This window comes from Roseovarius sp. MBR-78 (genome assembly GCF_040547535.1).
Lineage (GTDB): Bacteria > Pseudomonadota > Alphaproteobacteria > Rhodobacterales > Rhodobacteraceae > Roseovarius.
In genome coordinates, this window is sequence record NZ_JBEPPX010000001.1 from 1 (window position 1) to 53512 (window position 53512).

57 protein-coding genes, 1 tRNA gene and 1 other annotated feature (1 of these 59 cut by a window edge) are annotated in these 53512 nt (G+C 67.0%); of the genes, 24 read left to right on the top strand and 34 right to left on the bottom strand.

Annotation, left to right across the window (positions count from 1 at the left end; translation table 11 throughout):
- Nucleotides 1-271 precede the first annotated feature (271 nt).
- The 3 genes from ABIE58_RS00005 to ABIE58_RS00015 are packed head-to-tail and all read right to left on the bottom strand — an operon-like array spanning nucleotide 272 to nucleotide 3885.
- Nucleotides 272-1501, bottom strand: coding sequence for a sigma-54-dependent transcriptional regulator (locus ABIE58_RS00005; RefSeq protein ID WP_354542616.1), 1230 nt, complete (start codon nucleotides 1499-1501; stop codon nucleotides 272-274).
- A complete protein-coding gene (locus tag ABIE58_RS00010; protein WP_354542617.1) occupies nucleotides 1498-3246 on the bottom strand; it encodes a sensor histidine kinase in 1749 nt (582 codons plus the stop codon). The genes ABIE58_RS00005 and ABIE58_RS00010 overlap by 4 nt, the downstream gene beginning before the upstream one ends.
- 54 nt (nucleotides 3247-3300) lie before the next feature.
- On the bottom strand, nucleotides 3301-3885 hold the full coding sequence (locus ABIE58_RS00015; protein WP_354542618.1) for a YqgE/AlgH family protein: 585 nt from the start codon (nucleotides 3883-3885) through the stop codon (nucleotides 3301-3303).
- A 126-nt stretch (nucleotides 3886-4011) separates the two neighbouring features.
- On the opposite strand from ABIE58_RS00015, the gene ABIE58_RS00020 reads away from it, so the two are divergent.
- Nucleotides 4012-4809 (top strand): protein-disulfide reductase DsbD domain-containing protein, encoded by a 798-nt coding sequence (locus ABIE58_RS00020; protein WP_354542619.1) that lies wholly within the window; start codon nucleotides 4012-4014, stop codon nucleotides 4807-4809.
- 24 nt (nucleotides 4810-4833) lie between these two features.
- Here ABIE58_RS00020 and ABIE58_RS00025 read toward each other — a convergent pair whose 3' ends face one another.
- The 3 genes from ABIE58_RS00025 to ABIE58_RS00035 all read right to left on the bottom strand — a co-directional run bounded on the left by ABIE58_RS00025 (nucleotide 4834) and on the right by ABIE58_RS00035 (nucleotide 6695).
- Nucleotides 4834-5661 (bottom strand): arginyltransferase, encoded by an 828-nt coding sequence (locus ABIE58_RS00025; RefSeq protein ID WP_354542620.1) that lies wholly within the window; start codon nucleotides 5659-5661, stop codon nucleotides 4834-4836.
- Nucleotides 5662-5735: 74 nt separating this feature from the next.
- Nucleotides 5736-6188, bottom strand: coding sequence for an RDD family protein (locus ABIE58_RS00030; RefSeq protein ID WP_502950047.1), 453 nt, complete (start codon nucleotides 6186-6188; stop codon nucleotides 5736-5738).
- A 39-nt stretch (nucleotides 6189-6227) separates the two neighbouring features.
- Entirely contained in the window at nucleotides 6228-6695 is a 468-nt protein-coding gene (locus ABIE58_RS00035; protein ID WP_354542621.1) for a YbaK/EbsC family protein, read from the bottom strand.
- Nucleotides 6696-6775: 80 nt separating this feature from the next.
- On the opposite strand from ABIE58_RS00035, the gene ABIE58_RS00040 reads away from it, so the two are divergent.
- The 7 genes from ABIE58_RS00040 (at nucleotide 6776) to ABIE58_RS00070 (ending at nucleotide 14977) form a co-directional block, all read left to right on the top strand.
- On the top strand, nucleotides 6776-9586 hold the full coding sequence (locus ABIE58_RS00040; RefSeq protein ID WP_354542622.1) for a [protein-PII] uridylyltransferase family protein: 2811 nt from the start codon (nucleotides 6776-6778) through the stop codon (nucleotides 9584-9586).
- On the top strand, nucleotides 9573-9851 hold the full coding sequence (locus ABIE58_RS00045) for a hypothetical protein (RefSeq protein ID WP_354542623.1): 279 nt from the start codon (nucleotides 9573-9575) through the stop codon (nucleotides 9849-9851). Before ABIE58_RS00040 ends, ABIE58_RS00045 begins: the two co-directional genes overlap by 14 nt.
- Before the next feature lie 110 nt (nucleotides 9852-9961).
- Nucleotides 9962-10597, top strand: a complete 636-nt coding sequence (locus ABIE58_RS00050; protein WP_354542624.1) for a DUF6778 family protein — start codon at nucleotides 9962-9964, stop codon at nucleotides 10595-10597.
- 37 nt (nucleotides 10598-10634) lie between these two features.
- Complete coding sequence (locus ABIE58_RS00055; RefSeq protein ID WP_354542625.1) at nucleotides 10635-11831, top strand: RSP_2647 family RNA methyltransferase; 1197 nt, start codon at nucleotides 10635-10637, stop codon at nucleotides 11829-11831.
- Complete coding sequence (locus tag ABIE58_RS00060; protein ID WP_354542626.1) at nucleotides 11828-12373, top strand: RSP_2648 family PIN domain-containing protein; 546 nt, start codon at nucleotides 11828-11830, stop codon at nucleotides 12371-12373. The genes ABIE58_RS00055 and ABIE58_RS00060 overlap by 4 nt, the downstream gene beginning before the upstream one ends.
- A 119-nt stretch (nucleotides 12374-12492) precedes the next feature.
- Nucleotides 12493-12549, top strand: a sequence feature (sul1 is cis-regulatory element that is thought to sense ions involved in sulfur or methionine metabolism; They are found in Alphaproteobacteria).
- Nucleotides 12550-12617: 68 nt separating this feature from the next.
- Nucleotides 12618-14108: a SulP family inorganic anion transporter gene (locus ABIE58_RS00065; protein ID WP_354542627.1), complete on the top strand. Its 1491-nt coding sequence runs from the start codon at nucleotides 12618-12620 to the stop codon at nucleotides 14106-14108.
- A gap of 14 nt (nucleotides 14109-14122) precedes the next feature.
- Complete coding sequence (locus tag ABIE58_RS00070; RefSeq protein ID WP_354542628.1) at nucleotides 14123-14977, top strand: universal stress protein; 855 nt, start codon at nucleotides 14123-14125, stop codon at nucleotides 14975-14977.
- A 113-nt stretch (nucleotides 14978-15090) separates the two neighbouring features.
- On the opposite strand, the gene ABIE58_RS00075 is transcribed toward ABIE58_RS00070, so the two are convergent.
- From ABIE58_RS00075 to ABIE58_RS00085, 3 genes are all read right to left on the bottom strand, one after another.
- Entirely contained in the window at nucleotides 15091-16251 is a 1161-nt protein-coding gene (locus ABIE58_RS00075; protein ID WP_354542629.1) for an alpha-D-ribose 1-methylphosphonate 5-triphosphate diphosphatase, read from the bottom strand.
- Nucleotides 16248-16979 carry an alpha/beta hydrolase gene (locus ABIE58_RS00080; protein ID WP_354542921.1) on the bottom strand — a complete coding sequence of 244 codons (732 nt, stop codon included), beginning with the start codon at nucleotides 16977-16979 and terminating at the stop codon, nucleotides 16248-16250. The genes ABIE58_RS00075 and ABIE58_RS00080 overlap by 4 nt, the downstream gene beginning before the upstream one ends.
- A 386-nt stretch (nucleotides 16980-17365) precedes the next feature.
- Nucleotides 17366-18619 (bottom strand): UbiH/UbiF/VisC/COQ6 family ubiquinone biosynthesis hydroxylase, encoded by a 1254-nt coding sequence (locus ABIE58_RS00085; RefSeq protein WP_354542630.1) that lies wholly within the window; start codon nucleotides 18617-18619, stop codon nucleotides 17366-17368.
- Between the two features lie 47 nt (nucleotides 18620-18666).
- On the opposite strand from ABIE58_RS00085, the gene ABIE58_RS00090 reads away from it, so the two are divergent.
- Nucleotides 18667-20001 (top strand): amidase, encoded by a 1335-nt coding sequence (locus tag ABIE58_RS00090; protein WP_354542631.1) that lies wholly within the window; start codon nucleotides 18667-18669, stop codon nucleotides 19999-20001.
- Nucleotides 20002-20184: 183 nt separating this feature from the next.
- Here the strand turns inward: ABIE58_RS00090 and ABIE58_RS00095 are convergent, their stop codons facing one another.
- The 3 genes from ABIE58_RS00095 to hisF are packed head-to-tail and all read right to left on the bottom strand — an operon-like array spanning nucleotide 20185 to nucleotide 21579.
- Nucleotides 20185-20475 (bottom strand): Dabb family protein, encoded by a 291-nt coding sequence (locus ABIE58_RS00095; protein ID WP_354542632.1) that lies wholly within the window; start codon nucleotides 20473-20475, stop codon nucleotides 20185-20187.
- 4 nt (nucleotides 20476-20479) lie between these two features.
- Nucleotides 20480-20794, bottom strand: a complete 315-nt coding sequence (locus tag ABIE58_RS00100; protein ID WP_354542633.1) for a phosphoribosyl-ATP diphosphatase — start codon at nucleotides 20792-20794, stop codon at nucleotides 20480-20482.
- Nucleotides 20791-21579 carry an imidazole glycerol phosphate synthase subunit HisF gene (gene hisF / locus ABIE58_RS00105; protein ID WP_354542634.1) on the bottom strand — a complete coding sequence of 263 codons (789 nt, stop codon included), beginning with the start codon at nucleotides 21577-21579 and terminating at the stop codon, nucleotides 20791-20793. Before hisF ends, ABIE58_RS00100 begins: the two co-directional genes overlap by 4 nt.
- A gap of 103 nt (nucleotides 21580-21682) precedes the next feature.
- On the opposite strand from hisF, the gene ABIE58_RS00110 reads away from it, so the two are divergent.
- Nucleotides 21683-22135: a DUF302 domain-containing protein gene (locus ABIE58_RS00110; RefSeq protein ID WP_354542635.1), complete on the top strand. Its 453-nt coding sequence runs from the start codon at nucleotides 21683-21685 to the stop codon at nucleotides 22133-22135.
- Nucleotides 22136-22138: 3 nt separating this feature from the next.
- Here the strand turns inward: ABIE58_RS00110 and hisA are convergent, their stop codons facing one another.
- On the bottom strand, nucleotides 22139-22861 hold the full coding sequence (gene hisA / locus ABIE58_RS00115) for a 1-(5-phosphoribosyl)-5-[(5-phosphoribosylamino)methylideneamino]imidazole-4-carboxamide isomerase (protein ID WP_354542636.1): 723 nt from the start codon (nucleotides 22859-22861) through the stop codon (nucleotides 22139-22141).
- Nucleotides 22862-22997: 136 nt separating this feature from the next.
- Here hisA and ABIE58_RS00120 point away from each other — a divergent pair, with 136 nt between their 5' ends.
- Nucleotides 22998-23387 (top strand): DUF2147 domain-containing protein, encoded by a 390-nt coding sequence (locus ABIE58_RS00120; protein WP_354542637.1) that lies wholly within the window; start codon nucleotides 22998-23000, stop codon nucleotides 23385-23387.
- Between the two features lie 96 nt (nucleotides 23388-23483).
- Here the strand turns inward: ABIE58_RS00120 and ABIE58_RS00125 are convergent, their stop codons facing one another.
- Nucleotides 23484-25331 (bottom strand): ABC-F family ATP-binding cassette domain-containing protein, encoded by a 1848-nt coding sequence (locus tag ABIE58_RS00125; protein WP_354542638.1) that lies wholly within the window; start codon nucleotides 25329-25331, stop codon nucleotides 23484-23486.
- Between the two features lie 146 nt (nucleotides 25332-25477).
- Here ABIE58_RS00125 and ndk point away from each other — a divergent pair, with 146 nt between their 5' ends.
- A complete protein-coding gene (ndk, locus tag ABIE58_RS00130) occupies nucleotides 25478-25900 on the top strand; it encodes a nucleoside-diphosphate kinase (RefSeq protein WP_354542639.1) in 423 nt (140 codons plus the stop codon).
- A gap of 70 nt (nucleotides 25901-25970) precedes the next feature.
- Here ndk and ABIE58_RS00135 read toward each other — a convergent pair whose 3' ends face one another.
- Together ABIE58_RS00135 and ABIE58_RS00140 are read right to left on the bottom strand one after the other, a co-directional pair.
- Nucleotides 25971-26432 (bottom strand): disulfide bond formation protein B, encoded by a 462-nt coding sequence (locus ABIE58_RS00135; protein WP_354542640.1) that lies wholly within the window; start codon nucleotides 26430-26432, stop codon nucleotides 25971-25973.
- Nucleotides 26433-26436: 4 nt separating this feature from the next.
- Nucleotides 26437-27015 carry a YqaA family protein gene (locus ABIE58_RS00140; protein ID WP_354542641.1) on the bottom strand — a complete coding sequence of 193 codons (579 nt, stop codon included), beginning with the start codon at nucleotides 27013-27015 and terminating at the stop codon, nucleotides 26437-26439.
- Between the two features lie 120 nt (nucleotides 27016-27135).
- On the opposite strand from ABIE58_RS00140, the gene ABIE58_RS00145 reads away from it, so the two are divergent.
- Nucleotides 27136-27219: transfer RNA gene (locus tag ABIE58_RS00145), tRNA-Leu, on the top strand.
- Nucleotides 27220-27410: 191 nt separating this feature from the next.
- On the opposite strand, the gene ABIE58_RS00150 is transcribed toward ABIE58_RS00145, so the two are convergent.
- The 9 genes from ABIE58_RS00150 to mepK form a co-directional block, all read right to left on the bottom strand.
- A complete protein-coding gene (locus ABIE58_RS00150; RefSeq protein WP_354542642.1) occupies nucleotides 27411-27866 on the bottom strand; it encodes a helix-turn-helix domain-containing protein in 456 nt (151 codons plus the stop codon).
- Nucleotides 27863-28240, bottom strand: a complete 378-nt coding sequence (locus ABIE58_RS00155; RefSeq protein WP_354542643.1) for a hypothetical protein — start codon at nucleotides 28238-28240, stop codon at nucleotides 27863-27865. The genes ABIE58_RS00150 and ABIE58_RS00155 overlap by 4 nt, the downstream gene beginning before the upstream one ends.
- Nucleotides 28237-29712 (bottom strand): YfjI family protein, encoded by a 1476-nt coding sequence (locus tag ABIE58_RS00160; RefSeq protein ID WP_354542644.1) that lies wholly within the window; start codon nucleotides 29710-29712, stop codon nucleotides 28237-28239. The genes ABIE58_RS00155 and ABIE58_RS00160 overlap by 4 nt, the downstream gene beginning before the upstream one ends.
- Nucleotides 29709-30596 (bottom strand): DUF7146 domain-containing protein, encoded by an 888-nt coding sequence (locus ABIE58_RS00165; RefSeq protein ID WP_354542645.1) that lies wholly within the window; start codon nucleotides 30594-30596, stop codon nucleotides 29709-29711. The genes ABIE58_RS00160 and ABIE58_RS00165 overlap by 4 nt, the downstream gene beginning before the upstream one ends.
- Entirely contained in the window at nucleotides 30593-30811 is a 219-nt protein-coding gene (locus tag ABIE58_RS00170; RefSeq protein ID WP_354542646.1) for a hypothetical protein, read from the bottom strand. Before ABIE58_RS00170 ends, ABIE58_RS00165 begins: the two co-directional genes overlap by 4 nt.
- 208 nt (nucleotides 30812-31019) lie before the next feature.
- Nucleotides 31020-31229: a helix-turn-helix transcriptional regulator gene (locus ABIE58_RS00175; RefSeq protein WP_354542647.1), complete on the bottom strand. Its 210-nt coding sequence runs from the start codon at nucleotides 31227-31229 to the stop codon at nucleotides 31020-31022.
- 108 nt (nucleotides 31230-31337) lie between these two features.
- Nucleotides 31338-31922 carry a hypothetical protein gene (locus ABIE58_RS00180; protein ID WP_354542648.1) on the bottom strand — a complete coding sequence of 195 codons (585 nt, stop codon included), beginning with the start codon at nucleotides 31920-31922 and terminating at the stop codon, nucleotides 31338-31340.
- Nucleotides 31922-33115 (bottom strand): tyrosine-type recombinase/integrase, encoded by a 1194-nt coding sequence (locus ABIE58_RS00185; protein ID WP_354542649.1) that lies wholly within the window; start codon nucleotides 33113-33115, stop codon nucleotides 31922-31924. The genes ABIE58_RS00180 and ABIE58_RS00185 overlap by 1 nt, the downstream gene beginning before the upstream one ends.
- A 276-nt stretch (nucleotides 33116-33391) precedes the next feature.
- A complete protein-coding gene (mepK, locus tag ABIE58_RS00190) occupies nucleotides 33392-33961 on the bottom strand; it encodes a peptidoglycan L,D-endopeptidase MepK (RefSeq protein ID WP_354542650.1) in 570 nt (189 codons plus the stop codon).
- 409 nt (nucleotides 33962-34370) lie between these two features.
- Here mepK and ABIE58_RS00195 point away from each other — a divergent pair, with 409 nt between their 5' ends.
- The 4 genes from ABIE58_RS00195 to ABIE58_RS00210 are packed head-to-tail and all read left to right on the top strand — an operon-like array spanning nucleotide 34371 to nucleotide 38602.
- Nucleotides 34371-35966 (top strand): L,D-transpeptidase family protein, encoded by a 1596-nt coding sequence (locus tag ABIE58_RS00195; RefSeq protein WP_354542651.1) that lies wholly within the window; start codon nucleotides 34371-34373, stop codon nucleotides 35964-35966.
- Between the two features lie 26 nt (nucleotides 35967-35992).
- On the top strand, nucleotides 35993-37084 hold the full coding sequence (gene lpxD / locus ABIE58_RS00200; RefSeq protein ID WP_354542652.1) for a UDP-3-O-(3-hydroxymyristoyl)glucosamine N-acyltransferase: 1092 nt from the start codon (nucleotides 35993-35995) through the stop codon (nucleotides 37082-37084).
- Nucleotides 37085-37121: 37 nt separating this feature from the next.
- The gene (locus ABIE58_RS00205; RefSeq protein ID WP_354542653.1) at nucleotides 37122-37394 is read left to right on the top strand and encodes an acyl carrier protein; all 273 of its coding nucleotides are present in this window, start codon (nucleotides 37122-37124) and stop codon (nucleotides 37392-37394) included.
- Nucleotides 37391-38602, top strand: coding sequence for a beta-ketoacyl-[acyl-carrier-protein] synthase family protein (locus tag ABIE58_RS00210; RefSeq protein ID WP_354542654.1), 1212 nt, complete (start codon nucleotides 37391-37393; stop codon nucleotides 38600-38602). Before ABIE58_RS00205 ends, ABIE58_RS00210 begins: the two co-directional genes overlap by 4 nt.
- A 22-nt stretch (nucleotides 38603-38624) precedes the next feature.
- Here ABIE58_RS00210 and ABIE58_RS00215 read toward each other — a convergent pair whose 3' ends face one another.
- Complete coding sequence (locus tag ABIE58_RS00215; RefSeq protein WP_354542655.1) at nucleotides 38625-39248, bottom strand: invasion associated locus B family protein; 624 nt, start codon at nucleotides 39246-39248, stop codon at nucleotides 38625-38627.
- A 383-nt stretch (nucleotides 39249-39631) separates the two neighbouring features.
- On the opposite strand from ABIE58_RS00215, the gene ABIE58_RS00220 reads away from it, so the two are divergent.
- Nucleotides 39632-41170: a helicase HerA-like domain-containing protein gene (locus ABIE58_RS00220; protein WP_354542656.1), complete on the top strand. Its 1539-nt coding sequence runs from the start codon at nucleotides 39632-39634 to the stop codon at nucleotides 41168-41170.
- Nucleotides 41171-41204: 34 nt separating this feature from the next.
- Here ABIE58_RS00220 and trpA read toward each other — a convergent pair whose 3' ends face one another.
- Nucleotides 41205-41996, bottom strand: coding sequence for a tryptophan synthase subunit alpha (gene trpA, locus ABIE58_RS00225; protein WP_354542657.1), 792 nt, complete (start codon nucleotides 41994-41996; stop codon nucleotides 41205-41207).
- A gap of 130 nt (nucleotides 41997-42126) precedes the next feature.
- Between trpA and ychF the strand changes: the two genes are divergently transcribed.
- Nucleotides 42127-43224 carry a redox-regulated ATPase YchF gene (gene ychF / locus ABIE58_RS00230; RefSeq protein WP_354542658.1) on the top strand — a complete coding sequence of 366 codons (1098 nt, stop codon included), beginning with the start codon at nucleotides 42127-42129 and terminating at the stop codon, nucleotides 43222-43224.
- Between the two features lie 21 nt (nucleotides 43225-43245).
- Here ychF and mazG read toward each other — a convergent pair whose 3' ends face one another.
- On the bottom strand, nucleotides 43246-44061 hold the full coding sequence (gene mazG / locus ABIE58_RS00235; RefSeq protein ID WP_354542659.1) for a nucleoside triphosphate pyrophosphohydrolase: 816 nt from the start codon (nucleotides 44059-44061) through the stop codon (nucleotides 43246-43248).
- 63 nt (nucleotides 44062-44124) lie between these two features.
- Between mazG and ABIE58_RS00240 the strand changes: the two genes are divergently transcribed.
- The 4 genes from ABIE58_RS00240 (at nucleotide 44125) to ABIE58_RS00255 (ending at nucleotide 47660) form a co-directional block, all read left to right on the top strand.
- Nucleotides 44125-45297, top strand: coding sequence for a M20 aminoacylase family protein (locus ABIE58_RS00240; protein WP_354542660.1), 1173 nt, complete (start codon nucleotides 44125-44127; stop codon nucleotides 45295-45297).
- Between the two features lie 110 nt (nucleotides 45298-45407).
- The gene (locus ABIE58_RS00245; RefSeq protein ID WP_354542661.1) at nucleotides 45408-46346 is read left to right on the top strand and encodes a sulfurtransferase; all 939 of its coding nucleotides are present in this window, start codon (nucleotides 45408-45410) and stop codon (nucleotides 46344-46346) included.
- Nucleotides 46347-46353: 7 nt separating this feature from the next.
- A complete protein-coding gene (locus ABIE58_RS00250) occupies nucleotides 46354-47478 on the top strand; it encodes a YeeE/YedE thiosulfate transporter family protein (RefSeq protein ID WP_354542662.1) in 1125 nt (374 codons plus the stop codon).
- Entirely contained in the window at nucleotides 47475-47660 is a 186-nt protein-coding gene (locus ABIE58_RS00255) for a hypothetical protein (protein ID WP_354542663.1), read from the top strand. The genes ABIE58_RS00250 and ABIE58_RS00255 overlap by 4 nt, the downstream gene beginning before the upstream one ends.
- Nucleotides 47661-47690: 30 nt before the next feature.
- On the opposite strand, the gene ocd is transcribed toward ABIE58_RS00255, so the two are convergent.
- Nucleotides 47691-48740, bottom strand: a complete 1050-nt coding sequence (gene ocd / locus ABIE58_RS00260; RefSeq protein WP_354542664.1) for an ornithine cyclodeaminase — start codon at nucleotides 48738-48740, stop codon at nucleotides 47691-47693.
- Between the two features lie 10 nt (nucleotides 48741-48750).
- Nucleotides 48751-49692: an arginase gene (rocF, locus tag ABIE58_RS00265; RefSeq protein WP_354542665.1), complete on the bottom strand. Its 942-nt coding sequence runs from the start codon at nucleotides 49690-49692 to the stop codon at nucleotides 48751-48753.
- A 113-nt stretch (nucleotides 49693-49805) separates the two neighbouring features.
- Here rocF and ABIE58_RS00270 point away from each other — a divergent pair, with 113 nt between their 5' ends.
- Nucleotides 49806-50234, top strand: coding sequence for an Lrp/AsnC family transcriptional regulator (locus ABIE58_RS00270; RefSeq protein ID WP_354542666.1), 429 nt, complete (start codon nucleotides 49806-49808; stop codon nucleotides 50232-50234).
- Nucleotides 50235-50477: 243 nt separating this feature from the next.
- Here ABIE58_RS00270 and ABIE58_RS00275 read toward each other — a convergent pair whose 3' ends face one another.
- The 4 genes from ABIE58_RS00275 to ABIE58_RS00290 form a co-directional block, all read right to left on the bottom strand.
- Nucleotides 50478-51527: a zinc-dependent alcohol dehydrogenase family protein gene (locus ABIE58_RS00275; protein ID WP_354542667.1), complete on the bottom strand. Its 1050-nt coding sequence runs from the start codon at nucleotides 51525-51527 to the stop codon at nucleotides 50478-50480.
- 24 nt (nucleotides 51528-51551) lie between these two features.
- Nucleotides 51552-52580 carry a choline ABC transporter ATP-binding protein gene (choV, locus tag ABIE58_RS00280; protein ID WP_354542668.1) on the bottom strand — a complete coding sequence of 343 codons (1029 nt, stop codon included), beginning with the start codon at nucleotides 52578-52580 and terminating at the stop codon, nucleotides 51552-51554.
- Nucleotides 52577-53413 (bottom strand): choline ABC transporter permease subunit, encoded by an 837-nt coding sequence (gene choW / locus ABIE58_RS00285; protein WP_354542669.1) that lies wholly within the window; start codon nucleotides 53411-53413, stop codon nucleotides 52577-52579. Before choW ends, choV begins: the two co-directional genes overlap by 4 nt.
- Nucleotides 53414-53494: 81 nt before the next feature.
- On the bottom strand, nucleotides 53495-53512 hold the final stretch of the coding sequence (locus ABIE58_RS00290) for a choline ABC transporter substrate-binding protein (RefSeq protein ID WP_354542670.1). 909 nt of this gene lie beyond the right edge of the window; 18 of the gene's 927 nt are visible here — the last part of the coding sequence; the start codon falls outside the window, past its right edge; it ends in the stop codon at nucleotides 53495-53497.

Here is a 53512-nt window from a genome sequence, read left to right on the forward strand (position 1 = left end):
CAATCTCCAGACACAAGGGCGAAGCCCGCCGCGCGAGCGCCCGACCGCCCCCCGGGCGGGCGCTTCTGCGACGTTGCACTTCCGCGCAATCGTTGAAGTATTTGGCAGGCATAAAGTGCCACGCACAACCGTTGCAGCGCCCACCCGCGGTCGGGCACTCGCGCGGCTCATCGCATCATATCGAATGAAGGTAAAAGGCCATTCACGCCGTCTTCAGCACCGCATGGCAGGCCGCATCCTCATCGGCCAACACCCGCCAGATACCCCGACCCTATCGCCGGTAATCCTCGGGGCGGATCCCGTAGCGGGCGAGCTTGTCGTAGAAGGTCTTGCGCGGCAGGTGCAGGGCGCGGGCGGCCTCTGACGCGCGCCCGTTCTGCCGCCCCAGCGCGGCGATCAGCAGCGCGCGCTCGACGCGGGCCATCTGCTCGGCAAGGCCAAGCCCGCCCGCCTCGGTCACGCTGTCGGGCATGCCGAGCACAAAGCGCATCGCCGCTGACATCAGCGAGCGGGCATTGCCGGGCCAGTCCTGTGCCATCAGCGCGGCGAGGTGATCGGGGGTGATTTCCGGCGCGGCCAGCCCGGCCTGTTCGGCGGCCTGCGCGACATAGTGGCGAAACAGCACCGGGATATCCTCGGGCCGCTCCGCGAGCGCCGGGATGCGCACCGGCATCACCTCGAGCCGGTAATAGAGATCGGCGGTGAAACGCCCATCGGCTACGGCGGCCCCCAGATCGGCGGTGGTGCCGGCAAAGACCCGCGCCTCGGCCCCCGCCTCGAGCCGGTCCATGAGCGCAAAGCGCGCGGCCTCGGGCAGGGTGGCGATCTCGTCGAGAAAGAGCGTGCCGCCCTGCGCGCGCTGCATGGCCTCGGCCAGCGCGCCCGCCTCCAGCCCCGCCGCCGCGCGTTTGACAAAGGGCTGTGCGGCGCGCGGTGACATCAGGTGGATGACCTCGGCCACCTTGGACACGCCGGCACCGGGCGGGCCGCTGACCAGCACTTCGGTGCCCGAGCGCGCCGCCTGCCGCACCGCGTGGCGCAGCGCCTCAGCGAGCGCCGAGGTGCCGAAGATCATCCGCGCCGCCGGGTCGCCGGTCTCCAACTGGGCCTTGAGGCGGCGGTTTTCCAGCACGAGGCGGCGAGTGTTGAGCGCGCGCTCGATCACCGTCACGAGTTGCTCCGGCGCGCAGGGCTTTTCGAGAAAGTCGAACGCGCCCGCGCCCATCGCCTTCACCGCCATCGGGATATCGCCCTCGCCGGTCAGGAGGATCACCGGCAGGTCGGCATCGACGCCGTGGGCGTGGTCGAGCAGGTGAAACCCGTCGCGCCCCGGCATCCGGATATCCGACAACACGACGCCGGGAAAATCGGCGGCAATATGGTCCTTGGCCTCGATGAACGATCCCGCAAGGCGGACGGTGCACTCGGCAAGCTCCAGCGTCTGCGCCAGTGCCTCGCGCACCGGGCGATCATCATCGACCACAAGAACATCCCGGCTCATGCCGCGCCCTCGCGCAGCTCGGGGCAGGGGTCAAGCTCGATCGAGAACTCGGCCCCGCTGCCGGTATTGGCACCGGTGATGCGCCCGCCAAAGCTCTGCACAAGGCCGTAGGAGATCGACAGGCCCAGCCCCATGCCCTCGCCGCTCATATCCTTGGTGGTGTAGAACGGATCGAATATCTTGTCGGGCTCCTCGATGCCGGGGCCGGTGTCGCGCAGGCGCAGGCGCACCGGCGCGCCATCCTCCAGCGTGATCGCGATGCGGCGCTCAGTGCTGTCATACATGGCGTCGGCGGCGTTGGTGATGAGGTTGACCATGACCTGCCCCAGCCGCACCTCGCCGCCCATGACGAAAACCGGGTGCGGCGGGCGCTGCCAATCGACGGTGATGCCATCGTCGCGCAGGCGCTCGGCGGTCATCTCGAGCGCGGCGTCGACCACGGCGGCGATGTCGACGCGGCCCATCGGCTCGTTCTCGTTGCGCACGAAGGCGCGCAGGTTGCGGATGATGCGGCTCATGCGGTGGGCCATCTCGTCGATGCGCGCGAGGTTTTCGGCGGCACGCTCGGGGGCCTCGCGTTGCAGGAAGGCGCCCGCGTTGCTGGCGAATTGGCGGATCGCCATCAGCGGCTGGTTGAGCTCGTGGCTGATGCCCGCGCTCATCTTGCCCAGCGCACTCAGCTTGCCCGCCTGCACAAGCTCGGCCTGCGCGCGGCGCAGCGCGGCCTCGGCCTCCTGCCGCTCGGCGACCTCGCGCGCGAGCGTGCGGTTGGTGCGGCTGAGCGTCTCGGTGCGCTCGGCCACGCGCCGCTCCAGATCGGCATTGGCCTCGGCCAGCGCGCGGCGGCGCGCCTGCGCCAGCAAAAGCAGCATCCCGAACACCGCGAACAGCCCCGCCATCGCCCCCGCCTGAAGCGCGGCCAGCCTGCGCGCCGGGCCGATATCGACCAGCGCCGCCCCGGTCATGCCGATCTGCGGCACGTCGCGCGCCACCCGCAATGCCTGCCGGGGCAGGTAATTGCCAAGGTCGATGCGCCAGATTTCATGCGGCCCGACGGTGGATTGCGTCATCGCGACGGGCGGCCCTTCGGGGGGCACAAGCTCGGCGTGGTCGGGGGCCTTGCGCCAGCCCAAAAGCTCGGAGCGGTTGGACAGGAACACCTCGCCCGCCGCATCGACGAGAAACACCGCCGTGCTCATCCCGCGCCAGCCGAATTCCATCCGCTCGGCCTCGGCCACGCCGATCACCGCGCCGCTGACCCGGCCATCGGGGCCGAAACTGGGCGCGGCGACCTCGAATATCCGCCCGCCCTGCGCCGGGGCGGTGGCGCGCGCGGTGCCCAGCGCGCCATCCATCGCCCGCGCGAACACCGCCCCGCTGCGAAAGGCGGCCCCCTGCGCATCGGTGCCCGCCAGAAGGGTGCCGCTGCGGTCGACATAATAGAGCGCCGCCGCCCCGGTGCGGTCGGCGGCGGCGACAAGCAGGCGCTCGGCGCGGGCGCGCGGCCCGGTGGCCCTGGTGAGGGCAATCAGCGTCGGGTGACCGGCCAGCGCCACGACCTGGTCGCGATAGCGTTGAAGATCGGCCACAAGCCCGCCCAGGATCAGCGACAGGTCGGCCTCGCCGCGCTGCGCGAGATCATCCAGCGCCTGCCGGTAGCCATAGTGCCACACGCCGCCGGTGACGAGCGCCGACACCAGCAGGAAGGGAATCACCAGAAGCAGGCGAGGGGCGGAGCGCAACATGGTTGAACTTTAGCCTGCCTGCCGCAGGCTTGGCCAGAGCGCGCGCGCCTTCGGTCAGGCGTGGCCTGCCTCTGCCGAGAGCGTGAGCGACGAGATCCCCAGCCGCGAGAGCGCCGCCTCCCATTTGCCGCCGTCGTCGGTATCGAAGACCAGCCCGGCATCGGCCTCGCAGGTGAGCCAGCCATTCTGCGCGATCTCGGATTCGAGTTGATCCGGCCCCCATCCAGCATAGCCCAGCGCGAGGATCGCGCGATCCGGCCCCCGGCCCTGAGCCAGATCTTCGAGAATGTCGAGCGTCGCGGTCATGCCGAACCCGGCCGCCACGCCAAGCGTCGCGATATCCGAGCGATAGCCGTCATCATGCAGCACGAAGCCACGGCCATGCTCGACCGGGCCGCCGAAATGCACCGGCAGGTCGCGCATGGCAGGCCCCGGCGTGATCGACAGGTGGTCGAGCAGGTCGCGCATCCGCATGTCCTGTGCGGGCTTGTTGATGATGAGGCCCATCGCGCCCTCGGGGCTGTGCGCGCAGAGAAAGATCACCGCATGGGCAAAGCGCGGATCGCCCATGCCGGGCATCGCGATCAGGATTTGCCCGGTCAGATCGACCGGCGCTTGGGTGGGCGGGGGCATGGTCATACCCCGAGAATGGGGGGCGGGGGCGGGCTGTGCAAGCGGCGTCTGCGCGCGGATGCAGGAATTCTCGCTGGTTTGTGAGTTGGCTTTGATTGCGAAATGGGCCATTTGGGGGTCATGTTCAAAAGAATGCTCCTTTCTCTCGTCCTTGTGGCGGCCTCTGCCATGGTGCCGGGTGCGGTGCGCGCGGCGCCCGATATGGTCACGGTCAGCATCCTTCCGGGCTGGAGGATGACCGATGGCTCGCATATGGCGGCGCTGCGCTTCGTGCTCGCACCGGGGTGGAAGACCTATTGGCGCGCCCCCGGCGAGGCGGGCATCCCGCCGCGCTTTGACTGGCGCGGCTCGCGCAATGTCGCCGCCGTCGAAATCCTGTGGCCGACGCCGCAGCAGACCACCACCAACGGGCTGCGCACCATCGGTTATGCGCATGAGCTTGTGTTGCCGGTGCGGGTCACGCCCGCGCGGGCGGGGCAGGCCGTGGCGCTCTCGGGCGATCTCGAGATCGGGGTGTGCAGCGAGGTTTGCGTGCCGGTGGAAACGCAGGTGAGCCTTGATCTGCCCCTGAGCGGCGGTAACCGCGACCCGCGCATCGCGGCGGCGCTGGCCGCGCGGCCCTATACCGCCGCCGAGGCAGGCGTGGGCCATGTGCGCTGTCAGGTGGCCCCGATCGAGGGAGGCATGGAATTGCGCGCCGAGATCGAGATGGCGCAACGCGGCGCGCAAGAGATGGTCGTGGTCGAAAGCGGCGATCCCGATTTGTGGGTGGCGCAGGCCGACACCGCGCGCAGCGGCAACCGGATCAGCGCGCGCACAGCCATTTACCACGTTGACGGGCGCGGCTTTGTTCTGGATCGCGGGGCGCTGCGCTTTACCGTGCTCAGCAGGGGCGACGCGGTCGATATCGCGGGCTGCACCGGGCGCTGACAGCCCGGCCCTGCCACATGCATCCTATTTCCGGCGGTGCAGAGGGCCGGTATCGGGGAGCGAGATATTGGCCACCTGCTCGGCAATCGGATCGTTGACCAGCGGATGCGCGTGGGCGCGGAAATCCTCGGGGTCGCGCATCTTTTGCCAGCGCCCCCCGGCATGAACCTCCAGACCCGAGAACCCCGCCTTGTAGCCCATCTTGTCGCTGCCCGGCACCCAGTAGCCGAGATAGACGTAGGGCAGGCCGCTCTCGCGCGCGATATCGACATGGTCGAGGATTAGATAGGTGCCAAGCGAAGCCTTTGGCATGTCCGGCTCGAAGAAGGAATAGACCATGCTCACCCCGTCATCGAGGATATCCGACAGGCATGTGGCGATGAGCCCGCCGCTCTCGGGGTCGATATATTCCACCACGCGGGTGCGGATCGGCGTCTCCTCGATCATCGCGGCAAATTCGAACGTGTCCATATCGGCCATGCCGCCGGTGGCGTGGCGGCTTGCGAGATAGCGGCGAAACAGCGCGTATTGGTCCTCGGTGGCCCAGGGCGAGGCGATCTGCCGGTGCAGCCCGGCGTTGCGGCGCGCGACGCGGCGCTGCGTGCGCGAGGGGGCAAAATCCGCCACGTTGATGCGCGCCGACAGGCACGCCGCGCAATCAGCGCAGGACGGGCGGTAAAGCACGTTTTGCGAGCGCCGAAACCCCTGTTTCGACAGCCCGTCATTGAGCCGCTGCGCGCCCTCGCCCTGAAGCGCGGTAAAGAGCTTTCGCTCCATCCGGCCGGGCAGGTAGGGGCAGGGCTGCGGCGCCGTCACATAGAATTGGGGCGCTACGGGAAGCGTGTGTCTCATGCCTGTGTCCAACGGTATTCAACGCGACGTTAACAACGAAACGCCGCCCCGCCAAGAGGAACGTCACAGCCCTGTCACATCGCCGCACGTCGGTTGATCGCGACGCTGCCAAGCACCAGGTCGCTCAAGCCCTCGCCGCGCGGACGGGTGAGCATGAGCACCACCGAGACCACCTGAAGCAGCGGAAGCGCAAAGGAAATCGTCAGTCCCAGCGTATGCGCAAAGGCAAGGCCAAGGTCGAAACGGCGGCCATCGGCGGCGCGAAACTCGATCGCGACAAGGCGCATCCCCCAGGTGGCCGAGCCGCGCGCGATCGTCACCACCCGGTAGGCAAACCCGATCACCGCCATCAGCACCGGAAAGAAAAACAGGCCGGTGAAGGCGGTGAAGGGCACCACCAGAAGGCTCAGCACGAGGATGAGCGCGGTATCCACCACAAAGGCCACGAGCCGCTTGGCCGGGACATCGGCGTAAAACTCGGGCTGCGTTTCCGGGTCGGGCAAGGCCCATGTATCCTGCATCATCATGGCCTATAGCTTGGCAAGGGGGGCACCGATTGCAAGGGGTCAGACGGCGAAATCGGCCCGCTCTGCGCCGGAGATCTGCATCAGCCGCGCGGGCGCGATGCCGAACAGGTGGCGCGGCGTGCCCGCCGCCGCCCAGACCTGCGCAAAGCCCAGCAAGGCGGGATCGAAGAAGGCGCGCGGCGGCGTCAGGTGCCCCACGGGCGACACCCCGCCGATGGCAAATCCGGTCTGCGCGCGAATGAGCGCGGCATCGGCGCGCCCCAGCGGCACGCCCGCCACGGCGCTGGCGGCGTCCGGGTCCACCCGGCGCGCGCCCGAGGTGACAAAGAGGACCGCCGCGCCGCTTGTCTCGTCGCGCAGCATCACCGATTTGGCGATCTGCGCCACGTCGCAGCCCAGCAGGTCGGCGGCCATTTGCGCGGTGGTGGCGGGGCCAAGCTCCACCGGTTCGATCTCCAGCCCCGCCTCGGCGAGGGCGCGGCGCACGCGGGCAACGCTCTTGCTCATCTCGATCCTCCGATTTTTTCGCACTGTTTCACGGGGGTGCGGCATTGACCAGACCGGCGGCGCCTGTATCACTCTGGCGCATGACACTAGAGCAACGCCTTACCCGCTGCCCGCGCGCCTTTGACCCCGATGATGGTGCGATGGCGCGCGCGCGCGCGCCTTGGGCGGGCGGCGCGATGGCCGATCTCATCGCCGGGGCGGGCGGGTGCAGCCCGTTCCTGAAATCGCTGATCGAGCGCGAGACCGGCTGGCTTGAGGGCGCGGTGGCGGGGCCCGAGGCGGCGCTGGCCGCGCTTCATGCCGGGCTGCACGAGGTGCCCCCCGACCGCATCGGCACCGAGTTGCGCCGCGCCAAGGGCCGCGTGGCGCTCTTGATCGCGCTGGCCGATCTGGGCGGCGCGTGGTCGCTCGACGAGGTGACCGGCCACCTGACGGATTTCGCCGATCTGGCCTGCGAGCTGGCGCTGCGCGCCGCCCTTGGCGCGGAGATACGGCGTGGCAAGCTGCCGGGGATGACCGAGGACGATCTGGCCACCGGCGCGGGAATGGTGGTCTTTGCCATGGGCAAGATGGGCGCGCGCGAGCTGAATTACAGCTCCGATATCGACCTGATCTGCCTCTTTGACGAGACCCGGTTCGAGCGCGATGATTTCCACGAGGCCCGCGCGAGCCTGGTGCGCGCCACGCGCAGGATGTCGGCGCTGCTCAATGACCGCACCGCCGAGGGCTATGTGTTTCGCACCGATCTGCGGCTGCGCCCCGATCCCGGTGTCACGCCCGTGTGCATGGCGATGGCGGCGGCAGAGACCTATTACGAGAGCCTCGGGCGCACATGGGAGCGCGCGGCCTGGATCAAGGCGCGGCCCGCTGCGGGCGACGCGCAGGCGGGCGCGCGCTTCATCGCCACGCTGCGGCCCTTCGTGTGGCGCAAGCACCTGGATTTCGCGGCGATCGAGGACGCGCATAACATGCGGCTGGCCATTCGCGAGCACAAGGGGCTGGGCGGCGCGTTCTGTCTTGAGGGGCACAACATCAAGCTGGGGCGCGGCGGCATCCGCGAGATCGAGTTCTTTACCCAGACCCGGCAGTTGATCGCCGGGGGGCGCGACCCCGACCTGCGGGTGCGCGGCACCGTCGAGGGGCTGTCGCTGCTGGCGCAAAAGGGCTGGGTGCCCGAGGCGGCGGCAGAGGGTCTGACGCAGAATTACCGCCACCACCGCGAGGTCGAGCACCGCGTGCAGATGTTGCGCGACGCCCAGACCCACCTGTTGCCCGCCTCAAAGGCCGAGTTTGACCGGCTGGCCGCCTTCATGGGCTGCGACACCGCCGGTTTGCGCGCCGCGATCACCGAGAGGGTGGATGCGGTCCATGACCTGATCGAGGGGTTTTTCCGGCAGGACGCACCGGGCAGCGCGGCGACGGAGGAGGGGCCGGAGGCGGAATTCGACGAGGCGGTGATCGCGCGCTGGCATGGCTATGCGGCGCTGCGCTCGGAGCGCGCGCAGCAGATATTCAAGCGCCTGCGCCCCGAGATCCTCGGGCGGCTGGCGCGCGCGGCCAATCCCGGCGATGCGCTGCTGGCCTTTGACGGGTTCCTGCGGGGCTTGCCTGCGGGGGTGCAGGTCTTCGCGCTCTTCGAGGCCAACCCGCATCTGATCGACCTGTTGGTGGATATCGTCGCCACCGCCCCCGCGCTGGCGCAATACCTGTCGCGCAACGCGAGCGTCTTTGACGCGGTGATCGCGGGCGATTTCTTTGCCGACTGGCCGGGGCGCGCGGCGCTGGAGACCGAGCTTGCCGCGCGTCTTGCGCATTTCGCCGATTACGAGCGCGCGCTCGACGAGGCGCGGCGCTGGCACAGGGAATGGCATTTCCGGGTGGGCGTGCACCACCTGCGCGGCCTTGTCGGCGCGCCCGAGGCCGCCGCGCACTATGCCGATCTGGCTGCGGCGACGATCACCGCGCTCTGGCCGCGCGTGGGGACGCAATTCGCCGCAAGGCACGGGCCCCCGCCGGGGCGCGGCGCGGCGGTGCTGGGCATGGGCTCGCTCGGGGCGGGGCGGCTTCATGCGCGCTCCGATCTCGATCTGATCGTGATCTATGACGGCGACGGGGCCGAGGGCTCGGACGGCCCGAAGCCGCTATCGCTGCGGCCCTATTATGCGCGGCTCACGCAGGCGCTTATCACCGCGCTCAGCGCGCCGATGGCCGAGGGGCGGCTCTACGAGGTGGATATGCGGCTGCGGCCCTCGGGCAATCAGGGGCCGGTGGCAACAAGCTGGCCCGCGTTTCAGGGCTATCAGACCGGCGAGGCCTGGACCTGGGAGCATCTGGCGATGACGCGGGCGCGGGTGATTGCCGGAGAGGCGGGGCTTGGCGGCGATATCGAGGCATTTCGAACCGCCCTCATCGCCGAGAAGGGCGCGCGCGATCCGGTCTTGCGCGCCGTGGCCGAGATGCGCGCGCGCGTGGCCGAGGCCAAGCCGCCCGAGAGCCGTTGGGATGCCAAGCTTGGCCCCGGACGGCTTTTCGATCTGGAGCTTGTGGGGCAGGCGGGCAATCTTCTGGCCGGTCACGATGCACGCGATGTGGTGTCGGGGCTGCGCGGGGCTGTCGCTTCCGGCTGGCTTGATGCCGCTGGCGGCGCAGCGCTCGAGGCAGCATATGCGCTTTGCTGGCGATTGCAGATGGTGTCGCGGCTTTTGGGCGACGGGGCGCTTGAGCCGGACCGGATCGGGGCGGCGGGGGCGGCCTTTGTGCTGCGCGAGACCGGGGAGGAAAGCATGGACCTGCTGGAGCGCCGTCTGGGCGATATTTGCGCCGCCGCCGCCGAGGTGATCGACGCGGGCCTTGGCGCGGCGGGGGAGGGGACGGGCAATGGCGCGCGGTGACCCGCTCGACCCCAAGGGCGTGATCGGCGAGGCTTACCGCATCGACGGGATCGGCGAGGGCGAATGCCGGTCGATCTTTCTCGACTGGGCGCTGTCTGTGCCCGAGGGCCACGAGGTGCGCGCCGCGCTGGAGGCGCTGATCGCGCGCCACGCCCCCGCCAACCCCGATCACCCGATGACCGCCGTGCTGCGCGCCGGGCTGGCACGCGCCGAGACCCCGCGCCGCCGGGGCGGCTGGCGGTCGCGCCCGCGCCCGCGCGACTGAGCGGCGCGGCGGGGCCTGCCCCGGTAATGCACGCCATTTGTCTCAAATGCGCCCCAATCCGGGCGCACAAGGTGCATTGTTGACGACGAACTGCGCCCGAGGAGACGACCATGCGATTTGCCAAACTAACCGCCGCGCTGCTGCTCGGGGTCGGATTGTCGGCCTGTGCCAGCATCGACACCGCCAGCCGCAACGCACCGCTGGATGCGCCCGCGCTGCGGCCCGCCGCGCTGCCGCTCGACGTGACAGAGGTGCGCGTGAGCGTGCCGCGCAGCCTCAAGGTGTCGGAGGCCAACCGCTATTTGCCCGGCGGCGATATCGTCTGGCGCGAGGATGCGCCGGGCGACCGTCACGCGCAGGTGGGTGCCATCGTGCAAGAGGCGCTGGAGCAGGGCGTGGCCGGGCTGCCCGAGGGGGCGGTGCCGGTGGTGCTCGATGTGGAACTGTCGAAATTTCACGCGCTGAGCGAGAAGGCGCGCTATACCATCGGCGGCGTCCACGCGATCCAGTTCACCTATACATTGCGCGACGCCGAGACCGACGCAGCGCTGACCCTGCCCAAGCTCGTCAAGGCCGATTTCAAGGCGCTGGGCGGGCAGGCCGCGATCGAGGCCGAACGGCGCGGGATCACGCAGAAGGTGCGCATCACCGGGCATCTGGCAGAGGTGATCCGCGCCGAGCTGGGCCGCACGGAGGGCTATCACGCGCAGGCCACCGGGCTTATCGGTGCGCTCAACCAAGTCTGAGCTTTTCGCGGCAATTGAAACGGCGTAAAGGGGCGGCATGACAGCCGCCCCCTATCCCGTTATCCGCCTGCGTCCCAAGGCCGAGGCCCGCGCCATCCGGCACGGAAGCCCCTGGGCTTTCGAGGGCGAGATCGTGACCGACCGCCGCACCCGCGCGCTGCTGCCCGGCAGTATCGCGGTGCTGGAGGATGCCGAGCGCGCGCCGCTTGGCCTTGTGGCGGTCAACCCGAAATCGCGGATCATGGCGCGGATGCTCGACCGCGACATTCATGCGCGGATCGACGGGGAATGGCTCGCGTCGCGGATCGGTCATGCCTTTGCGCTGCGCGCGCGGCTTTATGATGCGCCGTTCTACCGGCTGGTTCATGCCGAGGCCGATGGCCTTCCGGGCGTGGTGATCGACCGTTTCGGCGATGTCGCCGTGATCCAGCCCAATGCCGCCTGGGCCGAGGCGCTGTTGCCGGAAATGGCGGCGGCGGTGCAATCGGTAACGGGCGTCGCCTGCGTGCTCAAGAACGCGTCGGGGCGGGTGCGCGCGCTCGAAGGGCTGGACGATGAAAGCGGCATCTTGGCGGGGGTCGCGCCGGGTGGCGCGGTGCCGGTGCCGATGAACGGGGCCACCTATATGGCCGATCTGCTGGGCGGGCAGAAGACCGGGATTTTCTATGACCAGCGGCCCAACCATGCCTTTGCCGCGCGGCTGGCGCGGGGCGCGCGGGTGCTTGATGTGTTCGCCCATGTTGGCGGGTTTTCGCTGGCCGCGCTCGCCGGTGGGGCGGAGGGTGCGCTGGCGGTCGACAGCGCGCAACCCGCCCTCGATCTGGCCGGTGAGGGCGCGGCACGCAGCGGCGTGGCGGAGCGCTTTGCCATCCGCCGGGGCGACGCCTTCGAGGTGATGGAGGCGCTGGCCGCCGAGGGCGCGCGGTTCGACGTGGTGATCTGCGACCCGCCCGCATTCGCGCCGTCGAAACCGGCGCTGGAAAAGGGCCTGCGCGCCTATGAGCGGGTGGCGCGGCTGGCGGCCGCGCTGGTGGAACCGGGGGGCTATCTGGGCCTCTGTTCATGCTCGCACGCCGCCGATCTCTCGCGCTTTCGCACCGCCTGCACCCGTGGCATCGGGCGGGCCGGGCGCGCGGGGCAACTGATCCACACGGGCTTTGCCGGGCCGGATCATCCGCTGCATCCGAGCCTTGCCGAGAGCGGCTATCTCAAGGCGCTCTTTTACCGGCTGTGAAGGTGCTGCTGGATACCTGCGTGATCTATCCCACGGTGATGCGCGAGATGCTGCTCGGGGTGGCGGCGGCGGGGGCGTTTGCGCCGCTCTGGTCGGCGCGGATCATCGGCGAATGGCGGCACGCGGCGGCACGGCTGGGGCCGGAGGGCGCGGCGCAGGCCGAGGCCGAGGCGGCGCTGATGGCGGTGCGCTGGCCGGGGGCAGCGGTGGCGTATGCGCCGTCGCTCGAGGCGCGGCTATGGCTGCCCGATCCCACCGATACCCATGTTCTGGCCGCCGCGATCGCGGGCTCTGCCGATGGTATCGTGACCCTCAACGCGCGCGATTTCCCGCGTGCCGTGCTGGCCGAGGAAGGGCTGTGGCGGGCCGATCCCGACGGGTTCCTGCACGGTATCTGGCGCGCGCAGCCGGGCCTTGTGGCGGGCGTGGCAGGTGAGGTTCTGGCCCGCGCGCGGCACCTGTCGAAAGGCGCGTGGGAGATGCGACCGCTGTTGAAAAAGGCCCGCCTGCCGCGACTGGCCAAGGCGCTTGGCGGGGGATGAGGGGGCTGTGGCGGGTCGCCGCGACCATGCCTGAAACCGGCGCATGGCGCGTTTTCATGTTCCTGCGGTCTATCGGGTTGCCCTTCTTCGCAGAACGCTTTATGCTGCGGCGCAGCGAACCTGGGCCCGAGAGATATCTCGGGCGGCTCTCCCGGCCGCCGATCCGCCGGACAACGATAAACAAACCGTGCGCGCGCACTCCGGCCTAGGCTCTCATGCTTGGTCGGCATGGGATAGATTCGACATGATTTCACTTGATGCCTATCGCAGCCAGTGGCTGGGAAATATTCGCGGCGATATCCTCGCCGGGCTGGTGGTGGCGCTGGCGCTCATCCCCGAGGCGATTGCCTTTTCGATCATCGCGGGCGTGGACCCCAAGGTGGGGCTTTATGCCAGCTTCTCGATTGCGGTGATCATTGCCATCACCGGCGGGCGGCCCGGCATGATCTCGGCGGCGACGGCGGCGACCGCCGTTCTGATGATTACCCTCGTGAAGGATCACGGGCTGGAATACCTGCTGGCGGCTACCGTGCTGGCGGGGCTGATCCAGATCGCGGCGGGGGTGCTGCGGCTGGGCTTCATCATGCGCTACGTGTCGAAATCGGTGATGACCGGCTTTGTCAACGCGCTGGCGATCCTGATCTTCATGGCGCAACTGCCAGAGCTTGACCCGCGCGCCGTGACATGGATCACCTTTGTGCTGGTGGCGGCGGGGCTGGCGATCATATATCTTTTCCCGTTGCTGACGAGCGCGATACCCTCGCCGCTGGTGACGATCGTCGTCTTGACGGTTGTGGCCTATTTCTTGGGCCTCGATGTGCGCACAGTGGGTGATATGGGCGATTTGCCCGACACGCTGCCGGTGTTCCTGATCCCGCAGATCCCGCTGACCTTCGAGACGCTGACGATCATCCTGCCCTATTCGGTGGCGGTCGCGGTCGTGGGCCTTCTGGAAAGCCTGATGACGCAGAGCATCGTCGATGACCTGACCGACACCAAATCCAACCGCAGCCAGGAGATGGTCGGCCAAGGCATCGCCAATACCGCCACCGGCTTTATCGGTGGCATGGCGGGCTGTGCGATGATCGGCCAGTCGATCATCAACGTGAAATCCGGCGGGCGCGGGCGGCTGTCGAGCTTTGCCGCAGGCGCATTCCTGCTGGCGATGGTGGTGGGGCTGGGCGATGTGGTGAGCATGATCCCGATGGCCGCGCTGGTGGCGATCATGATCATGGTCTCGGTCGGCACGTTCTCGTGGTCGTCGATCAAGAACCTGCGCGAGCATCCGCGCTCGTCCTCCATCGTGATGATTTCCACCGTGGTCACCGTGGTCTATACCCATAACCTCGCCATCGGCGTGCTGGTGGGGGTGCTCTTGTCGGGTATCTTCTTTGCCGGCAAGATCGCGCAGCTTTTCAAGGTGACGAGCCATATCACCAAAAGCGGCAGCCACCGCACCTATGTGGTGGAGGGGCAGCTTTTCTACGGCTCGGTCGAGGATTTCATGAACGCTTTCGACTTCAAGGAAGCGCTGGAAAAGGTCATCATCGACGTGAGCCGCGCGCATATCTGGGATATTTCCTCGGTGCAGGCGCTTGACATGGTGATCCTCAAATTCCGCCGTGACGGGGCCGAGGTCGAGATCATCGGGATGAACAAGGCCACAGAGACCATCGTCGACAAGCTTGCCATTCACGACAAGCCCGGCGCAATGGACACGTTGATGAGCCATTGAGGGAGGGCAAGACCATGAGCAAGAAAATCATCGCATTGGTGGATGGGTCGATCTATTCGGAAAGCGTCTGTCACCATGCCGCGTGGATCGCAACGCGGACAGAGGCACCGGTCGAGCTGATCCATGTTCTGGGCCGCCGTGACGCGCCCGAAAAACAGGACCTGTCCGGCGCGATCCGGTTGGGGGCGCGCACGCAGCTTATGGAAGAACTGGCAGATCTTGACGCGCAACGCGCCAAGCTGGTCAGCCACCGGGGCCGCGCCATCCTGGAGGATGCACGCACCATCGTCGATCAGGATGGCGTGACCGACATCACCACGCGCCTGCGCCATGGCGACGTGGTCGAGGCGATTTCCGAGATCGAAGAGGACGCCCGCGTGATCCTGATCGGCAAGCGCGGCGAAGCGGCGGATTTTGCCAAGGGTCATCTGGGCTCGAACCTCGAGCGGATCGTGCGCGCGGCGAACCGGCCGGTCTTTGTCGCGTCGCGCGCGTTTCAACCGATCACCTCGGTTCTGGTCGCCTATGATGGCGGCAGCTCGTCCATGAAAGCGGTCGATCACATCGCGCGCAGCTCTCTTTTTGCCGGTCTGGGCGTCACGGTCGTGACCGTGGGCAGCGAAACCCCCGCGATCAAGAAGGGCCTTGCCGATGCTCAGGCCCTGCTCAAGGCGGCGGGTATCGAGGCAGAGACCCGCATCGTCTCGGGGCAGCCGGAAACCGAGCTTGGCAAGCTGGTCGAGCAAGAGGGGTTCGGCATGGTGGTGATGGGGGCCTATGGCCACTCGCGCATCCGCAGCCTGGTGATCGGATCGACGACAACCGAGATGGTGCGCTCTTGCAAGGTGCCGGTGGTGCTCTTGCGGTGAGGGTGATGGGGGGGCCGAAGCAGACAGAAAAAGGCTGGTTTTGACACGGTGCGACGCGGCGATGTGACCCGCTCAAGGCCCGCCACGCGCGCCGTCCGGCCCATACTGGCGGCTCAATCCCCGCCTATGAACCGCGCGGCCACCGCGCCGGTGAGATAGCTCACCCGCCCGCCGCTGATCGTGGCCATGACGCGGCGGCGGGTCGGCTCGATCACCGCGAGATCGGCGCGCAGGCCCGCGCGCAATGCGCCGCGATCGTCCAGCCCCAGCATAAGCGCCGGACCGCGCGACACCAGGTGCCAGGCGGCGCCCAGATCGCAGATCCCCTCATCCACGAGGGCAAAGGCCGCGCGGGCGAGCGAAGGCGGGTGGTAATCCGACGCGAGTGCGGTCACGAGCCCTGCCGCCACCATCTCGCGCGCGCCGGCATTGCCCTTGTGCGAGCCGCCGCGCACCAGATTGGGCGCGCCCATCACCACCGCATCGCCCGCGGCGCGGGCGGCCTCTGCTGCCGCCATCGTCTCGGGAAATTCGGCGATGCGGATGCCTCGGGCATGGGCTGTGCGGCAATCGGCGGCGGTGCTGTCGTCATGGCTGCCAAGGCGCACGCCTCGCGCCACGAGCCCGGCGGCCAGCGCATCGAGCGCGGCGGGAACCCGCGCCAGATTGCCGTGCAGGCGGTGCAGCAGGGCAAGATGCGCCTCGGGGCTGCGCCCGGCCTTGAGCGCCTGCCCGGTGAGGCGCGGCGGGCGTTTGCCAGCCGCCAGCGCCGCGTGGGGGACGTGATCGTTGAACACGACATAGCCGATACCGTGCCGCGCCACCATATCGCCAAGGGCGGGGTAGAAATCGAGGCAGGTGGTCTCAAGCCGCAACTGCACGCGCAGATCGGTGGCGAGGCTATCGCGCACCCGGCCGAGCGCGGCGAGCAGGCGCGCGGCAAAATCCGGCCCGCGCATCCCGCCCTCCCAACTGAGGAATTGCGCCAGCATGGCGGTGGTGACGCCGCTGGCGGCAAGCTCTGCCTCGGCGGCTGGCAGGCCGGTTGCTGGATCGGTGAGCGCGCCGCGCCGGGGGGCGAGGTGATGCTCGAACCCGTCGCCATGCGCATCCACCATGCCCGGCAGCACCAGGAACCCCGAGAGATCGACGCGGCGCGGGGCGGGGCTTTCGGCAAAGCGGCCCTCGCGGATCGTGAGCGTGCCGGGGCCGGAGGCGGCACTGTCGGGCCACAGGAAATCGGCCCCCTCAAGCGTGATCTCCACCTGGCTCATTCCCCGCTGCGCCCGAAAATCACATCGGCGAAGGTCAGATCGTGATCGAAGCGGCCATGGGCCAGGAAATACTCGACCTGCGCGATCACCAGCGGGTTGTTCATCAGGAAAGTATGCGTCACCGGCAGGGTGATGTGATCGGCCATGCCCGCGACCCGCGTCGAGGTGACCGAGACCTTGCCATCGTCCGGCCCGTCGATCAGCGACGAGAAATACGGGTTGAGTGAGCGGTTGCCCGCGATCACGCCGAGCTCGAAATCCACCGGCGGCAGGGTTTCGGGCAGCCCCGCAGGCCCGGTCCGAAGCTGCATCCCCGCCGGGCCGTTGAGCCACTCAAACAGCTCCAGCCCGCCCAGCTCGTCCACCAGCTCGCTGCCGTGGTTGGGCGGCGCGAGCATGACCACGCGGCCAAGATTGGCGGGGCGGTTCTCGGTGAGCCAGACGCGCAGCAGGATACCGCCCATCGAATGGGTGACGACATGGGTCGTGGTATCGCCGCAGACGCGAAAGGCAAAGGGCAGGGTCTCCTTGGCCAGCCGCGCGATGCGGTCTTTGGTCGAGGGGTAATCGGGGCGGTAGGTATCGAACCCGCGCGCCTCGAGCGCCTCTTCCATCACGAGGAATGACGCGTCAGAGCGCGCCAGCCCGTGCAGCAGGACCACGCAATCCGCCCGCGCCGGGGCGGCGGCGAAGGGCAGGGCAAGGGCAAGAAACAGCGCGCGCAGCATCATGACGCTGACATAGGGGCAAAGCGTGGGCGAGGGAATAGGCGCATTGCTCCGGTGCGGAGATGTGGCAACCGGGTCGATATCCGGGGCGTGGGCGAGACTGGCTTGAAGGGGACGGTCGAAATCGTTTCCCGCGCGGAATCAGGTGCCGCAGGCACCGCCGCGCGATCGCTGGGCCGTCCTGCGGCCTGGCGATTTTGCGAGGACGCGCACCCTATCTGTCTCACACGGGTTTGGGCGGGATAAAGTGGCCGTCACCACCGTTGCATCGCTAATCCCCGGCCCAGCGACCGCGCCGCTCGTCTCTGAAATCGTCAACGCCCCTCCAGGCCACGTCACACCACCCGCCCAACGGCCCTCTCCCGTATGACGCGCCGCGCGGCCCGTCACCTCTTCATCAGCGCGGGCAAGTCGCCGGTGAGCCCCGCCGCCTCGCGGATAAAGCCTCGGCGCAGGCCGGGCAGGTGGGCAATCGCGCCCATGCCAAGGTCTCGGGCGGCGCGCAGAAGCGGGTTATCGTTGGAAAACAATCTGTTGGTCAAGTCGGTGCTCAGCGCCAGCGTGGCGGTATCGAACCGGCGCCACTGCTGGTAGCGGGCGAGCACGTCACCGGCGGCGATATCCTCGCCCCGGCGCGCGGCTTCGTCCATCACCTGCGCCAGCGCCGCCACGTCGCGCAGCCCGGCATTGAGGCCCTGCCCGGCGATGGGGTGCATACCGTGGGCCGCGTCGCCGACAAGCGCCAGCCGCTCGGCGACAAAGCTGTTGGCCACGGTGAGCGACAGCGGATAGGTAAACCGCTTGCCCCGCAGCGCGATATCGCCGAGGAAATCACCGAATCTTGGCCGCAGCACCTCCATGAAATCAGCGTCCGGCAGGGCGGCGAATCGCGCGGCGGTGGCGTCGCTCTCGCTCCAGACGATGGAACTGACATTGCCCGGCAGCGGCAGGATCGCAAGCGGGCCGGGCGGCATGAAGAACTGATGCGCGATGCCGTAATGGGGCTGCGCGTGTTCGATGGCCGCGACCAGCGCCGTTTGCCCATAGCCCCAGCCGGTGCGCCGGATACCCGCCCGCTGCGCCGTGCCCGATCCGCGTCCGTCCGCGCCGATCAAAAGCCGCCCCGTGAGGCTCTTGCCCGAGGCCAGCGAGAGCGTCACGCCCTGCGCGCCCGCCTCCTGCGCCACCACCTCAACACCCGAAAGCTGGGTGATCTGCGGGCTCTCGTCCATCGCCTCGATCAGCGCGCGGCGCAGGAAGCGGTCTTCGAGCATATGGCCCATCGGGCCTTCCTCGATCTCGGCATGGTCGAAATGCAGGAAAAACGGCGACGGCCCCTCGCCCGCGCGCCCGTCCGTCACCTTGATTTCAAGCATCGGCTGCGCGTGATCGGCCACCCGCCCCCAGACGCCCAGGTTGCGCAAGAGCCGCACCGAGCCGAGCGCCAGCGCATAGGCGCGGCCATCGAACCCGGCCTCCTTGCGGGCAGGCGCGGGCAGGGCGTCGATTACCGTGCTGGAAAGCCCCGCATGGGCGGCGGCAAGCGCCAGCGCCGGGCCGTTGAGCCCGCCGCCGACAATGAGGATATCGCTGTTATGGTCCATTCCTTTCAATATGTCGCTGCGCGCGGGATTGTCCATGCGCCCTCGTGCCGCTAGCACTGTTGGAGCAAAGCGGGAGGACGGGAATGCAGGACTGGCTGAGGATGAGCGCGGGCGATCTGGGGCGCGGGATCGGGGCGGGCGAGATCGACCCGGAGGTATTGTGCGACACCTATCTTGCGGCCATTGCCGCCCATCCGCTGCGCGAGCGCATCTACAGCACGGTGACCGAGGGGCGCGCGCGCGCCGAGGCCGCCGCCGCCGCCGCGCGCGCCAAGGCAGGCCAGCGACGCGGGCCGCTCGACGGCGTGCCGATCAGCTGGAAAGACCTTTTCGACAGCGCCGGCGTGGCCACCGAGGCGGGATCGGCGCTGCTCAAGGGCCGCGTGCCCGCGCGCGATGCCGTTGTCCTGCGCAATGCCACCGCCGCGGGGCTGGTCTGCCTTGGCAAGACGCATATGAGCGAGCTGGCCTTCTCCGGCCTCGGCCTCAACCCGGTGACCGCCACGCCGCCTTGCGTGAACGACGCGGGCGCGGTGCCGGGCGGGTCGTCCTCCGGGGCGGCGGCAAGCGTGGCCTTTGGCCTTGCCGCCTGCGGGATCGGCTCGGACACGGGCGGCTCGGTGCGCATTCCCTCGGCGTGGAACGATCTTGTCGGCCTCAAGACCACGGTCACGCGGCTCTCGCTTGATGGCGTGGTGCCGCTCTGCCTGCGTTTCGACACGGTCGGGCCGCTCGCGCGCTCGGTCGAGGATGCGGCGCTGATGCTGGCGGCGCTTGAGGGCGGCAAAGTGGCGGATTTGCGCGGGGTGTCGCTTGCGGGGATGCGATTCGCGGCGCTGCAAACCGTGGTGATGAACGATCTGCGCGACGCGCCCGAGGCGGGCTATGCCGGGGCCCTCGCGCGCCTGCGCGATGCGGGCGCGGTGATCGAGGAGATCGACGCACCGGAGGTGGCCGAGGCGATGCCGCTTTCCCCGGCGCTTTTTACCGGCGAGGCTTATGGCCTCTGGCGCGACGTGATCGAGGCCGCCCCCGACAAGATGTTCACGCCGATCCTGGAGCGGTTCCGGGGCGGGCGAGAGATTTCCGCCGCCGATTACGTGGCCGCGTGGCAAAGGCTGGAGGGGCTGCGCGCGGCCTGGAATGCACGGGTTGCGGGCTATGACGCGGTGCTGATGCCGTCCGCGCCGAACCTGCCGCCCGATCACGACCGGCTGATGCGCGATGACGCCTATTACGTGACCGAAAACCTGCTGACGCTGCGCAATACGCGGGTGGGCAACCTGATGGGGCTCTGCGCGGTGACGCTGCCTGCGGGGGTGCCAAGCTGCGGGATCATGCTCTGCGGCAAGCCGTTTCAGGAAGAGCGGCTGTTGCGGGTGGCAAAGGCGGCGGAGGCGGCGCTCGGGGCTTCGTGAGCGGGTGGTAGGGAAGAGGTGGGTGGTCCGGAGGGGACGGTGAGGGAGCCGCGCGTCGCCGTGCCGGGGGGCGGCCCGGCGATGCGCGGCGGCGTGCGGGGCACGCCTTGTTCCGCGCAAGAGGGCTTTACCTTGAGCGGCGGCTAACCCCCCGCAAATATCATTTCAGAACCGCGACGCCCTTCACCCCGCCTTGAAATCGGCGGCGATGCGCAGGTCGCGCAGCGGGCGCACAAGGGCGATGCACTCGGCATAGATGGGATGCGCCTTGTAGGCGGCGAGCGCCGCCTCGTCCTCGAACTCGGCATAGACCACGAGATCAACGCGGGTGCCGTTGATCGCGTCGCTTTGCAGGTTGCGGCCCACCTCGAAATGGCGGGCATGGGGAATTTGCGCCAGCATCATCAGCCCGTCGCGGATGCGCTCGGCATCCTCGGGGTCGGCGGCGGAAAAGAACACGATATGGCGGATCATTAGCTTAGTCTTTCGATCGAGAGGCTTTTTCGGAGAGGCCCGAGGTGCCCTGGCGGCGCGACAATTCTGCCATTACGTCATCCAGCGCCACATCGCGCGATTGCAGCATGACCAGCAGGTGAAAGAGCACGTCCGCCGCCTCGGACGTCAGGCGCGCGCGGTCGCCCTTGACCGCCTCGATGATCGCCTCCACCGCTTCTTCGCCGAATTTCTCGGCGCATTTCTCGGGGCCTTTGGCGAGCAGCTTGGCGGTCCAGCTCGCCTCGGGGTCGGCGCTGGCGCGGATTTGGATCGTGCGGGCGAGATCGTCGAGCGTCATGCGGCCAGCCTCATGGGGATACCCGCGGCGGCCATATGTGCCTTGGCCTCGGAAATTGTGTAGGTGCCGAAGTGAAAGATCGAGGCGGCAAGCACGGCAGAGGCGTGGCCCTCGGTCACGCCCTCCACCAGATGATCGAGCGTGCCGACGCCGCCCGACGCGATCACCGGAATATCCACCGCATCGGCAATGGCGCGGGTGAGGGGGATGTTGAACCCGGCCTTTGTGCCGTCGCGATCCATCGAGGTGAGCAGGATTTCCCCCGCGCCCTTGCTGGCCACAAGCCGCGCAAATTCCACGGCGTCGATGCCGGTGGGCTTGCGGCCTCCATGGGTGAAAATCTCCCATTTGCCGGGGTCGCCCCGGAGGGGCGCGGGGGGGCGGACTGTCTTGGCGTCGATGGCGACCACGATGCACTGGCTGCCGAACCGGTCGGCGGCGCGCGCTACCACCTCCGGGTCGGCCACTGCCGCCGAATTGAAGCTCACCTTGTCCGCGCCTGCCAGCAGCAGCGCGCGCACGTCCTCGGGGGTGCGCACGCCGCCGCCCACGGTGAGCGGGATATAGCAGGCCTCGGCGGTGCGGCGCACCACGTCGAACATGGTGCCCCTGTTCTCATGCGTGGCGTGGATGTCGAGAAAACAAAGCTCATCCGCCCCCGCCGCATCATAGGCGCGCGCGGCATCGACCGGATCGCCCGCATCGCGGAGATCGACAAAGTTCACGCCCTTGACCACGCGCCCGTCGGCCACGTCGAGGCAGGGAATGATGCGGGTCTTGAGCATGGGATCGCCGTGTTGAGTGACAATGTCACGGTTTCTATGGGCAAACCTGTCAGGATGCCAGAGGATTGACCGCAGATTCGCACGATCATTCACGGAGGATTTCATGAGACAGTTTCTGGCAGCAGTTGCGATTACGCTGGCGGCATTGCCCGCTTTCGCCAGCAATGATGACATCGTCAAGGTCAAGTCCTTCTCGGATGTGCCCACCACCATGGACCGGCTCGAGGCTGCAGTGACCGGCGCGGGGGCCAAGGTGATGGACCGCGTCGATCACGCCGCCGGGGCGGCCTCGGTGGATATGGAGATCGCACCCGCGCAAGTGCTCATCTTCGGCAATCCCAAGCTCGGGACGCAGGCCATGCAGGATGACCCGATGGCGGGGCTCTTTCTGCCGATGAAGGTGCTGGTTTACCGCGACGGCGCGGGGCAGACATGGCTTGTCTATGAGGACCCCAAGGAGATGTTTGACGATCTGTCAATCTCGGATGACGCGCCTTACATCAAGATGATGACCGGTGCGTTGGCCAAGCTCACCGCTGCCGCCGCCGCGCAATAATGGCTAGACCCTGAGCGCGGCCAGCGCCGCGCTCAGGTCAAGCGCGCCGTCATAAAGCGCGCGCCCCGAGATCGCGCCGTCGAGCGATGCGCCGCAATCGCGCAGCGCGATGAGATCATCGAGCGAGGACACGCCGCCCGAGGCAATGACCGGGACCTGCACCGCCCGCGCCAGCGCTGCCGTGGCGTCGATATTCGGCCCCTGCATCGCGCCGTCGCGGTTGATATCGGTGTAGATGATCGCGGCCACGCCCGCATCCTCAAAGGATCGCGCCAGATCGGTCGCATCCACATCCGTCTCCTCGGCCCAGCCCTTCGTGGCCACGCGGCCCCCCCGCGCGTCGATCCCCACCGCCACCTGGCCGGGAAAGGCCCGCGCCGCCTCGCGCACGAGGCCTGGATTTTCCACCGCCACCGTGCCGAGGATCACCCGCGCCAGCCCCTTGGCAAGCCAGCCCTCGATGGTGGCCATGTCGCGGATACCGCCACCAAGCTGCGCGGGCACGCGGCAGGCGGCAAGGATCGCCTCGACCGGGGCGGCGTTGACCGGTGCCCCGGCAAAGGCCCCGTTGAGATCCACCAGATGCAGCCATTCGCAGCCCGCCGCCACGAATTCCGCCGCCTGTGCCGCCGGGTCTTCGTTGAATACGGTGGCCTTTTGCATGTCGCCGCGCAGCAGGCGCACGGCGCGGCCATCCTTGAGGTCGATCGCGGGGTAGAGGATCATCGGCAGGGCCTTTCGCGGGTGACGTGGCGCGCTTATGCCGGGACGGCACGGGATTTGCAACGCGACCCCACGTCAGACTTGATTTGACGGCGATCTTTGGATCACCCTTTCCCACAGATCTCAGGGAGGAGACAGGATGCGTAAACTGGTTATGGTGGTGGCGGCGCTGGGCCTCGGGGCGGGCATGGCCTCGGCAGAGCCGCTCTTGGGCAGATGGCTCACGGCGAAGGACGATAACGGCCATTCCGGCATGGTCGAGGTCGCGCCCTGCGGCAACAAGCTTTGTGGCAAGCTGATAAAATCCTACGACGAGACCGGCAAGGAGATGCAGAGCGACAATATCGGTCGCAACATCATCTCCGAGACGGTGCCGGTGGGCGGTGGGCAATATGAGGGCAAGGTCTACAGCCCCGATCGCGACAAGACCTATAAATCCAAGCTGGAATTGCAGGGCAACCTGCTCAAGGTCAGCGGCTGCGTGCTGTTCATCTGCCGCGACGGCGGCACCTGGAAGCGGGTGCAATAGGCGGGCACCTTTTGAGAGGCTGCGCCCTTGCATCCGCATGGGCGACAGGGGGCGCGCGGCGTCAAGCAAGCCGCGCGCCTTTATCCGCCTTGACGCTCAGCCCCCGGCCTTTTCCAGCCGCGCGAGGGCCTCTTCCCAAAGCGTCTCGGCGCGAATGATACCGTCCTCGATCTCGGCATATTTGCGCTGCCAGGTGGCAAGGGTGCCGGGGTCTTCATAGACATCCGGATCGGCCAGCTTGGCGGCGACCTTGCCTTCCATCGTCATGAGCTTGTCCACCCGCGCCTCGCAGGCGCGGGCCTCCTGGCGCAGCTTGGCAATCTCGTCGCGAGAATATGTTTTCACTTTCTTTGCAGGCTTTTGCGCGGCTTTCTTCACGCTCTCCGCAGGCTTCAGAAGCATTGCGCGATAGCTTTCCAGATCGCCGTCATAGGGTGTCACCGTGCCATCCTTGACCAGCCACAGCCGGTCGGCAACAAGGCTCAAAAGGTGCATGTCGTGGCTCACGAGGATGATCGCGCCGGTATATTCGGTCAGCGCCTCCACCAGAGCCTCGCGGCTCTCGATATCGAGGTGGTTGGTCGGCTCGTCGAGGATGAGCATATGCGGCGCATCCACCGTCGCCAGCATCAGCGACAGCCGTGCTTTTTGTCCGCCGGAGAGGTTTGCCACCGTGGTTTCCGCCTGTTGCGGGCCGATCCCGAAGCCTGCCAGCCGCGCGCGCAGGCGCGGCGGGGTCTCGGTCGGGCGCATCCGCCGGATGTGATCGAGCGGGGTTTCGTCGATATGCAACTCGTCCACCTGATGCTGCGCGAAATAGCCGACGCGCAGCTTGGCGGCCTTGTGAACGCGGCCTTCCAGAACATCAAGTTTGCCTGCCAACAGTTTGGAAAGCGTGGATTTTCCCTCTCCATTGCGGCCCAGAAGCGCGATCCGGTCATCCTGGTCTATGCGCAGGTCAAGCCGGCTCAGGACGGCCGCGCCGTCATAGCCCGTGGCCGCGCCCTCCAGCCGCAGGATCGGCGGCGACAGCTCTTCCGGCTCGGGAAAGGTGAACCGGCGCAACGCCGCCTCTTGCGGGGCCGATATGGGCTGCATCCGCGCCAGCGCCTTGATCCGCGCCTGCGCCTGCCGCGCCTTGTCGGCCTTGTAGCGGAACCGATCCACGTAGGATTGCAGATGCGCGCGGCGTTGCTCCTGCTTTTTCGCCTGTGCCTGCGCGGCGGCGAGGCGGGCGGCGCGGGTCTCGGCAAACTTGTCGTAGCCGCCTTGATAGAGCGTGAGCTTGCGATCCTCCAGATGCAGGATCGCGCCGACCGCGCGATTGAGAAGCCCGCGATCATGGCTGATGATCAGCACGGTATGCGGATAGCGCGCGAGATAGGTCTCCAGCCACAGCGCGCCCTCGAGATCGAGATAGTTGGTCGGCTCGTCGAGCAACAAAAGGTCGGGCGCGGCAAAAAGCACCCCCGCCAGCGCCACCCGCATCCGCCAGCCGCCCGAGAAGGCCGAACAGGGCTGAAGCTGTTCATCATCGGTGAATCCAAGCCCCTTGAGGATCGACGAGGCCCGCGCCTCGGCGGACCATGCGTCGATATCGGCAAGGCGGGTCTGGATTTCGGCGATCCGGGTGCCGTCGGTCTCGGTTGTGGATTTCTCAAGCAGATCAGTGCGTTCGGTGTCAAAGCTCAGGACGGTGTCGATGAGCGACACATCGCTTCCCGGCACCTCTTGCGCGACGCCGCCGATGCGCGCGCGCGCAGGCAGAGAGATGCGCCCGCCCTCAAGCGCCAATTCGCCCCGGATGAGGCGAAAGAGCGTGGTCTTGCCGGTACCGTTGCGCCCGACGATCCCCACCTTGTGGCCCTCGGGGATGAGGGCGGAGGCGTTCTCGAACAGGCGGTGGCCCGCGATGGCATAGGTGATATCGTCGATGCTTAACATGAGGGGGGGATGCCCCAAGCGGGGGGCGGCGTCAATCGCGGCTTTTCAACGCCCGAGCGCCATGCTATCGGGGCCGCAATCACGCCGCGCGGGGCCTTTCCCGGCGGTATCACCCTGATATAAACCCCTGACATAAAGAGGCTGACATGGCTGTGGAACGCACGCTGAGCATCATCAAACCCGACGCCACACGGCGCAACCTGACCGGCAAGATCAATGCCAAGTTCGAGGATGCCGGGCTTCGCATCGTCGCTCAAAAGCGCATCCAGATGACCCCGGCGCAGGCGGGCACCTTTTACGCCGTCCACAAGGAACGCCCGTTCTATGGCGAACTGTGCGAGTTCATGGCCAGCGCACCGGTGGTGGTGCAGGTGCTCGAAGGCGAGGGCGCGATTGCCAAGAACCGCGAAGTGATGGGTGCCACGAACCCCGCCGATGCCGCCCCCGGCACGATCCGCGCGGAATTTGCCGAATCCGTCGGTGAAAACTCGGTCCACGGCTCGGACGCGGCCGAGACGGCTGCGGCGGAAATCGCCTATTTCTTCTCCGGTCTCGAACTGGTCGGCTGAGCCGTCACAGGGCTATGAGATGGGGCCGCGTTCCGAAAGGGGCGCGGCCTTTCTCATGCGCTCGCCCCGATCACCGCGCGCGCAGCGCCATGATCCACAGGAGCGCGAGGCCAAGCGAGGCCAGCATGTTCCAGCTTGCCATCGACAGGCCCCACATCTCCCACGGCACCTCGTCGCAGCGCACCAGCGGCGCGGCCATGATCTGATCGAGCAGGTCTTCGGCGCTCATCCCGCCGATCGGGCCGCCGGTGCAATCCGATGGCCCCTGCCACCAGCCGCGCTCCACGCCGGTATGATAGCCGCCGATCCCGGCGGTCACGAGCGCCGCTGCCGCGCCCAGCAGCGCCATGAGCGCGGGCCAGGCTATGAGGGCAAGCACGCCCGCGCCGATAGCCACGCCATGCGGCCAGCGTTGCCAGAGGCAGAGCTTGCACGGGGCCATGCCGCCCAGGTGCTGAAAGGCAAAGGCCCCCAGCAGCAGCGCGGCAGAGCCTGCGGCGGCGATCACGATGAGCGTCTTTTGCCGAGTCATGGGATCACAGATACCTTGTGAGATAGAAGCCGCCGAAGAGCAGCACGACGAAAGCAATGGTGAGCAGGCCAAGCCGCCGCTCGATGAAATCGCGAATCGGCGTGCCGAATTTCCACAGAAGCCACGCCACGAGAAAGAACCGCAGCGCCCGCGCGAGGATCGAGGTGGCGACAAAGGTCGCCAGCGGCATCCCGGTCCAGCCCGACATGATGGTGATGACCTTGTAGGGAAAGGGCGTCACCCCCGCCGTCAGCACCGCCCAGAAACCGAAATCGTTGAAGCGCGTGTTGAAGGCGGCCATCGCGTCGCCCTTGCCCAGCGCGGCGAGGATCGGCTGGCCGATGCTTTCATAGGCAAAGGCGCCGATGGCATACCCCAGCATCCCGCCCAGCACCGAGGCCGCCAGCGCCACCCCGGCGATGAGCCAGGCCCTTGAGGGCCGCGCGAGGATCATCGGGATCATAAGCACATCGGGCGGAATCGGGAACACCGAGCTTTCGGCGAAGGAAATGATCGCCAGCACCCACAGCGCGCGCGGGTGATCGGCCATGCGGATGGTCCAGTCGTAAAGCGCGCGCAGCATCGGCAATCCCCGGCTAGATGATGCCGCGAAACAGCATGGCCGCCTTGTGCGGTCAAGCCCTTTCGAGATGCACGCGACCTCTGGACGCGCGCCGCGCGCTCGGCTAGAGACAGCTCAGGCGCGGGTGTGGCGGAATGGTAGACGCGAGGGTCTCAAACACCCTTTCCGCAAGGAGTGTCGGTTCGAGTCCGACCACCCGCACCATGTTTATCTAATAAGTATTTGTTTTATAACACAAAAGCGAAAATGAAATTTATCGTATCCCCCTAATTATACACCCTTTGCCCGCTGGTCAGACACTCAAGAGACGCCTTTTTAGCATCGGTGCGGCGGCGCATTTGCCACGAAAAAAGCCGGGCGAATCCCGCCCGGCCCTTGTCGATCTGGTGAAGGCGTTACGCGGCCTGCCGCAACACCGTGGCAGTCATGGCCTCGGCCCATGCCAGCGCCTCGGGGTTGAACAGCCGCTGAAACGGCTCGACTGACTCCCAAGCCTGCATGGCCTGCGCCTTGATGATAAGCCCGGTCACGGTCTTTTCCTCGTAGAGAACAATACGCCCCACCAACTCCAACAGCGCCTCGAACGCCTCCGACCTTGTGTTCTTTGCCGCCTCTATCCCCGAGGCTTCGGTGATCCGCTCGACCTCCGACCAGTATGCACGGGCGGGCTCGACCAGTGCGGCGTTTTCTTCGGCGCAGCGTTTCGCACCTCTCGCCCCCCTTTGGCTCTTGGTCCGCGCCTTGCCTTCCCAATACTTCACGCTGTCGGGGTGCAGCCCTGCCAAGGCGGCAAGCGCTGGGCGGGATAGCCCCTTTCGCTTTCGCAGGGCGCGCAGTTCGTCGCCGGTCATGTGCGGCCCCCTTCCATCGGTGAGTTTGCCCATGCGTCAGGATTGTGCGGATCGTCGGCTTCGCGCCACCAGTCATCCAAGGCGGTGATCCCCGCCGCGCGCCGGGCTTCGGGCCATGCGGTCCGCTCGGCTGTCTCGCGATCCTGCCCGCCGTCGAATTGCCGGGTTGCGGCCCGTTCCTCGTAAAGATCGCGGGCGAGTTCGTCGGGCGTGATCTCAGGATCGGAAGCGCGCACCGTTCCTACTTTTCCTACAGCTCCTACTTTTCTGGCCCCGGCGGGGTGATCTGTAGGAAGTGTAGGAAGTGTAGGAAGCCCCCGGCATTTCCGCGCTTGATGCAGCGCCGCCTTGGCGTCGAAGGCAAAGCCGCTCATGACTGCACCTCGCGCACGATCCGCCATGCCTCGCGGCGCGGCTTGCCTTCAACCATTGCGCCGTTCGCCTCGATCACCCAGCCGTGCGACTCCAGCTTGCGCAGCGCCTTTCGCGTGCGATCCGTCACCTTGAACGGGCCACGCTGCGCCGCCGCGCGGGCCGATATGAACAATTCACCCCACGATCCCAGTAGCCAAAGGCGCATTCGCTCCGCGTCAGCCACCTCGGGCGGCACGATTGCAGCATCCGCGAGGCGCGCGGCCTCGTTCGCGTAGAAGGTCGCAACCTCGACTGCCCCGGCCATTGTCTCGCCTGCCACCTCGGGCGCGTCCGGGTCCGCGTAGATCGTCAGCACCGCCGCGAGGCGTGCCGCGTGCTCTGCGGTCTTGCTGGCGAAGGCGCGCGCATCCTCGAAAGGTCCGCCCGGTGCCTGCGCCCTTTCCACCTCACGGGCGAAGGCGGTCAGCACGTCCCGCGCCTCTTGGCTCATGGGCAGGACCGGCGGCGCGAGTTCGTTCCGCTTGCCATCCGCAAGGGGCAGGTCGCGCGATAGAAGCGACCGGATGCGCGCCGCGAAGGCGGCAATCCCGGCCTCGGCCTGCGCGTCCCTTTCCATGCGCAGGCGCGTGCCAATGCGCGAGGCAGGGCGGCATGTCAGGAAGCGGGCGAGAAGCCCTTGCCCGTTAGCCATCGGATCCGATAGCAGCGCCTCAGCCGCGACCGGCTGCACAAGGATATGTGCCGAAAAGCGCCGCCCGGTATAGGCTTCAACGCCATCACCTGCGCGCCACCTGTCGAGCGGCTGGCCATCCCACATGGCACTAAAGCTGGCGCAGGTGGCAAGGCGGTTTTCCGCTTTCATGCTGTGCCCGCCGATCAGCGCGCCGCCTTCCTCTGTCATGATCCCGAGGCTGGCGCGCAGTTCGGGCAGGTGCTTCACGATCCCCTCAATCGTCGGTGCCGATGCCACGATATGCGGCTTGATCGGCGCGGGCGGTTTCGGCCCGAGGGCTTGCAGATCGGCCCGCTTCGCGGCGGCGTCCGCTTTCTTGTCGCCCACGATCTTCGCGCGGGTGGCCTTATAAACCTCGTGCGCATCCCGCCAAAGGTCGCGCTCAGTATCGTAATCAGTGCGCAGGTCGGCCTCGAAGTCGCGCACGCCGCGCATGGCGAGGCGGTCAGCGGTCGATTTGCGTTCGCCGCTTTCGGCCACGGTCAGCAGAAACAGGCTTGCAGGCGCGGTGCCGTTCAATGTCTCCGCGTCCCGATGCCCCTGCGCGGCCAGCGCCGCCGATGCCAGGACGGATGCCGCGCACATGGCAACGGGTGCCTCGGTCGCGGCGGCGATTGCCTCTGCCGGTTCGCGCAGCGGCCCCAGCGCCGCCACCGGATAGGGGCCAGCCTCGGGCATGTCGCGAATCAGGGGCGTCGGGCCTTCGGGTGTGAAGGGGATAGGCTCGGGGGCGTTCATGCGATTTCCCCTTTCATGGTCAGAATGTCATTCCAGTCACGGCCATCGGGGGCAGGCAACAGCGAAACCGCCCAGCCCATCGCGTGCGCCCGCTCGGCAAGGTCTCGCCCGGCGGCGTGTCCTGCGCCGCCGTCATCGCTGTCGGTCGCGATGGTCAGCCGCCCCGGCGATGGGGGCAGGCGCAGCCCGCGCATCCCGCTTGTCGATAGCGCGGCCCAGATCGTCGCAGGACGGCCCAGCAGCCCGCTTGCGAGGCTCAGGGCGGTCTCTATGCCCTCGGCCACCACAAGCGGCCCCTGCGCCTCTGTGAGCCTCACAGCGCCCCCGGCAACGGCCCCCAGCATCGCCTTGGCAGGCTCCACCGCCGCTTTGCCAGTGCCATCCGGGCGCAGGTAGGTGCGATGCACCGCGAAGGCGTCCGCGCCCTCGATCAGCGCCACAAGGGCCGGAAACCGCTTGGCGGATGCGTGCCAGCAGGACGGGTGATAGCGCAGCGTGCAGGGCAGATCGCAGGTGATGCCCCGCCCGCGCAGGTAGGTCTCCGCGATTGTGCCGCCTATCGGCATTGCTTCTTGCCATACCGCCCGCGCCTGCCTTGCGCGTCTCTCGGCCTGCGCCCGTTCCTCGCGGTCGCGCTGGGCGATGGTGGCGGGGTCGGGCGGGGTGTAGCTGCCGGGCGCGATGCCCGCCGCCGCGAGAATATCCGCGAAGGCGCATCCGCCCTTTTTGCAGTTCAAGAGCAAGCGCCCATCGCGGCCATCGGCAAGGGTCAGGGCGTTCTGTGATTTGCGGCGCTCGGGCTGGCAACACGGGCAAGGCGCGGTGCCGTAGCGGCCATGCCATTTACCGCCCAGATCGCGTGTAAGGGTTGCTGCGTCCGTCATGCGCTGGCCCCCCAAGTCTTGAAGGGGATCAAACGCCGGGCACCGGCCCTCTTGCCCGCCTCGATTGCCTGTTGCCGGTTTGAAAATCGGGCCTTGATTGCGTGCAGGTCATCGCCGGGGCGCGGCGTCACCAGGACGACATTGAACCAGCCGCCCGCCCGCTGAACTGTGAGATATGACCTTGCCTCAAAGGGAAATTCGGTAATGTTGCTCATGCTATTGCCCCCCAGATCAGGGCGACAATCGCGGATGCCTGCGCCTCGGTCAGCGCATGGCGGTGCATAAGGTATTTGACTTGGTGCTTCATGCTCTTACCTCGGTCGTTGCCCAAGGCGAGCGGCGGTGCTATCTTCACGGGTGAAGCGTCCCGGCTTCCAGTCCCTCGATAATTGCCCCGTCCGCGCGCCATGCGGGCGGGGTTTCTCATGCGGATTGCTTTGCGCTGGGCTGCGCCTGTTCCTGTTCGCGAAGGCCGCGCAGGTGAGCGTCAACGTCGCCCTCGGGCCAGTAGAGCCGCCCGCCCAGCTTGATCGGCTGGGGCAGTCGGCCCGCTTCAAGGTCGAGATAGATTGCAGAGCGTGAACGCCCGCCCAGCTTGGCGCGCAGTTCGGTGAGGGTCAGATAGGTTTGCATCGGTCGCACCGTCCTTTGTTGAAGGTTACAGTGCGAACATGGGCGGATTTGTCCGGCTTAGCATGGCGCAGAAATCAATGTGATTTCTGCCACACAGGTTCGCTTTCTTTAATTGCGTCGCGAACCGTTACTCCATGTAACCCGCTTTTCCATATTTAACCAAACACGCTTCACTCCATGAAACGTTGCGGGTTCCATTCCAAGTTCTGAGAGTGCGTCTGCCATAGCGTCGCAGGCACTCGTTGGCTCGCTTGCATCATTCCGCGTTGCCGTCATGCCTTGTGAAACTAGCGCGTAAACAACCATCATTATCAATTGGTGTAACCAGTGGTTTCCATGTCGTCCCGCGCTCGCCTTCGGTCGGTCCGCTTCACCGCGAAGGAATTGAACTAGCCAGTCGTGTATTTCTGGGGCAAAATCCTCGCCGTGTTCGAGCGCGTGTGCGACGCCTAGTCTTAAAGCCTCGAATCCCGCCGGGTCAGCTTTCGCCCATGCCAGAAGCTTATCAGGTTTGGATCGTATCAGCGTCACGCCCATCGACATATTGAAATGACGGCCACTTTTATGGTCTTCAAATTTTTCTCCAAGCCCCGATTGAATTAGCGATTTCGACGTCTTCACCGCTTCACGGTATTCTATCCGCTTGCTTTTCGGTGCTGCCTTAGGGGTGTTCTCGGTTTTGTTCTGAGCCATCAGCCCGCCCCCGCCAGCTTCACCACCTGCCCAGCGCCGCCGGTCAAATGATCGGCCCAGCGCTCTAGCAGCGCCCGCCGTTGTTCAAGGTAGTCGGTGCGGCGATAGGCGCGCACAACGCCGGAATCCGTCACATGCGCCAGCATGGTTTCTGCAACCTCGTGCGGCGCGTCGGTTGCCTCTGCCAGCCATGTGCGCAGGCTTGTGCGGAAACCGTGCGGGCGCGCTTCCAGCCCCCGCCGTTCCATGTGCCGCGAAAGCGTCATGTCGCTAATCACGCCTTGCCGGTTGTTCGGAAACAGGAAGCCGTTGCGGGCGTGCGGGCGTGCAAGGTCGATGATGCGCTGGGCCTCACGCGAAAGCGGCACGCGGAAAGCCTCGGTTGCGCCCCTGCGTCCCTTCATCGTTTCGGCGGGCACCGTCCACACGTCGCCGTCTATCTGGTCAAGTCGGATATGGCGCACCGGGGTCGAGCGCATCCCGGTCAGGATAAGCAGCCGCAAGGCAAGATGAGTCTTGGTCGGTTCTTCAAGGCTGGCATAGAAGCCCGGCACATCGGCCCAAGCCATCGCGGGAATGTTCTTTGACACATGCCGCGATTTGCCCAGCAGCGCCTTTGCCTTTTCAGTCGCTTGAAGGTCTACGTCCAAGCCCAGCGCAGCGGCGTGCCGCATGACTATGGATAGCCGGTGCAATGCTTTCTGTGCCGTGTCGGCCTTGGTGTGCCAGATCGGCGCGAGCGTGTCGCGAATGTCGCGTTGGTCGAGGTCCGTCACCGGCACGCGGCCCAGCTTGGGCAGGACGTGAAGGGTAAGAGGCGAAAGCCACCGGCCCGCCGTGCCATCGCCTTTCAATTCCGCCTTGCGCGCCTCGAAGGCGTCAGCGGTCAGCACCGCAAGTGAAATGTCCTCGCGCCGTGCGGCCCGTTCCTCGGCTTCGCGTTCCTTCACCGGGTCACGGCCAGCCGCCGCCACCTTGCGCCAGCGATCTGCCAGCTTGCGTGCATCGGCCAGCCCGAGTGCGGGGAAACCGCCAAGGCCCATTTCGCGCCGCCGCCCATGAACGGTCACACGCAAAACCCATTGCGCACCGCCATCCTCGCGCTTGATGAGCCAAAGCCCGGCCCCGTCGCAATGCTTGCCCACGGGTGCGGATTTGAGAAAGCCCGCCGAAAGCCTGTTTGTCGCCCGCATTCTGTATCCCCCTAAATATCCACCTTAAGTTAGTGGATAAGGCCGGACAGCGCAAGACACGCTCGGGCAGTTGCCGCCATGTTTTTAGGGGGATGCGCACAAAAATAGATAGGGAAAAACATTTTAAAACAGTGCGTTGGTGCCGACCACCCGCACCATATTCCTGTATTCCTCTGAATGACGTGATCCGGGGTGTGCCATGACCTTGGTCACGAAAAAGGCGGCACCGTCGCGCCGCCTTGACCACCTTGGCAGGGACAGAGCGTTACCGGCGCGTTACCGGCCCCAGGAGCGCACGGGGCCGCAATCCATATGCACGAAATTCGACCGCGAATAGCGCCCCACGCCGCCACCGTTACAGGCCAGCGCGGCGCGGTAGATCTGTTCGACCGAGCGGCTGCCAAGGCGCAGGTCGGCGGCCTCGCCGATCAGGTGGCGGGAATTCTTGGCCACTCCGCTCGAGCGGGCGCGCAACATCGCGTTGGTTGCCGGGCTGCGATAGCCGCTGAGCAGCGTATACGGCTCGTGCGCGTCGAGCAGGTTATGGCTGGCGGCCATGATGTCGATGGTGCGCCGGTCGATCACGCGCGTCTCGTCGGTGCGCCAGTCGCGCATGAAGAGCGTGATTTCCTTGAGTGCCTCGGGGATATACTCGCCCTCGATCCAGTAGATCGTATCGAGCCGTTCGCCCGTGCGGGGCGAGACCATGCGAATACGCCGGATATCGCCCGCGCCGCGCAGGAACCCGGCTGCGCTGGCGAATGTGGGGGCCGCGGCAAGCGCCGTGGCGGCAAAGGCTGCGAGCACGCCGCGCCGTGTCATTCCAGTCGAGCTGAAGTCTGTCATGGTCAAGAGCGCCTGTCCCGTCGCTTGATGTCGGATCGCTTTGCGCGATCGTTGAGTCCGTTCCCGGTTGTGGGCACCATATTGCATAATGAGAATCGCCAACCAAGCCCGGAATTGCCATTTTGCGCACACCGCAAGTGGTTTCGGCGAAATCCCGCGCATCTTCGCCGGAACGTGACGAAAATGCGACGAAGGGGTCTGCTGTTGCCGACATCACGCGCATGTGGAGGAATGTGACACGAATTCGTTAGGAAGAAATTGAGATTCGTATGAAAAAATTGTTCAATACAGAATGTTTGATTTGCTCGATGGGGGGGTCATGGAACGTCGTTTGTCACTTGGATTTGCTTTGATGATTTGTCTGGCGGCGGTGCCCGGAATATCCGCCGCACAGGCAGGGACCACGCAGATGCCCGCGCCTGCGGTGATACCGGTGGTCCTTCCCGCCGCGATGGCGGGCGCGATGTCAGATGCGATGGACGCCGCGCGCGAGGGGGTCTTTCGGCAGGCCGTGGCCGAGGCGGCGGGCCGTGATCGCGACCTGGCGGAATTCTACCGTGATATCGGCTATCGCGCGGTCTGGACCGGCGAGGGTGCGCTCCACCGGGCGCGGCGCTCGGCGCTTTTGCGCGCGCTCGATGATGCCGCGCTGCACGGGCTGCCCGCCGCGCGCTATGATCGCGCCGCGCTTCTGGCGCGCATGGCCGATATCCGCTCCACGCGCGAGCTGGGCGAGGTCGAGGTGGCGCTGAGCCGCGCCTATCTCGCCTATGCGCGCGACGTGCAATCGGGCGTGCTCGAGCCGGGCCGCGTGGTCGATGACATCAAGCGCAGCGTGCCGCGCCGCGAGGCGGGCGATTTGCTGGCCGAGCTGATGCAGGGCGATCCGCGCGTCGTGCTGCGCGCGCTGCCGCCGCAAACCAACGAATACCGCCGTCTGATGAAGGCGCGTCTGCGGCTGGAGCGGCTGATCGCCGAGGGGGGCTGGGGCGCGGGCGTGCGCGCGGGCAAGCTGGAGCCGGGCGATACCGGCGCGGCCGTGGTGGCGCTGCGCGACCGGCTGGTGGCGCAGGGCTATCTCGCACGGAGCGCAACCGCGCAGTATGACGGTCGCATCCAGGCGGCGGTGCAGGCCTTCCAGGCCGATCACGGGCTGGAGACCGACGGCGTGGCCGGGGCCTCGACCCTCGCTGCGCTCAACGTCTCGCCCGAGGCGCGGCTGCAATCGGTGATCGTGGCGATGGAGCGCGAACGCTGGCTGTCGCCGGTGCGCGGCGGACGCCAGATCCTTGTCAACCTCACCGATTTCAGCGCCCGGATCATCGATGATGACCGCGTGACCTTCGAGACCCGCGCCGTTGTCGGCAAGAACGCGGGCGGGCGGCGCAGCCCCGAGTTTTCCGACCAGATGGATCACATGATCGTCAACCCGACATGGCATGTGCCGCGCTCGATCACCGTGGGCGAATACCTGCCGCAGATGCAGGCCAACCGTGGCGCGGCGGGGCATCTGCGCCTCTATGACAGCCGTGGTCGCGAGGTGCCGCGCAGCGCGGTGAATTTCAACGCCTATTCCGCGAGAAGCTTTCCCTTCGCGCTCAAGCAGCCACCCTCGACCAGCAACGCGCTGGGGCTGGTGAAATTCATGTTTCCCAACAAATACAACATCTACCTGCACGACACCCCGCAAAAGCAGCTCTTTGCCCGCGAGAAACGCGATTTCAGCCATGGCTGCATCCGCCTCGCGCAGCCCTTCGAGTTTGCCTATGCGCTGCTGGGCGTGCAGGAGAGCGACCCCGAGGGCCGCTTTCACGCAGCCCTTGATAGCGGCCGCGAGACCCGGATCGAGCTGGAACGCCCGGTGCCGGTGCACCTGATCTATCGCACCGCGATCACGCGGGCGGGCGGGCATATGCAGTATCGCGATGATGTCTATGGGCGCGATGCGACGATTTGGCAGGCGCTGCAACAGGCAGGGGTTTCGCTGCACGCGCTTCAGGGCTAAACCCTCTTCGACAGAAGAGGTGGCGCATGTCCTACACGATCGAAGAGGTGGCCCGCGCCCTTGGCGCGCGCGCCTTCGGGGCGACCGGGATCGCGGTTGACGGGGCGGCCGAGCCTGCCGATGCCGGCCCCGGCGATCTGGCGCTGGCGATGAGCCCCGAATACGCCGAGGGGCTGGGCCAGGGCCGCGCGCGCGCGGCGGTGGTCTGGGACGGGGCGGACTGGAAGGCGCTGGGGCTTGAGGCCGCGATCATAGCCCCGCGCCCGCGCTACGTGATGTCGGGGCTGACCCGGCTGCTTGATCCCGGCCAGGGCTGGGGCGGCGGCATCCATCCTTCGGCCGTGATCGACCCCGAGGCCCGGCTTGCGCCCGACGTGGCGGTGGGGCCGCTTGCTGTCATCTGTCGCGGCGCGCGCATCGGGGCAGGATCGGTGATCGGGCCGCAGGCCTTTGTCGGGGCGGATGCGGTGCTGGGCGAGGGCGCGTTTTTGCGCGAGGGGGTGCGCATCGGGGCGCGGGTGCGCATCGGCGCGCGCTTCATCGCGCAGCCCGGTTGCGTGGTCGGCGGCGACGGGTTTTCCTATGTCACCCCCGAGACATCGGCGGTGGAGCAGGGCCGTGCCACGCTGGGCGATATCGAGGGCGCGCAGACGCAGGCCTGGACGCGCATCCATTCGCTGGGCGGCGTGAGCATCGCCGACGATGTCGAGCTTGGCGCCAATTGCACCATCGACCGTGGCACCATCCGCGACACGGTGGTGGGGTGCGGCACCAAGATCGACAACCTCGTGATGATCGGCCATAATGTCATCATCGGGCGCGATTGCCTGCTTTGCGGGCTGGTGGGGATTGCCGGATCGACGCGGATCGGCAACAACGTGGTGCTGGCGGGCAAGACCGGCGTCAGCGACAATATCTTCATCGGCGACAATGTCATCACCGGCGGCGGCACCATCGTGCTGTCGAATATCCCCGCCGGGCGGATGATGCTGGGCTATCCGGCGATGAAGATGGAAACCACCGTCGAGGTGTTCAAGGGCTTTCGCCGCCTGAAAAGATTGTTCGATGATGTCGCAGGTCTTAAAAAAACCGTTACAGACCTGTCGCAAAAGGGCTGAGATTGCCCCGCCGGGGCGCAAACGGAAAGACACCGCCATGAGCATTGCCACGAGCACTATCGAGGACCGGGTCATCGCGATCATCGCCGAGCAGGCGGTGCTGGAGCCCTCCGACGTGACCCCTGAAAGCACGCTGGAGGATCTGGGCATCGACAGCCTTGGCCTCGTCGAGAGTATCTTTGCCATCGAGGAGGCGTTCGACATCTCGGTGCCGTTCAACGCCAACGAGCCGGAAAAGAGCGATTTCGACATTTCTTCGGTGCGGGCGATTGTCGCGGGCATCGAACGGCTGATCGCGGAGCAGGCGTGAAACGCGTCGTCATCACCGGGGCGGGCACGATCAACGCGCTCGGGGCGGATGTGCCCGCGACGCTGGAGGCCATGCGCGAGGGGCGCTGCGGCATCGGCGCGCTGGAATTCCAGGATGTGGAGCGGCTGTCGATCCGCATCGGCGGGCAGGTCAAGGGCTATGACCCGGTGACGCGGTTCAACCGCCAGCAACTCGCGCTTTATGACCGGTTCACGCAATTCACGCTGATTGCCGCGCGCGAGGCGATCGCGCAATCGGGGCTTGAATTCACCGGTGAATTGGCGGCGCGGGCGGGGGCGATCCTGGGCAATTCCGGCGGCGGCATGACCACGCTCGACGAGAATTACCGCTCGGTCTACGAGGAGGGCAAGAACCGCGTCCATCCCTTCGTGGTGCCCAAGCTGATGAACAACGCCGCCGCCTCGCACCTGTCGATCGAGTTCAACCTCAAGGGGCCGACCTTCACCGTCTCGACGGCCTGTGCGTCGTCAAATCACGCGATGGCGCAGGCGTTCCAGATGATTCATGGCGGGATCACGCCCGCGATGGTCACCGGCGGGTCCGAGTCGATGCTGTGTTTCGGGGGCGTGAAGGCCTGGGAGGGCTTGCGCGTGATGAGCCGCGACGCCTGCCGTCCGTTCTCGGCCAACCGCAACGGCATGGTGCAGGGCGAGGGTGCCGCGATCTATGTCTTCGAGGAGTTGGAGCATGCCCGCCGGCGCGGGGCCGAGATCCTGGCCGAGGTGGTAGGATTTGCCATGAGCTCGGACGCCGCCGACATCGTCATGCCCTCGAAACAGGGCGCAGCGCGGGCGATGACCGGGGCGCTGCGCGACGCACGCGTGAACCGCGACGAGGTGGGCTATATCAACGCCCACGGCACCGGCACGGCGGCCAATGACAAGACCGAATGCGCGGCGGTGGCCGATGTGTTCGGCCCCCATGCGGACGCGTTGATGATCTCGTCGACCAAGTCGATGCACGCGCATCTGATCGGCGCGACCGGCGCGGTAGAGCTTTTGGCCTGCATCATGGCGCTGCGCGACGGGGTGATCGCGCCCACCGTCGGCTATGAAGAGCCGGACCCGGAATGCGCGCTCGACGTGGTGCCCAACGTGGCGCGCGAGGCCAAGGTGGAGGTCGCGCTTAGCAATGCCTTTGCCTTTGGCGGGCTGAACGCGGTGCTGGCGCTCAGGCGGTTTGCCTGAAGGCCAGCACTGGTGGCACAGCTCAGTTTTTCAGCGTCGAGGCGGCCTCGTAGGCGGCGGTAAAGCCCTTGAGCGAGACGCCGATACGCACCGTCTGGTCGGGGGCCTGCGCGGGGATGATCTCGATCTGCGCCTCGGCGCCTGCCTTCATTGCCTCGATTTCCGGCCCGGTCAGCCCGATCCGCGAGAAACAGCCCGCCATCGTGCAATAGGAAAACGCGTAGCTCTTGGCCTTGGCGTCATCGACCGAGAGCTTGAGTTCCTCGGTCAGAAGCGTGCCGAGTGGCACGGCGATGGTCACGCCGGCCGCGATGGTGCCGGTGCCGTCGAGCCGGTAGAGCATGAACTCCGCCACCGGGTTGCCCTCGGATTCGGTCAGAAGCTGATACATCTGGCACGGATCGTCCTCTTTCCCCTCGACCTCGTTGGGAATGCAGCGCAACGACCAGTCGCCATGCGTTTCGCGGATATAGGGCTGGTTCTCAGCCGCGACTTCGCGCCCGGTATCAAGCCCGACGGCGGGGGGCGCGTCCTGGGGTGCGGCACCGCTATCGCTGGCGCTGTTGGTGGCGGCCTCTTGCGCACCCGCAGCGGTGGAGAGCGCGAGCATCGCGGCGAAAGAAAGCTGGAGCAGGGTCTTGGTCATGATGTCCCCTTGGAGTTTCACGAAATCACGGCCCCGCCTCTAGCACGCCGATGCGGGAGTGTCAGGGAGAAATGGCGCGGCGCGGCCATCCCGCAACCGCCACATAAAGAAAGAGGCCCGAAGGCCCCTTTCCCGTTTTCTCCCCGTCGGACTGGCCGACCTAGTCTTTGCACGAACGCTAGGCCAGAAGAGGCGATCCGTCAACAGGCCAGATCGTGGCGCCGATCAAAAAAGGCCGCACCCGTGGGCGCGGCCAGTCTGACAGGGAGGAAGTGCCCGGCGACCAGAGGACATTCGGCACCGGGCATGTATTCAGGCTGGCATGAAAGGGTTAATTTTGTATGGTCGCATCGTGACGATTTCTGGACGGGGAGTGCGACCGCGTGGGCGAGGCGATTTTCATCGGGGGCGGTGGGCCGGATTATGCCACGCCGCAACAGATGCTGTTGAAATACGGCAACCGCCACGGCCTGATCGCCGGGGCCACGGGCACCGGCAAGACGGTGACGCTGCAAATCCTCGCCGAGGGGTTCTCGGATGCGGGCGTGCCGGTGATCCTGTCGGATATCAAGGGCGACGTGTCGGGCATGGCCGTCGCGGGCCATCCCGGTCAGAAACTGCACGAGGCGTTCACCGCGCGCGCCGCGCAAATCGGCTTTGACGGTTATCGCTACGATGCCTTCCCGGTGATCTTCTGGGATATTTTCGGCGCGCAGGGCCACCCGATGCGCACCACCGTGTCGGAGATGGGGCCGCTTCTGCTGTCGCGGCTGATGGCGCTTTCGGATGCGCAGGAAGGCGTGCTCAACATCGCCTTTCGTATCGCCGACGAAGAGGCGCTGCCGCTCCTTGATCTCAAGGATTTGCAGGCGCTGCTGACCTTTGTGGGCGAGAATGCGCGCGATCTGTCGCTGCGCTATGGCAATGTCACCGCCGCCTCGGTGGGGGCGATCCAGCGCGCGCTGCTGGTGCTGGAAAATCAGGGGGGCGCGCATTTCTTTGGCGAGCCGGCGCTGGCGCTGTCTGATCTCATGCGCCTGACGCCCGAGGGGCGCGGACATGTCAACATCCTCGCCGCCGACAAGCTGGTGCGATCGCCGCGCCTTTATGCCACCTTCCTGCTCTGGCTTCTGTCGGAGCTGTTCGAGCAATTGCCCGAGGTGGGAAACCCCGACAAGCCCCGGCTGGTGTTCTTTTTCGACGAGGCGCATCTGCTCTTTGACGATGCCCCCAAGGCGCTGGTGGACAAGGTCGAGCAGGTGGCGCGGCTCATACGCTCCAAGGGGGTGGGGGTGTATTTCATCACCCAAGATCCCGATGACGTGCCCGAGGATATCCTTGGCCAGTTGGGCAACCGGTTTCAGCACGCGCTGCGCGCCTTTACCGCGCGCGACCAAAAAGCGCTCAAACGTGCCGCCGAGACCTATCGCCCCAATCCGCGGCTCAACACGGTCGAGGCGATTCGCGACGTCGGCACCGGCGAGGCGGTAACCTCGCTTCTGGAGGGCAAGGGCGTGCCGGGCGTGGTCGAGCGCACGCTCATCCGCCCGCCTGCAACACAGCTTGGCCCTTGCGACGAGGCCACCCGACGCGCGGTCATCGCCGCCTCGCCGGTGGCGGGCAAATACGAGGCGGCGGTTGATCGGCGCTCGGCCTTCGAGATGCTGGCCGCGCGGGCAGAGGCGGCGGCGAAAGAGGCCGAGGAAGCCGAGGCGCGCACCACCGCAGAGGCAGAGGATGCGCGCGAATTCACCGCCGCGCGCCGCTATTCGGGCAGCGCGCGAGCCGGGCGCACACGGCGCGGGCCCGCGACCGAGAGCCTTGGTGGGGCCATTGCCTCGGCGGTGGTCAAGGAATTGCGCGGCACCACCGGGCGGCGGCTTGTGCGCGGGTTGCTGGGCGGGCTGTTCCGGGGGCGGTGAGGGGGGCGCTCAGGCCCGCGCGCCCGTCACCCGGTCACGCGCGATGCGCGCCCCCGGCCAGCGATGCCACGAAATCGAGCACCTCGGCCACCGGGCGGCCCTTGGCGATCTCGGCCACGATGGCCGAGCCGACAACGCAGCCATCGGCCACGCGCGCGATGGTCTCTGCCGTCTCAGGCGTGCGGATGCCGAACCCCACGATCACCGGCAGGTCGGTCTGCGCCTTGATCCGTGCCACTTCAGGGCCGACATCGCCCGCCTCTGCCGCCGCCGCGCCGGTGATCCCGGTGATCGAGACGTAATAGACGAAACCGCTGGTATTGGTCAGCACCTTGGGCAGGCGCGCGTCGTCGGTGGTGGGGGTGGCCAGGCGGATGAAGTTCAGCCCCGCCGCCTGCGCGGGCAGGCACAGCTCGTCATCCTCCTCGGGGGGCAGGTCCACCACGATGAGCCCGTCCACGCCTGCCTCGCGTGCATCCGCCAGGAACCGCGCCACGCCGCGATTGTAGATCGGGTTGTAATAGCCCATCAGCACGATGGGGGTGGTGTCGTCGCCCTCGCGAAACTCTGCCACCATGGCCAGCGCCCGCTCCAGCGTCATGCCCGCCGCCAGCGCCCGCTGCCCGGCAAGCTGGATGGTCGCGCCATCGGCCATCGGGTCGGTGAAGGGCACGCCCAGTTCGATGATATCCACGCCCGCGCCCGGCAGCCCCTTCATCACCTCCATCGCGGTATCGCGGTCGGGATCGCCCGCCATGATGTAGGAGACGAACGCCTTGCGCCCCTCGGCGCGAAGCTGGGCGAATTTGGCGTCGATGCGGGTCATTGCGGCGGCCTTTGCTTTGTCATGGTCGCGCGGGTTTGGCGCAATCGGCGGGGAAAATCAATGCCCGCCTTGACGCCGCCCCGCCACCCCCCGTAGATGCCCCCGACCTGAGAGCAGAAGGGGGGCGCAGATGGGCTTCAAGATGGGAATCGTCGGCCTGCCCAATGTGGGCAAGTCCACGCTGTTCAACGCGCTCACGCGCACCGCCGCCGCGCAGGCGGCGAATTTTCCGTTCTGCACGATCGAGCCCAATGTGGGCGAGGTGGCGGTGCCCGATGCACGGCTCGACAAGTTGGCAGAGATTGCCAAATCGAAACAGACCATCCCCACAAGGATGACCTTTGTCGATATCGCGGGCCTCGTGAAAGGCGCGTCACGGGGCGAGGGCCTCGGCAACCAGTTCCTCGCCAATATCCGCGAGACCGATGCCATCGCCCATGTGCTGCGCTGTTTCGAGGATGGGGATGTCACCCATGTCGAGGGCCGCGTTGATCCGGTGGCTGATGCCGAGGTGATCGAGACCGAATTGATGCTCGCCGATCTTGACAGTATCGAGAAACGCCGCGCGGGCCTCGTGCGCAAATTGAAGGGCGGCGACAAGGACGCGGTGCAGGCCGACCGGCTGCTGGGCCTCGCGCAGGCGGCGCTGGAAGAGGGCCGCCCCGCCCGCACCGTCACCATCGACGCCGACGACGCGCGCGCCTGGCGGCTGCTGCAACTGCTGACCGCCAAGCCGATCCTTTATGTCTGCAACGTCGATGAGGGCAGCGCAGCCGGGGGCAATGCCCATAGCGCGGCGGTGGCAGCGATGGCCGAGGCGCAGGGCGCGGCCTCGGTGGTGATCTCGGCGCAGATCGAAGAGGAAATCGCCCAGCTCGATGCGGATGAGGCGGCGATGTTCCTCGACGAGATGGGGCTGGAAGAGCCGGGCCTCGACCGGCTCATCAAGGCGGGCTATTCGCTCTTGCACCTGCAAACCTATTTCACCGTCGGCCCCAAGGAGGCCCGCGCCTGGACCATCCCCGAAAATACCCCCGCACCCAAGGCCGCAGGCGTGATCCACGGCGATTTCGAGAAGGGTTTCATCCGCGCCGAGACGATTGCTTACGAGGATTTCATCGCCTGCGGCGGCGAGACCGCGGCCAAGGAAGCCGGCAAGATGCGCGCCGAGGGCAAGGCCTACGTGGTCCGCGACGGCGACGTGCTGCACTTCTTGTTCAACACCTGAGGCGCGGGTCGCGGGTCGACCCTACCGTTTCTCCTCGGCCTTGGCCGCCGTCCAGAGCGCGTCCATCTCGGCGAGGTCGCTTTGCTCGGGGCGACGGCCATCCTCGGCTAGGCGCGCCTCGATATATGCAAACCGGCGGGTGAACTTGGCGTTGGCGCGGCGCAGGGCGGTCTCGGGGCAAAGCTTCATGTGGCGTGCGAGATTGGCCATGACAAAGAGCAGGTCGCCGAATTCTTCCTCGATATGGGCGGGATCGCCGCTTTCTGCCGCTTCATGCAGTTCCTCAATTTCTTCCTGTATCTTGTTGAGAACCTGCGATGTTTCCGGCCAGTCAAACCCCACCCGCGCGGCGCGTTTTTGCAGTTTGACCGCGCGCAACAGCGCAGGCAGCCCCAGCGCCACCCCGTCAAGCGTGCCGGTCTCCTTGCGCGCGGCGCGCTCGGCGGCCTTTACCGCCTCCCAGTCGCGGGTCTGTTGCTCGGCGGTCTTGTGGCGATTTTCTTCCCCGAAAACATGGGGATGGCGGGCCACCATCTTGTCGGAAATGGTGTTGGCGACATCCGCGATATCGAACAGCCCCTTGTCCTGTGCGATCTGTGCATGAAACACCGATTGCAACAGCAGATCGCCCAATTCGCCGCGCAACTCGTCCCAGTTTCCGCGCTCTATCGCGTCGGCGACTTCATACGCCTCTTCGATGGTATAGGGGGCGATGCTGGCGAAATCCTGCTCGATATCCCAGGGGCATCCGCTATCGGGATCGCGCAGCCGCGCCATGATCGCGATGAGCCGGGGCAGCCCGCCGTCTGCGTCGTGGATAAGAGCATCGTCAGCCATTGCAGCGCCTTCGTGTTTGGGATTGACTGCACCCTGACTTGAGCGAGGGGGGAGAGTCCAGCCATGGCCGTGATCAACCGCATCAGTGGTTTTGCCGAAGAGATGACCGCGTGGCGGCGGCACCTGCATGCCCATCCCGAGATCGGGCTTGACTGCCCCGAGACGGCGGCTTTCGTGGTGGCAAAGCTGCGCGAGTTTGGGATCACGCAGATCGAGACGGGGGTGGCGCAATCGGGCGTCGTCGCGGTGATCGAGGGGCGCGGCGAGGGCCCTGCGATAGGCCTGCGCGCCGATATGGACGCGCTGCCGATGCCGGATCTGAGCGGCACGGACCATGCCAGCACCGTGCCGGGGCGCGCCCATGCCTGCGGCCATGACGGGCACACCACCATGCTGCTTGGCGCGGCCAAATACCTTGCCGAGACGCGCAATTTCGCCGGGCGCGCGGTGCTTTTGTTCCAGCCCGCCGAAGAGGGGCCGGGCGGTGCGCGGCTGATGGTGGAGGAGGGGGTGCTCGACCGCTATGATGTGCGCGAGGTCTATGCGCTCCATACCCTGCCCGGCGCGCCCGAGGGCCGGTTCGAGACTACGCCGGGGCCGATCATGGCCGCCGTCGACACGCTGCATATCCATGTGATCGGGCAGGGCGGGCACGCCGCCATGCCGAACGAAGCGCGCGATCCGATCCCGGCGGCGGTGGCGATGGTGCAGGCGATCCAGACCATCGTGACGCGCGACCGCGACCCGCTCGATGATCTGGTGATCTCGGTGACGCAGATCCATGCGGGCAGCGCCGATAACGTGATCCCCGAGCGCGCCTATGTGGGCGCGACGATCCGCACCTTTTCCGCCGAGGTGCAGGCGATGGTGCACCGCCGGTTGCGCGAGGTGGCCGAGGGGGTGGCGGCGGCCCACGGGGTGCGCGCCGAGGTGGAGATCGAACTGGGCTATCCGCCGACGGTGAATGAGCCGCAAGCCACCGAATTCGCCGTCGGTATCGCGCGCGAGGTGGTGGGCGAGGGGGCCGTAATCGCCGACCGCCGCCGCGAGATGGGGGCCGAGGATTTCGCCTATATGCTGGCCGAACGGCCTGGCTCCTATCTGTTTCTGGGGCAGGGCGCGGGGCCGGGGCTGCACCATCCCGGCTTTGATTTCAACGATGCGATGGCCCCGGCGGGCGCGTCGTTCTTCGCGCGGCTGATCGAGCGGGCTTTGCCCCTTGGCGGGGATGCGTGACGCCCGCGCGCCTCACCAGCGCGTGAGGGCGCTCGTGGTGGCTTGTTGCGCGCGGGGGCGCGGCATATGTCTATGGCAGAACCGGATGTCTTGATGACAGGAGATGCGAGATGCTGAAATTGATGAAACGGCTGGGTTATGCGCTGGCGCTGGCCGTCGCACCGCTGATGGCGCAGGCGGGGCCGCTGGTCGGGCCAGAGGCGCTTGGCGTGGCGCTCAAGGGCGATACGGTGCCCGTGGTGCTCGATATTCGCGGGCAGGACAGCTATGAGCAGGGGCATATCCCCGGTGCGCGCAACGCGCCCTATGCGCTCTTTCGCGGCCCGGCGGAAAATCCCGGCGCTTTGGTGAGCGAGGCGCATCTGACCGAGGTGCTGCGCGGGTTGGGCCTGACGACGGATACGCCGGTGGTGGTGGTCCACCAGGGATCGAACCAGACCGATTTCGGATCGGCGGCGCGGGTTTACTGGACGTTGAAATCCTCAGGGCTAGGCGATCTGGCAGTGCTCAACGGCGGCATGAATGGCTGGCAGCAGGCCGGGGGCGCGGTGGAAACCGGGGCCATGCCCGACGTTGTGCCGAGCGAGATCACGGTGACATTCTCGGATCGGTGGCTGGCCACGCGCGCCGATGTGCAGGCCATCGTCGAGGGGCGCGAGGAGGCCACGCTGGTCGATGCCCGCCCCGAGGCGTTCTGGCGCGGCGAGACCAAGCATGCCGCCGCCGCCCGCCCCGGCACCATCCCGCAATCGCAATATTTCACCCATGACCGCTGGTTCGGCTCTGACGAGCCGTCGCTCATCAAGCCCGACCTGGTGCGCCAACTGGCCGAGGAAAACGGCTTTGGCCCCGGCGACCGGCTGGTGAGTTTCTGCAATACCGGGCACTGGGCGGCGACCAACTGGTTCGCGCTGAGCGAGATTGCCGGCATCGAAGGGGTGCGGCTCTATCCTGAATCGGTGGTGGGCTGGTCCAATGCCGGGCTGGAGATGGCCAATGTGCCGGGCCTGTTCGAAAACATGATCGACAAGATCACCGGCAAGTATTGAGGCGGCCATGACACAGGCAACGGCCCTCCCGGCCTCGGCCCCCGGCACGCTGTCGCGCGCCTCGGTGCTTTTGCTCGTCTCGGCGCTGGTGGTGGGCGTGGCGCTTGTCGCGGGGCCGCGTTCGGGTGCCGTGCTGGCGATCGGGCTGGGCTTTGGCCTTGCGCTGGAGGGGTTTCGTTTCGGCTTTACCGGGCCGTGGCGGCGAATGATCCTGGAGCGGGATGCGTCGGGGTTGCTGGCGCAGCTTCTGGCCATCGGCATCGTTGCTTGCGCCGCGCTGCCGCTGCTGGCCGCGAACGGGGCGGAGTTGAAGGGCGCGCACGCGCCCATCGGGCTGGCGATGGTGGGCGGGGCCTTTGTCTTTGGCGCGGCGATGCAGATCGTGCTGGGCTGCGGCTCGGGCACGCTTGTCAATGCCGGGAGCGGCAATGCCGTGGGGGCGGTGGCGCTGCCCTTCTTTGCCATCGGAAGTTTCGCCGGGGCCTATCACCTGACCTGGTGGACCGATCTCGGCAGCCTGCCGGTCATGGCGCTTTCCGGGGTCGGCGGGCTTGCTGTCACGCTGGCGGGGCTTGCGGGCCTTGCGGTGCTGGCGCTGGTGCTGGGGCGCAAGGGCAGTCACCGCCTGCCTGCGCGCTACTGGGGCGCGGCGCTGGTGCTGGCGGCGCTGGCGATCCTGCATCTGGTGGTGGCCGGTCAGCCCTGGGGCGTGGTCTACGGCCTCGGGCTTTGGGTGGCCAAGGCGGTGGTGGCCGTGGGCGGCGATCTCTCGGGATCGGTGTTCTGGTCGGCACCTGCCAATGCCGCGCAGGTCGAGGCAAGCCTGCTCACGGATATGACCTCGCTCACCGATCTGGGGATCATCGGCGGGGCGGCGCTGGTGGCGTGGTGGCGCGCCGGGTTCGCCTCGCCGGTGGGGGTTTTGCCCGCGCGCGCCTGGGTCGCGGTGATCGTGGCGGGGCTGGTGCTGGGCTATAGCTCGCGGCTGGCCTTTGGCTGCAATATCGGCGCGTTCTTCAGCGGCATCGCCACCGGCTCGGCGCATGGCTGGGTGTGGTTTGTCGCGGCCTTTGCCGGGTCATACGTGGGTATCCGGCTGCGGCCCGCGCTGGGGCTGGAGGCACGGCGATGAGGCGGGCGCATGTGGGCTTGCTGGTGGCGCTGGGGATGGTGGGGCTGATCGCGCTCGATCAGGCGCAATCGGCACCGCTCAACCCCTACACCGCCCCGCCGATGGTGGCGCTTGGCTCGGGGTTGGCGGCGACAGGCGGGCATTGCGCCGCCCCGCCGCCGCCTGCGCCACCTGCACGCTAGGCGGCGACACTCAGCGCCGCGAGAGCCGCCTCACACCGCCGCGCGCATCACCATGCCAAAGAGGTCGCGCGGGTCGTCGGGGTCGGCGAGCAGGTCGAGGTCGCGGTAATAGTCCGTGCCGCCGATATGGTCGCGGATATAGCGTAGCGCCGAGAAATCCTCGATGGCAAAGCCGACGCTGTCAAAGAGAGTGATCTGCTCTGGCGCGGTGCGCCCCGGCACCTCGCCCGCCAGCACGCGCCAGAACTCGGTCACCGGGTGGTCGGCGTCAAGCTGCTGGATCTCGCCCTCGATGCGGGTCTGTTCGGGGTATTCGACAAAGATCGAGGACCGGTGCAGGATCGCCGGGGCAAGCTCGGTCTTGCCGGGGCAGTCGCCGCCGATGGCGTTGATATGCACGCCCGCGCCCACCATGTTGTCCGAAAGGATGGTGGCATATTGCTTGTCGGCGGTGCAGGTGGTGATGATCTGCGCGCCTTCCATCGCGGCCTCGGCGCTGCGGCAGGCAACCACCTCCAGCCCCAGCCCCGAAAGGTTGCGCGCGGCCTTCTCGGTCGCCGCCGGGTCGATATCGTAGAGGCGGATCGCGCGCACCCCCACCAGCGCCTTCATCGCGAGGCTCTGGAATTCCGACTGCGCGCCGGCACCTATCATCGCCATCGTATCGGCCCCTTTGGGCGCGAGATAGCGCGCCACCATGCCTGAAGTCGCCGCCGTGCGCAGCGCGGTGAGCACGGTCATCTCCGACAACAGCACCGGATAGCCATTGCCGACATTGGCGAGCAGGCCAAAGGCGGTGACGGTTTGCAGCCCCGACCACGTGTTCTTGGGGTGGCCGTTGACGTATTTGAAACCGTAAACCTCGCCATCGGAGGTGGGCATCAACTCGATCACCCCCTCGGCGGAATGCGAGGCGATGCGGGGCGTCTTGTCGAAAAGTTCCCAGCGGCGGAAATCGGCCTCGATATAGTCGGCGAGGCCGCGCAGCATCGGTTCGATCCCGATATGATGCACGAGTTTCATCATGTGATCGACCGAGACGAAGGGCACATAGGCCTTGTCGGAAGGGGCGAGTGTCATGGCGGTCTCCTCAGCTATAGGCGCGGGTGGGGCGGTCAAAGACGCGGCGGCCAAGTGCCGAGGCGGCGAGATCGACCATCACCTGCGCGGTGCGCCCGCGATCATCCAGAAACGGGTTCAGCTCTACCAGATCGAGCGAGGTGAGAAGGCCCGAATCGCAGACCATCTCCATCACCAGATGCGCCTCGCGCATGGTGGCCCCGCCGGGCACGGTGGTGCCGACGGCGGGGGCAAAGCTGGGATCGAGGAAATCCACGTCGAGGCTGACATGCAGCATCCCGTTCGCGCGCTCGACATCGGCGAGGAATTCGGCCAGCGGGCGGGCAATGCCGCGCTCGTCGATCTCGCGCATGTCGTGGCGGCGGATCGCCGTTTCGGCCAGCGCCGCGCGTTCGGCTTCATCGACCGAGCGCAGCCCGATCATGCAGATATTGGCCTCGGGCACCGGGTGGGGCACGGGCGGAAAGCCGTGAAACCCCGCGCGCCCGGTGACATAGCCGATGGGCGTGCCGTGCAGGTTGCCCGAGCCGGTGCTTTGCGGGGTGTGGATGTCGCTATGCGCATCGAGCCAGAGGATGAATTGCGGGCGGCCCTGCGCAGCGGCATGGTGTGCCACCCCGGCGATGGAGCCGAGCGACAGGCTGTGATCGCCGCCCAGAAAGATCGGCAATCCTTGGGCCACGGCGCGCGCGCCTGCCTCGGCCAGCGCCGCAGTCCAGCCCGCCGTTTCCGCCGGGGCGTACACATGGGGCGGCATGTCGGGGGCGGGGGCGGCCTCGGCGGGGGTGACGTTGCCAAGGTCGCGCACGGTGAGGCCAAGACGCCCAAGCGCCTCGGCAAGCCCCGCCGTGCGATAGGCATCGGGGCCCATCAGGCAGCCGCGCCGCGCTTTGCCGCTGTCCACGGGCGCACCGACAAGCAGGATGTCACGGGATTGGGGGATGGGGGTCATGGGTGTCTCCTGATCTGTTGTTGACAGGAGTGGCGTCGAATCGGGTTGAATTGAAGCGGGTATTTTGCACTATTTGGGGTATATCTGTCGAAACGAATGCAAAAGGTTGCAATATGGACGATACCGACCACCGCTTGATCTCGGCGCTGCGCCACGATGCGCGCGCTTCGCTGTCCGATCTGGCGCTGGCGCTTGGCGTGTCGCGCACCACCGTGCGCGCGCGGATCGAGCGGCTTCGGGCGCGGGGCGAGATCGTGGGCTTTTCCGTCGTGCTCCGGGGCGATACGGCGCGCGACCCGGTGCGTGGGCTGATGATGCTTGGCATCGAGGGGCGCGGCACCGAGCGAATCATCCGGCAATTGGGCGGGCTCTCGGCGGTGCGCGCGATCCACACCACCAACGGGCGCTGGGATCTGATCGTCGAGATCGGCACCGAGACGCTCGAGGCGCTCGACCGCGTTCTGGCGCAGATCCGCCGGTTTGACGGCATCGCGAGTTCCGAGACGAGCCTGTTGCTCAATACCTGGAAATCGGGCGGGTAGGGTGGCCCTTGCGCGTCAGATGCTGGCGTAATCGCGAAAGATCGGCACCGGGGCCGGTTTCGGGCGTTGCGGGTCTCGGGGCGGCCGGGGCGGGCCGTTGCGGGGGGTCTCTTGCTCGGTCATCTGCCTCATCCTTTTGATTGGGCAGGGCAACCGGGGGCTGCCCCTGCCGTGGTCTGTCAGGATAGCAGAGCATGATTTCGCGGCATGGCCTTGCCGGAAACGGGGCAGGTCTGTGGCGGCTCAGGCGGTCATGTCATCCACGACCGTCACCCCCGCGCCGCCATAGCTGTCCATGTCGGCAAGTGCTGCTTGCAGGCCCGACAGGCCGATCCGCCGGGTGACAAGGCGCGCAGGATCAAGCCGCCCGGCGGCGATCATGCCAAAGAGCGCGGCAAAGCGATGCGCGCCCATCCCGCGCGTGCCGTGGAGCGTGATCTGGCGGGCATAGACCAGATCGAGCAGCGGCAGATCGGGCGTGGCGTGGGGACCGAGCGGCATCCCGATCTGCACGTGGCGGCCCATCTTGCGCAGGCTTTTCAAGGAGTTGTGAAAGGTCGCCGTGATCCCCAGCGCGTCGAGCGAGACATGCGCGCCGCCCCCCGTCAGATCGCGCACCGCCGCCCCCACATCATCGGTGCCGCCCGCATCGAGCGTGGCGGTCGCGCCAAGATCACGCGCGATGGCCAGCGCCTCGGGGGCGATGTCGATGGCAAGCACCCGCGCGCCCAAGGCCGCGCCGATCATGATCGCCGACAGGCCCACCCCGCCGCAGCCATGCACCGCCAGCCATTCGCCGGGCTGCACCTGCGCGCGGTCCACCACCGCGCGGAACGCCGTGGTGACGCGGCAGCCCATGCCGGCGGCCTCGGCATGGCCCATCGTATCGGGCAGGCGCACGAGGTTGAAATCGGCGCGCGGGATGGCGATGCGCTCGGCGAACGCGCCCCATTGGCTGAAGCCGATGACCTGTTGATGGTCGCAGATGGTGGGCTCTCCGCCCCGGCAATCGGGGCAGGTGCCACAACCGAGGATAAAGGGCGCTGTCACGCGGTCACCGGGGTGAAAGCCGTGGCATTCGGGGCCGGTCTCGATCACCTCGCCCGCGAATTCATGGCCCATCACATGCGGCAGCACCACATCCGCGTCGGCCCCTTTCCACGCGTGGTGATCCGAGCGGCAGACGCCGCAGGCGCGCACCGCAATGAGCGCGCCGTCGCGCGGGCAGGCCGGATCGGGCAGATCGGTGATCTCGACCGGGGCGGCGAAACGGGTAAGCAGGGCGGCGCGCATGGGAAACCCTCACGGTTGGGCGCGTCAGGCGCGCGGGTCAAGCAGCTTGGCAAGGATGCGGTTGCGGGTGATCTGGCCGAGAAGTTTGCCGTTCTCGGTGACGCCCACGGGGGTATCGTGGCCTTGGGCTGCCTCCATCACCGCCTGGATGGTGGCGTCGGGGGGCACGGTGGTGGCTGGGCTGCCTTGCGGCGCTTCCATCACGTCGCGGGCACACAGCACGCCGAGCGGGTTCATATGCGCCACGAAATCGGCCACATAGCCGGTGGCGGGGTTGGTGAAAATCTCCTGCGGGGTGCCGCATTGCACGATGCGCCCGCCCTCCATGATGGCGATGCGATCACCGAGCTTGAACGCCTCGTCAAGATCGTGGCTGACAAAGATGATCGTGCGCCCGAGCTTTTGTTGCAGGTCGATGAGTTCATCCTGCAAATGCGTGCGGATGAGCGGATCAAGCGCCGAGAACGGCTCGTCCATCAGAAGGATCGGCGCGTCGGTGGCGAAGGCGCGGGCAAGGCCCACGCGCTGCTGCATCCCGCCGGAGAGTTCGCCCACGCGGCGGTCGGCCCAGTCCGAGAGGCTCACAAGCGCAAGCTGATCCAAGACGCGCCGCGCGCGCTCGTCCCTGGAAACGCCCGCAAGCTCCAGCCCGAGCCCGACATTCTCGGCCACGCTGCGCCACGGCAAAAGGCCGAATTGCTGAAACACCATCGCGATATGGCGCTGGCGCAAGCGGCGCAGGGTGGCGGCATCGGCGTGGGTGACATCGACCATCGCCGCGCCGTCATGCACCTCGACCGTGCCGCGCGCCACCGGGTTGAGGCCGTTTACGGCCCGTAAAAGCGTGGATTTGCCCGATCCCGAAAGCCCCATCAGCACGAGGATTTCGCCGGGTGCCACGCTCAACTCACAGTCATGCACGCCCAGAACCTGCCCGGTTTCCTGCTGGATCTCGGCGCGGCTTTGCCCCGCATCCATCAGCGGCAGGGCGGTCTCGGGCGCGTCGCCAAAGACGATGGAGACGCGGTTGAAATGCACGGCGGTCGCGGTCATTTGCGGCCCTCCATGCGCAGCATCCGGTCGAGCACGATGGCCACCACGACGATCATCAGGCCCGACTCAAAACCCAGCGAGATATTGACCGTGTTGATCGCGCGCAGCACCGGCACGCCAAGCCCGTCCGCGCCCACCAGCGCCCCGATCACCACCATCGACAGCGACAGCATGATCGTCTGGTTCAGCCCCGCCATGATCTGCGGCAGGGCGTAGGGCAGCTCCACCTTCCACAGCGTCTGGCGGTTGGTGGCGCCAAACGCCTGCGCCGCCTCCAGGAGCGGTTGTGGCGTGTTGGAAATGCCCAGATGCGTGAGGCGGACCGGGGCGGGCACCACGAAGATCACCGTGGCAATGAGGCCCGGCACCATGCCGATGCCGAAAAACACGATGGCCGGGATCAGGTAGACGAAGGGCGGCAGCGTCTGCATCAGGTCGAGCACGGGCCGCATCCCGTCATAAAGGCGCGGCCGGTGGGCGGCGGCGATGCCGATGGGCACGCCGATCGCCATGCAGAAGATGCACGACGACAGCACCAGCGTGAGGCTCTCGGTGGTTTCCTCCCAATAGCCCTGATTGAGGATGAAGAGAAACCCGAGGAGGACAAACAGGCAGGTCTTCCAGTTGCGCTGAAGCGCCCATGTCAGGCCCACGAACACGGCGATGATGACGAGCGGGTGCGGCGTTTGCAGCACCCACAGAAAGGCGTCGATCAGCGTTTCCATCAGGATGGCGAGGGCGTCAAAGAACCCGGCGGCATTGTCTTGCAGCCAGAGAAAGAAGCCCTCGGCCCATTTGCCCACGGGGATCTTGTGATCGTTCAGCCAAGTCATGGGGGTGCCTCGGTCACTCTATTTTCGAAAGAACTTGGAATGCGCCGCCCGATGCCGGACCGGGCAACGCGGGGGAGAGCGTCACAGCCCCAACGCGCC

Excerpts from the sequence above, each read along its gene's own strand:
- ABIE58_RS00005 (WP_354542616.1), bottom strand. The coding sequence starts at position 1,501 with ATGAGCCGGGATGTTCTTGTGGTCGATGATGATCGCCCGGTGCGCGAG.
- ABIE58_RS00010 (WP_354542617.1), bottom strand. The coding sequence starts at position 3,246 with ATGTTGCGCTCCGCCCCTCGCCTGCTTCTGGTGATTCCCTTCCTGCTG.
- ABIE58_RS00015 (WP_354542618.1), bottom strand. The coding sequence starts at position 3,885 with ATGACCATGCCCCCGCCCACCCAAGCGCCGGTCGATCTGACCGGGCAA.
- ABIE58_RS00020 (WP_354542619.1), top strand. The coding sequence starts at position 4,012 with ATGCTCCTTTCTCTCGTCCTTGTGGCGGCCTCTGCCATGGTGCCGGGT.
- ABIE58_RS00025 (WP_354542620.1), bottom strand. The coding sequence starts at position 5,661 with ATGAGACACACGCTTCCCGTAGCGCCCCAATTCTATGTGACGGCGCCG.
- ABIE58_RS00030 (WP_502950047.1), bottom strand. The coding sequence starts at position 6,188 with ATGATGATGCAGGATACATGGGCCTTGCCCGACCCGGAAACGCAGCCC.
- ABIE58_RS00035 (WP_354542621.1), bottom strand. The coding sequence starts at position 6,695 with ATGAGCAAGAGCGTTGCCCGCGTGCGCCGCGCCCTCGCCGAGGCGGGG.
- ABIE58_RS00040 (WP_354542622.1), top strand. The coding sequence starts at position 6,776 with ATGACACTAGAGCAACGCCTTACCCGCTGCCCGCGCGCCTTTGACCCC.
- ABIE58_RS00045 (WP_354542623.1), top strand. The coding sequence starts at position 9,573 with ATGGCGCGCGGTGACCCGCTCGACCCCAAGGGCGTGATCGGCGAGGCT.
- ABIE58_RS00050 (WP_354542624.1), top strand. The coding sequence starts at position 9,962 with ATGCGATTTGCCAAACTAACCGCCGCGCTGCTGCTCGGGGTCGGATTG.
- ABIE58_RS00055 (WP_354542625.1), top strand. The coding sequence starts at position 10,635 with ATGACAGCCGCCCCCTATCCCGTTATCCGCCTGCGTCCCAAGGCCGAG.
- ABIE58_RS00065 (WP_354542627.1), top strand. The coding sequence starts at position 12,618 with ATGATTTCACTTGATGCCTATCGCAGCCAGTGGCTGGGAAATATTCGC.
- ABIE58_RS00070 (WP_354542628.1), top strand. The coding sequence starts at position 14,123 with ATGAGCAAGAAAATCATCGCATTGGTGGATGGGTCGATCTATTCGGAA.
- ABIE58_RS00075 (WP_354542629.1), bottom strand. The coding sequence starts at position 16,251 with ATGAGCCAGGTGGAGATCACGCTTGAGGGGGCCGATTTCCTGTGGCCC.
- ABIE58_RS00080 (WP_354542921.1), bottom strand. The coding sequence starts at position 16,979 with ATGCTGCGCGCGCTGTTTCTTGCCCTTGCCCTGCCCTTCGCCGCCGCC.
- ABIE58_RS00085 (WP_354542630.1), bottom strand. The coding sequence starts at position 18,619 with ATGGACAATCCCGCGCGCAGCGACATATTGAAAGGAATGGACCATAAC.
- ABIE58_RS00090 (WP_354542631.1), top strand. The coding sequence starts at position 18,667 with ATGCAGGACTGGCTGAGGATGAGCGCGGGCGATCTGGGGCGCGGGATC.
- ABIE58_RS00095 (WP_354542632.1), bottom strand. The coding sequence starts at position 20,475 with ATGATCCGCCATATCGTGTTCTTTTCCGCCGCCGACCCCGAGGATGCC.
- ABIE58_RS00100 (WP_354542633.1), bottom strand. The coding sequence starts at position 20,794 with ATGACGCTCGACGATCTCGCCCGCACGATCCAAATCCGCGCCAGCGCC.
- hisF (WP_354542634.1), bottom strand. The coding sequence starts at position 21,579 with ATGCTCAAGACCCGCATCATTCCCTGCCTCGACGTGGCCGACGGGCGC.
- ABIE58_RS00110 (WP_354542635.1), top strand. The coding sequence starts at position 21,683 with ATGAGACAGTTTCTGGCAGCAGTTGCGATTACGCTGGCGGCATTGCCC.
- hisA (WP_354542636.1), bottom strand. The coding sequence starts at position 22,861 with ATGATCCTCTACCCCGCGATCGACCTCAAGGATGGCCGCGCCGTGCGC.
- ABIE58_RS00120 (WP_354542637.1), top strand. The coding sequence starts at position 22,998 with ATGCGTAAACTGGTTATGGTGGTGGCGGCGCTGGGCCTCGGGGCGGGC.
- ABIE58_RS00125 (WP_354542638.1), bottom strand. The coding sequence starts at position 25,331 with ATGTTAAGCATCGACGATATCACCTATGCCATCGCGGGCCACCGCCTG.
- ndk (WP_354542639.1), top strand. The coding sequence starts at position 25,478 with ATGGCTGTGGAACGCACGCTGAGCATCATCAAACCCGACGCCACACGG.
- ABIE58_RS00135 (WP_354542640.1), bottom strand. The coding sequence starts at position 26,432 with ATGACTCGGCAAAAGACGCTCATCGTGATCGCCGCCGCAGGCTCTGCC.
- ABIE58_RS00140 (WP_354542641.1), bottom strand. The coding sequence starts at position 27,015 with ATGCTGCGCGCGCTTTACGACTGGACCATCCGCATGGCCGATCACCCG.
- ABIE58_RS00150 (WP_354542642.1), bottom strand. The coding sequence starts at position 27,866 with ATGACCGGCGACGAACTGCGCGCCCTGCGAAAGCGAAAGGGGCTATCC.
- ABIE58_RS00155 (WP_354542643.1), bottom strand. The coding sequence starts at position 28,240 with ATGAGCGGCTTTGCCTTCGACGCCAAGGCGGCGCTGCATCAAGCGCGG.
- ABIE58_RS00160 (WP_354542644.1), bottom strand. The coding sequence starts at position 29,712 with ATGAACGCCCCCGAGCCTATCCCCTTCACACCCGAAGGCCCGACGCCC.
- ABIE58_RS00165 (WP_354542645.1), bottom strand. The coding sequence starts at position 30,596 with ATGACGGACGCAGCAACCCTTACACGCGATCTGGGCGGTAAATGGCAT.
- ABIE58_RS00170 (WP_354542646.1), bottom strand. The coding sequence starts at position 30,811 with ATGAGCAACATTACCGAATTTCCCTTTGAGGCAAGGTCATATCTCACA.
- ABIE58_RS00175 (WP_354542647.1), bottom strand. The coding sequence starts at position 31,229 with ATGCAAACCTATCTGACCCTCACCGAACTGCGCGCCAAGCTGGGCGGG.
- ABIE58_RS00180 (WP_354542648.1), bottom strand. The coding sequence starts at position 31,922 with ATGGCTCAGAACAAAACCGAGAACACCCCTAAGGCAGCACCGAAAAGC.
- ABIE58_RS00185 (WP_354542649.1), bottom strand. The coding sequence starts at position 33,115 with ATGCGGGCGACAAACAGGCTTTCGGCGGGCTTTCTCAAATCCGCACCC.
- mepK (WP_354542650.1), bottom strand. The coding sequence starts at position 33,961 with ATGACAGACTTCAGCTCGACTGGAATGACACGGCGCGGCGTGCTCGCA.
- ABIE58_RS00195 (WP_354542651.1), top strand. The coding sequence starts at position 34,371 with ATGCCCGCGCCTGCGGTGATACCGGTGGTCCTTCCCGCCGCGATGGCG.
- lpxD (WP_354542652.1), top strand. The coding sequence starts at position 35,993 with ATGTCCTACACGATCGAAGAGGTGGCCCGCGCCCTTGGCGCGCGCGCC.
- ABIE58_RS00205 (WP_354542653.1), top strand. The coding sequence starts at position 37,122 with ATGAGCATTGCCACGAGCACTATCGAGGACCGGGTCATCGCGATCATC.
- ABIE58_RS00215 (WP_354542655.1), bottom strand. The coding sequence starts at position 39,248 with ATGACCAAGACCCTGCTCCAGCTTTCTTTCGCCGCGATGCTCGCGCTC.
- trpA (WP_354542657.1), bottom strand. The coding sequence starts at position 41,996 with ATGACCCGCATCGACGCCAAATTCGCCCAGCTTCGCGCCGAGGGGCGC.
- ychF (WP_354542658.1), top strand. The coding sequence starts at position 42,127 with ATGGGCTTCAAGATGGGAATCGTCGGCCTGCCCAATGTGGGCAAGTCC.
- mazG (WP_354542659.1), bottom strand. The coding sequence starts at position 44,061 with ATGGCTGACGATGCTCTTATCCACGACGCAGACGGCGGGCTGCCCCGG.
- ABIE58_RS00240 (WP_354542660.1), top strand. The coding sequence starts at position 44,125 with ATGGCCGTGATCAACCGCATCAGTGGTTTTGCCGAAGAGATGACCGCG.
- ABIE58_RS00245 (WP_354542661.1), top strand. The coding sequence starts at position 45,408 with ATGCTGAAATTGATGAAACGGCTGGGTTATGCGCTGGCGCTGGCCGTC.
- ABIE58_RS00250 (WP_354542662.1), top strand. The coding sequence starts at position 46,354 with ATGACACAGGCAACGGCCCTCCCGGCCTCGGCCCCCGGCACGCTGTCG.
- ABIE58_RS00255 (WP_354542663.1), top strand. The coding sequence starts at position 47,475 with ATGAGGCGGGCGCATGTGGGCTTGCTGGTGGCGCTGGGGATGGTGGGG.
- ocd (WP_354542664.1), bottom strand. The coding sequence starts at position 48,740 with ATGACACTCGCCCCTTCCGACAAGGCCTATGTGCCCTTCGTCTCGGTC.
- rocF (WP_354542665.1), bottom strand. The coding sequence starts at position 49,692 with ATGACCCCCATCCCCCAATCCCGTGACATCCTGCTTGTCGGTGCGCCC.
- ABIE58_RS00270 (WP_354542666.1), top strand. The coding sequence starts at position 49,806 with ATGGACGATACCGACCACCGCTTGATCTCGGCGCTGCGCCACGATGCG.
- ABIE58_RS00275 (WP_354542667.1), bottom strand. The coding sequence starts at position 51,527 with ATGCGCGCCGCCCTGCTTACCCGTTTCGCCGCCCCGGTCGAGATCACC.
- choV (WP_354542668.1), bottom strand. The coding sequence starts at position 52,580 with ATGACCGCGACCGCCGTGCATTTCAACCGCGTCTCCATCGTCTTTGGC.
- choW (WP_354542669.1), bottom strand. The coding sequence starts at position 53,413 with ATGACTTGGCTGAACGATCACAAGATCCCCGTGGGCAAATGGGCCGAG.